At 68.4% G+C, this 57,671-nt stretch carries 46 protein-coding genes (1 of these 46 running past the window's edge); 16 read left to right on the plus strand and 30 right to left on the minus strand.

From position 1 onward, the window contains the following. Positions 1–574: 574 nt before the first annotated feature. Entirely contained in the window at positions 575–2,458 is a 1,884-nt protein-coding gene (locus FB453_RS23695; RefSeq protein ID WP_145793488.1) for a Xaa-Pro dipeptidyl-peptidase, read from the minus strand. Positions 2,459–2,784: 326 nt separating this feature from the next. On the opposite strand from FB453_RS23695, the gene FB453_RS23700 reads away from it, so the two are divergent. Further along, positions 2,785–6,126 (plus strand): S8 family peptidase, encoded by a 3,342-nt coding sequence (locus tag FB453_RS23700; protein ID WP_145793490.1) that lies wholly within the window; start codon positions 2,785–2,787, stop codon positions 6,124–6,126. Between the two features lie 85 nt (positions 6,127–6,211). Here the strand turns inward: FB453_RS23700 and FB453_RS23705 are convergent, their stop codons facing one another. The 9 genes from FB453_RS23705 to FB453_RS23745 all read right to left on the minus strand — a co-directional run bounded on the left by FB453_RS23705 (position 6,212) and on the right by FB453_RS23745 (position 17,095). Continuing rightward, positions 6,212–6,706, minus strand: coding sequence for a DUF2231 domain-containing protein (locus tag FB453_RS23705; protein WP_145793492.1), 495 nt, complete (start codon positions 6,704–6,706; stop codon positions 6,212–6,214). A 92-nt stretch (positions 6,707–6,798) separates the two neighbouring features. Further along, on the minus strand, positions 6,799–8,025 hold the full coding sequence (locus FB453_RS23710; RefSeq protein WP_145793494.1) for an SGNH/GDSL hydrolase family protein: 1,227 nt from the start codon (positions 8,023–8,025) through the stop codon (positions 6,799–6,801). Further along, on the minus strand, positions 8,025–10,433 hold the full coding sequence (locus FB453_RS23715) for a glycosyl hydrolase family 95 catalytic domain-containing protein (protein WP_145793496.1): 2,409 nt from the start codon (positions 10,431–10,433) through the stop codon (positions 8,025–8,027). Before FB453_RS23715 ends, FB453_RS23710 begins: the two co-directional genes overlap by 1 nt. A gap of 81 nt (positions 10,434–10,514) precedes the next feature. Next, positions 10,515–12,338, minus strand: a complete 1,824-nt coding sequence (locus FB453_RS23720; RefSeq protein WP_145793499.1) for an alpha-galactosidase D — start codon at positions 12,336–12,338, stop codon at positions 10,515–10,517. 68 nt (positions 12,339–12,406) lie between these two features. After that, positions 12,407–13,573 (minus strand): ROK family protein, encoded by a 1,167-nt coding sequence (locus FB453_RS23725; RefSeq protein WP_145793501.1) that lies wholly within the window; start codon positions 13,571–13,573, stop codon positions 12,407–12,409. 93 nt (positions 13,574–13,666) lie between these two features. Continuing rightward, positions 13,667–14,302: a LysE family translocator gene (locus FB453_RS23730; RefSeq protein ID WP_145793504.1), complete on the minus strand. Its 636-nt coding sequence runs from the start codon at positions 14,300–14,302 to the stop codon at positions 13,667–13,669. Between the two features lie 2 nt (positions 14,303–14,304). After that, complete coding sequence (locus FB453_RS23735; RefSeq protein WP_145793507.1) at positions 14,305–15,051, minus strand: metallophosphoesterase; 747 nt, start codon at positions 15,049–15,051, stop codon at positions 14,305–14,307. 89 nt (positions 15,052–15,140) lie between these two features. Beyond that, positions 15,141–16,184: an SEC-C metal-binding domain-containing protein gene (locus tag FB453_RS23740; protein WP_145793509.1), complete on the minus strand. Its 1,044-nt coding sequence runs from the start codon at positions 16,182–16,184 to the stop codon at positions 15,141–15,143. 80 nt (positions 16,185–16,264) lie between these two features. Further along, the gene (locus FB453_RS23745) at positions 16,265–17,095 is read right to left on the minus strand and encodes an NAD(P)H-binding protein (protein ID WP_145793512.1); all 831 of its coding nucleotides are present in this window, start codon (positions 17,093–17,095) and stop codon (positions 16,265–16,267) included. Positions 17,096–17,197: 102 nt separating this feature from the next. Between FB453_RS23745 and FB453_RS23750 the strand changes: the two genes are divergently transcribed. Continuing rightward, positions 17,198–18,124 carry an AraC family transcriptional regulator gene (locus FB453_RS23750; protein WP_145793514.1) on the plus strand — a complete coding sequence of 309 codons (927 nt, stop codon included), beginning with the start codon at positions 17,198–17,200 and terminating at the stop codon, positions 18,122–18,124. A 353-nt stretch (positions 18,125–18,477) separates the two neighbouring features. Here FB453_RS23750 and FB453_RS23755 read toward each other — a convergent pair whose 3' ends face one another. From FB453_RS23755 to FB453_RS23790, 8 genes are all read right to left on the minus strand, one after another. Continuing rightward, entirely contained in the window at positions 18,478–19,314 is an 837-nt protein-coding gene (locus FB453_RS23755) for an aldo/keto reductase (RefSeq protein WP_145793516.1), read from the minus strand. Between the two features lie 61 nt (positions 19,315–19,375). Beyond that, complete coding sequence (locus tag FB453_RS23760) at positions 19,376–20,911, minus strand: hypothetical protein (protein ID WP_145793518.1); 1,536 nt, start codon at positions 20,909–20,911, stop codon at positions 19,376–19,378. Positions 20,912–21,087: 176 nt separating this feature from the next. Beyond that, positions 21,088–21,486, minus strand: coding sequence for a DUF4190 domain-containing protein (locus tag FB453_RS23765; protein ID WP_145793522.1), 399 nt, complete (start codon positions 21,484–21,486; stop codon positions 21,088–21,090). 36 nt (positions 21,487–21,522) lie between these two features. Continuing rightward, positions 21,523–21,927, minus strand: a complete 405-nt coding sequence (locus FB453_RS23770; RefSeq protein WP_112725466.1) for a hypothetical protein — start codon at positions 21,925–21,927, stop codon at positions 21,523–21,525. Further along, positions 21,924–24,377, minus strand: a complete 2,454-nt coding sequence (locus tag FB453_RS23775; RefSeq protein WP_145793525.1) for an AAA family ATPase — start codon at positions 24,375–24,377, stop codon at positions 21,924–21,926. The genes FB453_RS23770 and FB453_RS23775 overlap by 4 nt, the downstream gene beginning before the upstream one ends. An 82-nt stretch (positions 24,378–24,459) precedes the next feature. Further along, on the minus strand, positions 24,460–25,419 hold the full coding sequence (locus FB453_RS23780) for an Rv1352/Rv1906c domain-containing protein (RefSeq protein ID WP_145793529.1): 960 nt from the start codon (positions 25,417–25,419) through the stop codon (positions 24,460–24,462). Positions 25,420–25,423: 4 nt separating this feature from the next. Then, complete coding sequence (locus tag FB453_RS23785) at positions 25,424–25,921, minus strand: hypothetical protein (RefSeq protein ID WP_145793531.1); 498 nt, start codon at positions 25,919–25,921, stop codon at positions 25,424–25,426. An 80-nt stretch (positions 25,922–26,001) separates the two neighbouring features. Next, positions 26,002–26,562: a DUF4352 domain-containing protein gene (locus FB453_RS23790; protein WP_145793534.1), complete on the minus strand. Its 561-nt coding sequence runs from the start codon at positions 26,560–26,562 to the stop codon at positions 26,002–26,004. A gap of 84 nt (positions 26,563–26,646) precedes the next feature. Between FB453_RS23790 and FB453_RS23795 the strand changes: the two genes are divergently transcribed. From FB453_RS23795 to FB453_RS23815, 5 genes are all read left to right on the plus strand, one after another. Then, positions 26,647–28,569: an N-6 DNA methylase gene (locus FB453_RS23795; protein WP_486480408.1), complete on the plus strand. Its 1,923-nt coding sequence runs from the start codon at positions 26,647–26,649 to the stop codon at positions 28,567–28,569. Positions 28,570–28,633: 64 nt separating this feature from the next. Continuing rightward, complete coding sequence (locus tag FB453_RS23800) at positions 28,634–29,014, plus strand: hypothetical protein (RefSeq protein WP_145793536.1); 381 nt, start codon at positions 28,634–28,636, stop codon at positions 29,012–29,014. 195 nt (positions 29,015–29,209) lie between these two features. Next, positions 29,210–30,271: a serine/threonine-protein kinase gene (locus FB453_RS23805; protein WP_145793538.1), complete on the plus strand. Its 1,062-nt coding sequence runs from the start codon at positions 29,210–29,212 to the stop codon at positions 30,269–30,271. A 13-nt stretch (positions 30,272–30,284) separates the two neighbouring features. Beyond that, positions 30,285–33,086, plus strand: a complete 2,802-nt coding sequence (locus tag FB453_RS23810) for a DEAD/DEAH box helicase (protein WP_145793541.1) — start codon at positions 30,285–30,287, stop codon at positions 33,084–33,086. Further along, entirely contained in the window at positions 33,083–37,999 is a 4,917-nt protein-coding gene (locus tag FB453_RS23815; RefSeq protein ID WP_145793544.1) for an Eco57I restriction-modification methylase domain-containing protein, read from the plus strand. The genes FB453_RS23810 and FB453_RS23815 overlap by 4 nt, the downstream gene beginning before the upstream one ends. A 331-nt stretch (positions 38,000–38,330) precedes the next feature. Here the strand turns inward: FB453_RS23815 and FB453_RS23820 are convergent, their stop codons facing one another. The 5 genes from FB453_RS23820 to FB453_RS23840 all read right to left on the minus strand — a co-directional run bounded on the left by FB453_RS23820 (position 38,331) and on the right by FB453_RS23840 (position 43,117). After that, positions 38,331–38,525 (minus strand): DUF397 domain-containing protein, encoded by a 195-nt coding sequence (locus tag FB453_RS23820; protein ID WP_145793547.1) that lies wholly within the window; start codon positions 38,523–38,525, stop codon positions 38,331–38,333. After that, positions 38,518–39,399: a Scr1 family TA system antitoxin-like transcriptional regulator gene (locus FB453_RS23825; protein ID WP_145793550.1), complete on the minus strand. Its 882-nt coding sequence runs from the start codon at positions 39,397–39,399 to the stop codon at positions 38,518–38,520. The genes FB453_RS23820 and FB453_RS23825 overlap by 8 nt, the downstream gene beginning before the upstream one ends. Before the next feature lie 380 nt (positions 39,400–39,779). Continuing rightward, positions 39,780–41,186, minus strand: a complete 1,407-nt coding sequence (locus tag FB453_RS23830) for a hypothetical protein (RefSeq protein ID WP_145793552.1) — start codon at positions 41,184–41,186, stop codon at positions 39,780–39,782. A gap of 179 nt (positions 41,187–41,365) precedes the next feature. Next, the gene (locus FB453_RS23835; protein ID WP_145793555.1) at positions 41,366–41,869 is read right to left on the minus strand and encodes a hypothetical protein; all 504 of its coding nucleotides are present in this window, start codon (positions 41,867–41,869) and stop codon (positions 41,366–41,368) included. A 231-nt stretch (positions 41,870–42,100) separates the two neighbouring features. Then, entirely contained in the window at positions 42,101–43,117 is a 1,017-nt protein-coding gene (locus tag FB453_RS23840; protein ID WP_145793557.1) for an EcsC family protein, read from the minus strand. A 290-nt stretch (positions 43,118–43,407) separates the two neighbouring features. Here FB453_RS23840 and FB453_RS23845 point away from each other — a divergent pair, with 290 nt between their 5' ends. The 5 genes from FB453_RS23845 to FB453_RS34340 all read left to right on the plus strand — a co-directional run bounded on the left by FB453_RS23845 (position 43,408) and on the right by FB453_RS34340 (position 46,160). Continuing rightward, on the plus strand, positions 43,408–43,950 hold the full coding sequence (locus tag FB453_RS23845) for a PASTA domain-containing protein (protein ID WP_145793560.1): 543 nt from the start codon (positions 43,408–43,410) through the stop codon (positions 43,948–43,950). A gap of 425 nt (positions 43,951–44,375) precedes the next feature. Next, a complete protein-coding gene (locus FB453_RS34630) occupies positions 44,376–44,528 on the plus strand; it encodes an NUDIX hydrolase (RefSeq protein ID WP_486480409.1) in 153 nt (50 codons plus the stop codon). Next, positions 44,529–44,720 carry a hypothetical protein gene (locus FB453_RS34635; protein WP_222431394.1) on the plus strand — a complete coding sequence of 64 codons (192 nt, stop codon included), beginning with the start codon at positions 44,529–44,531 and terminating at the stop codon, positions 44,718–44,720. Positions 44,721–44,908: 188 nt separating this feature from the next. After that, positions 44,909–45,403 carry an RNA polymerase sigma factor gene (locus FB453_RS23855; protein ID WP_486480419.1) on the plus strand — a complete coding sequence of 165 codons (495 nt, stop codon included), beginning with the start codon at positions 44,909–44,911 and terminating at the stop codon, positions 45,401–45,403. After that, a complete protein-coding gene (locus FB453_RS34340; protein WP_186718482.1) occupies positions 45,390–46,160 on the plus strand; it encodes a hypothetical protein in 771 nt (256 codons plus the stop codon). The genes FB453_RS23855 and FB453_RS34340 overlap by 14 nt, the downstream gene beginning before the upstream one ends. Before the next feature lie 60 nt (positions 46,161–46,220). On the opposite strand, the gene FB453_RS23865 is transcribed toward FB453_RS34340, so the two are convergent. From FB453_RS23865 to FB453_RS23880, 4 genes are all read right to left on the minus strand, one after another. Next, on the minus strand, positions 46,221–47,459 hold the full coding sequence (locus FB453_RS23865; RefSeq protein WP_145793568.1) for a S1 family serine peptidase: 1,239 nt from the start codon (positions 47,457–47,459) through the stop codon (positions 46,221–46,223). A gap of 465 nt (positions 47,460–47,924) precedes the next feature. Then, the gene (locus tag FB453_RS23870; RefSeq protein ID WP_145793571.1) at positions 47,925–49,082 is read right to left on the minus strand and encodes a restriction endonuclease; all 1,158 of its coding nucleotides are present in this window, start codon (positions 49,080–49,082) and stop codon (positions 47,925–47,927) included. Between the two features lie 18 nt (positions 49,083–49,100). Then, on the minus strand, positions 49,101–49,973 hold the full coding sequence (locus FB453_RS23875) for an HNH endonuclease (RefSeq protein ID WP_145793573.1): 873 nt from the start codon (positions 49,971–49,973) through the stop codon (positions 49,101–49,103). An 11-nt stretch (positions 49,974–49,984) separates the two neighbouring features. Continuing rightward, positions 49,985–50,884, minus strand: a complete 900-nt coding sequence (locus FB453_RS23880) for a DUF6308 family protein (protein WP_222431395.1) — start codon at positions 50,882–50,884, stop codon at positions 49,985–49,987. A 146-nt stretch (positions 50,885–51,030) separates the two neighbouring features. Between FB453_RS23880 and FB453_RS23885 the strand changes: the two genes are divergently transcribed. The 4 genes from FB453_RS23885 to FB453_RS23895 all read left to right on the plus strand — a co-directional run bounded on the left by FB453_RS23885 (position 51,031) and on the right by FB453_RS23895 (position 54,069). Beyond that, complete coding sequence (locus FB453_RS23885) at positions 51,031–51,768, plus strand: TauD/TfdA family dioxygenase (RefSeq protein WP_145793575.1); 738 nt, start codon at positions 51,031–51,033, stop codon at positions 51,766–51,768. Between the two features lie 61 nt (positions 51,769–51,829). Beyond that, positions 51,830–52,783, plus strand: coding sequence for a tetratricopeptide repeat protein (locus FB453_RS34345; protein WP_186718483.1), 954 nt, complete (start codon positions 51,830–51,832; stop codon positions 52,781–52,783). Positions 52,784–52,797: 14 nt separating this feature from the next. Then, positions 52,798–53,598, plus strand: a complete 801-nt coding sequence (locus FB453_RS23890) for a protein phosphatase 2C domain-containing protein (protein ID WP_186718485.1) — start codon at positions 52,798–52,800, stop codon at positions 53,596–53,598. 27 nt (positions 53,599–53,625) lie between these two features. Continuing rightward, positions 53,626–54,069 carry an NUDIX domain-containing protein gene (locus tag FB453_RS23895; RefSeq protein ID WP_145793581.1) on the plus strand — a complete coding sequence of 148 codons (444 nt, stop codon included), beginning with the start codon at positions 53,626–53,628 and terminating at the stop codon, positions 54,067–54,069. 1,035 nt (positions 54,070–55,104) lie between these two features. On the opposite strand, the gene FB453_RS23900 is transcribed toward FB453_RS23895, so the two are convergent. The 3 genes in view from FB453_RS23900 to FB453_RS23910 are tightly spaced (at most 59 nt apart) and all read right to left on the minus strand, a layout consistent with a single transcriptional unit that may run on beyond the window. Continuing rightward, complete coding sequence (locus tag FB453_RS23900) at positions 55,105–56,070, minus strand: hypothetical protein (RefSeq protein WP_145793584.1); 966 nt, start codon at positions 56,068–56,070, stop codon at positions 55,105–55,107. Between the two features lie 59 nt (positions 56,071–56,129). Continuing rightward, positions 56,130–57,122, minus strand: coding sequence for a PE-PGRS family protein (locus FB453_RS23905; RefSeq protein WP_145793586.1), 993 nt, complete (start codon positions 57,120–57,122; stop codon positions 56,130–56,132). Next, on the minus strand, positions 57,119–57,671 hold the end of the coding sequence (locus tag FB453_RS23910; RefSeq protein ID WP_186718487.1) for a restriction system modified-DNA reader domain-containing protein. It continues 836 nt past the right edge of the window; 553 of the gene's 1,389 nt are visible here — the last part of the coding sequence; its start codon lies beyond the right edge, outside the window — the gene reads right to left on this strand; the stop codon is at positions 57,119–57,121. Before FB453_RS23910 ends, FB453_RS23905 begins: the two co-directional genes overlap by 4 nt.

Raw genomic sequence — 57,671 nt, forward strand, 5'->3', positions numbered from 1 at the left:
GGGATGGGTGGTGCGGGGGAAGTTCGAGGGGTTCTGCCCGGTGACCCGCAACGAGGGGGTCGGCGTCGGGACAGGGTGTAACCGTTCGCGGTGGCCGGTCATTCCGCCTACCCGCGGGGGTCGGCCGTTGTGCTGCTCGGCCGTTCGGGGGGTGTAACCGGGGCGGCCTGGCGGGTGTTCCCGGCGGCTGCCCTGCCCGGCCGTTGTGGTGCTCGGCCATGCGGGGGATGTAACCGGGGCGGCCCGGCGGGTGTTCCCGGCGGGGCCAGCGCACCATGACCCGGGCTGTTGCGGTGCTCTGCCAGGTATAACGACCCGGCCCGGCCGCCGATTCCGCCGCCGGGGTGGCCCCGACCACCCGACACCCGACACCAAACCCGGCAAATCGCCCACCTTGCCGGGCGGTGACCCCGACACGACGGTCACGGCGGCGTGATCCACTCGGGTTCCTGAAAATCGCGGTGTCCTGGCGCCGCGGACACCCCGACATCATGAAAGCAGAGTGGATCACACAGACATGCGGATGGGGCAGCCCGAACGTGTCGGACTGCCCCACCGGGAGCGCAGGGACGAATCAGAACCCGAGGACGCTCCGCCCGCCGACAACCGGCAGTCGCAGTTCGCTGTCGTTCGGTGCGACCCGCAGTTCGGTGCCGCCCAACGGCAGCAGGGTGTACTCCTGGTCGCTGGAGAAGACGACAACGCCGATCCGGTGTCCCGCCGGGAAGATGTAGTCCTTCGGCTCCATGGTCCACCGGTAGTCGTACAGCTTGCCCTGCTTGACCGGCTCGGTGCGCGCGGCGCTCTTGCGGTTCTGCGGGTCCATCCACCCCCGCGTCACCACTGTCGGGGCGGCGGTCGACCCGGCCGGGCCGTAGTCGACGAGGTACGCGGTGAGGTTCGCGTCCGGCTTGTTGTCGATAGCCATCCGCAGTCGCATCTCCGGACGCCCGGAGATGCGCACGCTCTGCGTCAGCTCGGGGGAGCGGTAGGCGAGTCGGTTGGCGCTCGCGGTGTCCGGGTTGGACACCAGGGTGTCCGGGTGGATGGTCCGGCCCTCGTCGACGAAGCTCTGCTCGACCTTGGCCTTTGGTGGCTTGCCGGTGGTGACCGCGCCGGGTGCGGTGGTGTCGGTGGCCGCGAAGCGCAGGCCGACCTCCCGCGCCGCCGGGTCGGGCCAGTTGGTGTACGTGGTGTAGGCGCGGTCCTCGCGCTGGAGCACCGCCGTCGGCTCGTCCATGATGCCGTTTCGCACGTTCCACAGCCAGAAGTCGAACCAGCGGTTCTCGGTCTGCTTGTACGTCCACGTCTGGCCGCTGGGCAGGGTCACCGACGCGCTGCTGCCGGGACCACCGTGGCCGCCCTGGTGCAGCCAGATCTTGCGGGGGACGTCGCGCTTGGCGAGCTGGTCCCACCAGCCGGCGAAGTGCTCGGTCTTCACGTTCCAGTCGTTGAGGCCGTGCACGACGAAGACGCTGGCCTTCACGTCGCGGGCGTCGAGGTAGTCGCGGTCGCGCCAGAACTTCGAGTAGTCGCCGGTGACCCGGTCCTGCTTCGCGGTGATGTCCGCGAGCTCGTCGGCGCACTGCCCCTCGGCGCGGGCCTGCCCGGCGGTGTACTGGGCCAGGATGTCGAGGTCCTCACCCTGGAACGTCCCGGGCGCGACCACCAGGCCGTTGGCCCGGTAGTAGTCGTACCAGCTGCTGATCGCGGAGACCGGGACGATGGTCTTGAGCCCCTTGACGCCCGTGGTGGCCACCTGGTTGGGCAGCGTCCCGTTGTAGGAGACACCGGTCATGCCGACCGCGCCGGTGGTCCAGCCGGCGGTGACCGGGGCGCCGTTCGCGTCGTACCCCTTGGCCCGGCCGTTGAGCCAGTCGATGACCGCCTTGGTGCCGAGCGTCTCGGCCTGGTCCCCACTGGTCGGGCAGCCGTCCGAGTCGCCGGTGCCGACGCTCTGGCCGAGCACCACCGCGTACCCGCGGGGCACGTAGTAGTCGTCCAGCGAGCCGGGCAGGTTGGCCTTCGCCTGGGCCCGTTGCGCGCCGTCGTCGAGTGCGCGGCGCCCGTTGCGGTCGGTCAGGCCGTTCTGCGGCAGGTCGTCGACCAGCACACTCGGGTACGGCACGTCACCCCAGGTGCCCTTGCGGTACGGGCTGTGCTCGAAGATGACCGGCACCTTGAAGCCCTGCGTGGCGGTCTCCCGGGGGCGGGAGATGTCGATCGCCACCCGGTCGGGCCGGCCGTCGTGGTCGGTGTCCACAGGGGTCTGGACGAACACCCGCTCCTCGATCGCGTCGGCGAGCGAGAACACCGGTTGGGTCATGCCGTCGCTGACCACGATGCCGGTGGGCGTGGTGGGCGTGGGCAAAGCGGCAGCCGCGGGTGGGGCTGCGCCGAGGACCAGGGCGCCGGACACGCCGACGCTCAGGATTGCCAGATGACGGGGTCGACGCATTCGCGTCTCCCTTCGGTTGGGCTGGTTGCCGGGGTCGGCACTGGCCAATCTCGAAGATCCATTCGTCGCCATGCTAGGGCGGGGCCGGCGTCCCGTCGATCCCTTCGGTCAGGGGCGCGTCTGTCGTCCGCACCGTCGCTGCCGGTCCGGTGGGCGGCAATCGAAACGACATCGAACTGAGCCCGGCGGCGAAACAGCGCCGAAATCCTCAGCGCGCGGGCCGGAAGACCCCTCGTCACGGGGTGCCCGGATGATCGTTCCCCTGCATATGATCTTGCCGAAGTCGCCCGAAGAGGCGACTTCGTCCACATTAGACGAGGAGCGACATGCTCAGGAAAACGCGATGGCTGTTGGCCGTCGCCGTCACGGCCACGACGCTGACCGCCCTACCGGGCGGCACCGCCACGGCCGGACCCAGCGACACCGGTCAGACCGGCGCACCCGCAGCCACTGCTGACGGGAAGACGCGCACCGTCACCCTGCTGACCGGGGACGTGGTGACCGTACGGGACAGCGGATCGGGCTGCCCGCAGGCCACAATTCGGCCGGCGGACGAGAACGCGGTGATCCACCAGAGCTGCGGTCCCGACGGTCACCTGCACGTCATCCCCGCCCGCGTCGCGTCCCAGGTCGGCTCGGTGCTCGACCCCGACCTGTTCGACGTCACCACGCTGATCGCCGACGGCTACGACGACGACAACTCCGCCGAGCTGCCGCTCATCGTGCAGCCCGCCACCGCGTCCGCCCGGGTGGCCGCGCTCGGTGACGTGCTGTCGCTGCCCAGCATCGGTGCGGTTGCCGGCCGCGTACCCAAGAAGAGCCCGGCCACGGCGAAGCTCGCGACCAACTCGCTGCTCGCCGGTGCGAAGAAGGTCTGGCTCGACCGCAAGGTCCGGGCCACCGCCCTGACCGGCGGTGGGCGCCCGGCCGGCCTGGACCGCAACCTGGGCCAGATCGCCGCGCCGGACGCCTGGAAGGCCGGCTACACCGGCAAGGGCGTCCGGGTCGCGGTGCTCGACACCGGCGCGGACTTCACCCACCCGGACCTGGTCGGCCGGGTCGCAGACCGGGCCGACTTCACCGTCGAGGGTGGTGACGCCGTCGACCACAACGGCCACGGTACGCACGTAGCCTCGACCATCGCCGGCACCGGCGCGGCCGCCCACGGTCAGCGTCGCGGCGTGGCGCCGGACGCCCAGCTGGTGATCGGCAAGGTTCTCGACGACCACGGCTCCGGCGGCGACTCAGGGATCATCGCCGGCATGGAGTGGGCCGCCACCCGGGCCGACGTCATCAACATGAGCCTCAGTGGCAGCGACCCGGACGACGGCAACGATCCGCTGTCGCTGGCCGTCGACGGTCTGAGCAGGTCCACCGGCGCGCTGTTCGTCATCGCCGCGGGCAACAGCGGCGGCGCCATCTCCTCGCCGGGCTCGGCCGCCAGCGCGCTGACCGTCGGCGCGGTCGACCGGGACGACAAGCTCGCCGACTTCTCCAGCCGCGGGCCGCTGGTCACCAGCAACGTGGCCAAGCCGGAACTGGTCGCGCCCGGTGTCGACATCGTCGCCGCCCGGGCCGCCGGCACCAACCTTCAGGGCCCGATCGACAGGTACTACGAGGCGATCAGCGGCACCTCGATGGCGAGCCCGCACGTGGCGGGCGCCGCCGCGCTGCTCGCCCAGCGCCACCCGGACTGGAGCGGTGAGCGACTCAAGGCCGCCCTCGTCGGCGCCGCCGACCCACTGAACGGCATCGACCCGTACGCCGTCGGCGCCGGCCGGCTCAACGCGGCCCGCGCCCTCGGCGGCCCCACCAGCAACCAGCCGGTGGTCAACCTCGGCACCTTCGCCCACCCGCAGTCCGGGACCAGCGAGACGAAGCTGAGCTGGACCGGTGAGTCGACGGCCGTTCTCGACCTCGACGTGTCGATCGTCAACCACGACGGCCAACCGGTGCCGCGTGGCGCGGCGTCGCTGTCGACGAGCCGGCTGGCGCTCAGGCACGGCACCACCGCCTCGGCGACCCTGCGGGTCTACCGCGCGGCGCTGGCCACCCGACCGGGCTTCTACCTGGCCACCGTCACCGCCCGTTCCGGCCGCAAGCTGGTCGCGACGACTCCGGTGAGCTTCTACGTCGAGCAGCCCAGCTACGACCTGACGATCCAGACGAAGCCGCTGCCGGGCCTGAAGGACGGCGCGGAGAGCTGGATCAACCTGCTGGTCACCAACCTCACCGACCCGCTGATCTACTACGGCGGTGCGGGCGGCACGCCCGGAGACGCCTTCACGCTACGGGTGCCGGCCGGCCGGTACGCGGTCCTCGGCTCGTCCGTCGCCTACTACGTCGACAGTGACGTGCTGGAGACGACGCTCGCCGCCGAGGTCGACCTGGACGTGCGCGGCGCTCGGAGCGTGACGCTCGACCCGGCGCGGGCCAGGCCGGTGACGGCGACGGTCGACGGGGTGCCCACCACGCCCACCCGGACCGACCTCACCAACGTCCAGACCGCGCCGAACGGCCTGTCCTGGTGGCACCAGATCAGCGGGTACGGGGCGAAGACGACGGTCCGCACCACCGCGCTGCCCAAGCCCACCGTCGGCTCCCGGCGCACCTGGGCGGCGGTCAACCTGGACTCGCCGGCCGGCACGGTCAAGCCGTACCGCTACAACCTGGTGCACGAGTACGCGGGCGGCGCACCGGCCGACCCCGCCTTCCGGGTGAGCAAGGCCGAGCAGTCCACGCTCGCCCGGATCGAGGAGCGCTTCCACCAGATGGACTCGGAGGGGATGGTCACCCAACTGATCCGCAGCGGCTTCACCCCGGACGGGGTGCCGGTGACGCAGACCCACGAGGGGAACCTGCCGCCGTACCGCACCGACTACCTCTCGGCCGGCTATCGCTGGGCCGACGAGGGTGTCTACGGTGGCCTGTCGGCCCAGGAGGCCCCCCGCACCTACCAGCCGGGCAGTCTGCAGACCAAGGTCTGGGCGCGCCAGCCGCTGCACTCCGGCTGGTACGACGACCCGGCCGGCGTCGACCACAGCTGTGCCACCGCGCCGTCGCGGACCCGGGGCAACCTGCACATCGACCTGGTGTCGCTGACCGACCAGCACCAGCGGGCCGACTGCCTCCAGGGCTCCGCGATCGGCGTGAACCGCAAGCTGTCGTTGTACCGCAACGGGAAACTGGTCGAGGAACGGGACCGCCCGCTCGCCGACTTCACAGTGCCGCAGCAGGCGGCCGACTACCGGCTGACCCTCGACGTCGACACGAGCCTGATCCTGCCGATCTCCACCAAGGTCAACACGTCGTGGACGTTCCGGTCGGCCGGGCCGGACGGCACCGGAAGCGTGCCGCTGCCGCTGCTCGCTGTGGACTACGCGCTGCCGATGGACACCAACAACCACGTCACCGGCGGAACGGCGGAACTGGCCGTCCGGCAGATGCGGGGCATCAAGGCGCAGAAGGTGACGTCGTTCCAGGTCTGGACCTCGACGGATGACGGTGCCACCTGGACGTCGGCCCGGGTCACCGGCAGCGGCGACAGCTACCGGGTCGCGCTGCCGACGGCCGCCGCCGGGCAGTCCGTGTCGTTGCGGGTGAAGGCCGCCGCCAACGGCGGTAGCGGAATCGACCAGACCATCATCCGGGCGTACCACGCCGGCTGACGGTCGACGCTGTGGTGCGGTCCGGCTCCGGCCGGGCCGCACCACAGTTTTTTCGTCGCGGTGTCGATCCGGCCCCACCTGACCGTCACTGGCCCTCCCACACCGCCTTCGCCCCGGAGTCGCCGGTGCGGACCACGTAGTACACGGTGACGGCGGCGGCCACCAACGACAACACCTGCAACGCCAGGGTCACCGGCCGACCGGGCCGTCCGTCCGCGCTGGCGTCGGCGGTCCTCGGCGGGACGAGCCGGACCAGCGCCAGGGCCACCACCCCCAACCCGATGCTGGCGTAGAGCGTGATGTCGCCGAACTCCTGGTGCGCCTCCAGCTTCGGGAGGAACTCGGGGGTGACGCGGTTGGCGGCGCGCATCCGCTCGAGGAAGGCGTCACCGGAGAGCTTCGTCAGCAGGGCCGCGACGGGCGCGCCCACGGCGAGCAGCCCCAGCACCCACCGGGTGTGCGGCCGGATCAGCGGGACGAACGCGTAGCCGACAGTCAGCAGGGCCAGCAGCGGCACGAACGCGACAGCGGTGTGCAGCAGCAGAGGATGGGCCGGGATGCCCATGAACTCCTCGAACATCGGCGTCTCCTCCGGTGACATCAGCCTGGACGTTGATCGTCCACACCGGGACGCTATCGGTACCACGCCGGCGTGTCATCCCCGTCGATCGCTCACCGGTCGCAACGCAACGCGGCCAGGTCGACGGCGTCCGCCATCGCCTGCATGCCCTTGTCGTTCGGGTGGACGTGGTCCCCGCTGTCGAGGAACGGCAGCAGCGCCTGCCTGTCGTACGGGCTGCGGGTGATCCGGTCGAAGTCGACCACGGCGTCGAACACGCCGCTGTGCCGGATCCACTCGTTGACGCCCTGGCGTACGGCCTCACCTGCGGCGTCGTACTCCGGCCAGCCCTTGTACGCCATGACCGTGGCGCCGACGACGCACTTGCCGGCCGCGTGCGCCCGATCGGCCAGCTCCCGATAACCAGTGGTCAGGTCGTCCACCGTCACGCCGGTGTGGGCCTTGATGTCGTTGATGCCCTCGTACACGAAGACCGTGTCGACCCCGGGCTGGGAGAGCACGTCACGGTCGAACCGGCGCAGCGCGGCCTCCCCGGCGCCGTCGGCGAGCACCTTGTTGCCGGAGATGCCGGCGTTGGCCACGCCCCTGACCGGGCTGTCCGGCGCGGCTTGCAGCCGTCGGGAGAGGTAGTCGGGCCAGCGCCGGTTCGCATCCGTGCTGGAGGCCCACCCGTCGGTGATGGAGTCGCCGAGGGCCACCACCGAGCGGGTCGCGGTGGACGTCCGCACGCTGACCGCGTCCAGCCAGTACCAGGAGGTCATCGAGTCGGTCCAGTTGGTCGCCGCCTCCTCGGCGGCGTGATCACCGGAGGTCGCGTACGACGTCTGCATGGCCATGCCGTGCCCGCTCGTCGGGCCCTGCGCTCCGGTGACGTGGAGGCTCACCACGAGATTGCTCTGGGCGGCCAGCCGGCCGGGCAGCGGGTCGCTGAGGATCGTGTCCCCGGCCGCGACGGTCACGGACGGCTGACCGCCGAACGTCAGCCGCCGGTTGCTGCCTGCGACCAGTTCGGCGCCCTGCCGCTGCAACCCGGCGTACGCGCTGCTGAAGGTCACCGGGTGCTCGCCGAAGGCGTTGGTGAGACGGATCCGCAGCGCGTCCCCGCCGACGCTGGTGCGCACCACCAGCCGGTAGCTGCGCTCGGCGGGCCCGGCGCCCTGCCGGTCGGCACTGGCGGCCCAGGTGACAGCGAAGTGCCTGCCGTCACCGGCCGCCGGGTCGTGCCGCGTCCGCGCCTGCCCCGCCGACCCGACCAGAGGAACGCAGAGCAGCGCGGCGACGGCGGCGGCCGCCCCGCGCCGGGCGAGACCGGCCCGCATCAGAGGTTCCTCAGGGTGACCGACTCGCCGGGGCGCAGTGTGACCTGGCGGGAGCGACCGTTGGCCAGCACTGTGGTGCTGCGGCCACCGACGCTCGTCAACCGCGCCTGGGTGACCCGCCCGTCGCGCCAGCTAAGGTCGGCGGTGAAACCACCGCGTACGCCGACGCCGGCCACCGAACCGGCGGACGCCCAGGCGGTGGGCAGCGCCGGCAGCAACTCGACGTGACCGGGCCGGGAGTAGAGCAGCATCTCGACGATCGCGGCGGGGGTGCCGAGGTTCGCGTCGATCTGGAAGATGCCCCGGCCGGGGTTCGTCTCGTAGATGTCGAAGAGGTTCATGGCGCTGCCGTTGCTGCCGTTCGTCGACGGCCGCAGGTTGTTCACGATGAGCTGGTACGCCTTCTCCGCGTCCTTCAGCCGCGCCCAGCACAGGCTGCGCCACGCGTTGGCCCAGCCGAAGCTGTTCATGCCGCGCGCGGTGAGCAGAGCGGTGGCACCGGCGACGATAGCGGCGGGGGTGGAGCCGTCCGGGCGGATCCGGTCACCGGGGAAGAGCCCGATCAGGGGGGAGAGGTGCCGGTGCGTGGTCTCACCGAGGTTGTCCGGTGACATCCACTCCTGCAACCAGCCCGAGGTGGGGCTGACCTCGGGCAGGTAGAGGCGCTTGCGGAGCGCGTCGACGCTCCGGGCGTGGTCGGCGTCGCGACCGAGCACCCGGGCGGCGGTGTGGTAGTTCTCGAAGAGGTTCCACACCAGCTCCTGGGAGTAGGTGTTGCCCCGGGTGTCCTGCGGCCCGTGCTCGGCCGACCAGTCCCGGTCGGCGACCAGCACCTCGCGGGTGGCGCCGGACGCGTCGGTGACGGTAGCGGTGACCAGTCGGGTCTCCCAGAACTCCACGGCACCCTTGACGACCGGATAGATCTTCGCCAGGTAGCCGCGGTCCTGGGTGTACTCGTAGTGCTCGAACAGGTTCTGGCAGAGCCAGGCGTTACCGCTGGGGTGCCACCACCAGCCGCTCCCGCCGTACGGGTTGGTGGAGAAGGCGACAGCCCACCCGGCGACCCGGCCGCTGCTGTTGCGGAACCGGTTGGTCGAGGTGTTGAAGAGCCGCTGGGTGACCTCGGTCCAGACCGGCAACTGCGCCACGCAGTAGTCCGCGTACGCGTCGAAGGTGTCGGTGAGGCCGGCCCGGTCGGCCGGCCAGTAGGTCATCTGGATGTTGACGTCGCTGTGGTAGTCGCCCATCCAGTCCGGGTCGTTGCCGTCCAGCCACGGGCCCTGCAAACCGATCGGCAGACTGCCCCGTGACCCGGAGATCAGCAGGTACCGGCCGAACTGGAGGTACGCGGCCTCCAGCTCCGGGTCGGGGAGGTTGTCGCGCCAGCGCGCCTGCACCCGCTCCCAGGTGTCCAGTTCGCGCTGGCCCGCGGACGACGCGCCGAGGTCGATGGCGAACCGCTCGAACGCCGGCCGGACGTCGGCGACATGGGTGTGCAGCAGCTCGCGGACCGACGCACGCGCCGCTGCCAGGACCTTGTCCCGGGCCAGCCGTTGCGGCTGTACCGATTCGTCGCGGAACCCGCTGGCGGCGGTCGGCGCGTAGTTGGTGCCGCCGCTGACGATGACGGTGAGGTCCCGGCAGTCGGTGAAGGAGATCGACGTGCCGCTCACCGCCACCGTTCCGGTGCCGCTGTGCGCGGTGACGGCGGCACCGTAGTGCAGCCCGTTGGCGAACGAGGCGCCGAACGACGCGTACCGGCCGGTGGGGTCGGCGGTGGTGGACTCGCCGTGGGTGCCGGCCAGGGAGACGGTGCCGGTGTACATGCCGCCGCTCTGCGAGGTGAAGTGCAGGACGATGACGTCGTCCGGGCGGCTGGCGAAGACCTCCCGTCGGTAGCCGATCCCACCGATGTCGTACGCGGTGCTGACCAGGCCCTGCGCCAGGTCGAGGGTGCGGCGGTAGGCGTCGACCGCGCCGAGGTCGTGCCCGGGGATGTCGACGGTGAGCGTGGCCAGCATGGTGAGCGAGCCGAAGTCCTCGCGCCCGTAGGGGAACTGGCCGTCGCCGTCGAGCGTATCGTTGCGGCCACCGGTCCAGAGCGTCGCATCGGTGATCGTCAGGAATTCCCGGGACGGGTCGTTGCTGGCGAGCGCCCCGAGTCGGCCGTTGCCCACCGGCAGGCCCTGCTCGATCATCGAGGTGGCGGAGCCGGGTGCCCGCCACCAGAGCTGGTTCTTCGCGGCGACGTTTCCGGCGAGCATCGGCGACGTCGTGGGCCGCCGGGGTGCGGGTGTGGCGGCGAAGGCGGGTAGGCCACCCAGTGCGGTGGCCGCGCCGGCGGCGGCGGCCAGCGCGAGGAAGCCGCGACGGCTGGGGTGGTTGTCGCGCGTGCTGTGGATCTCCATGTCGGGTTCTCCAACCTGGGCGTTCGGCGGATGCGCGCGCCGGCGCGGCCCGGCTGTTCGCGCCGGGCCGCGCCGGGCACGTCAGAGGGTTTGCGGTACGGCGATCCGGTCGATGTCGGGGGAGTACCAGGTGCCGCTGTCGAAGGTGATGGTGTTGGCGCCCGCCTTCAGCGCCAGCTGGACGCTGACCGTCTCGACGGTGCCCCAGTCACCAGTGGAGGGGAACTTCAGGTAGCTGCCGTTGCCGCTGTTGGAGGAGACCTGCACCGAGCGCGCGTCACCGCTGACGTAGGAGACGGCGACGGTGTAGATGCCGTCCTTGCGCACTGTCACCTCGTTGAACCGGACCTTGCCGCCGACGTAGAGGTTGCCGACCTTCTGACCGCCGGAGCAGGCGTCACAGCCGCCGATGGAGGCGGTGCCGGTCAGGGTGTTGACCGCAGCCTCGGCCTCGTAGCTGGTCGAGGCCAGAGCGGTGCCCGGCCGTACGGTGAACAGCCGCGAGCCGTGCGCGGGCAGCGCCGCGGTGATGGCGTTCCTCTGGGTTCCGAGGTCGCGGCGGTTCCACACGTCCCGGACTGAGGCGTTGCCGGTGAACCCGAACGACGCCCAGTGCGCGGTGACCGACGCGGGCGCGTCGCCGAGGTTGAACAGCGCCACGGTGTAGCTGCCGTCCGGGTTCTTCGCACCCCAGACCTGCTGGTCACCGGCGGGGGTGACCGGCCGGGCCGGCGCGCCGCCGTTCTGGTCGATGGCGATGACCTCGCGGTTGGTCAGCAACGACAACCCGTAGTCGTCGAGTCGGGTGAGGTCGTCCCCGGTGTACAGCGGCGACTTCGAGATCGCCCACAGCGTCGCGTACGACTGACGCTCGGCCTTGGTGAGGCCGTCCATCTCGCCGTTGCCCACGTTGAGCGAGTCGAGGTCGTTCCACCCGCCGGGGCCGGCCTTGCGGCTCCAGGCCGGCGCGTCGTCGAACCGGTCGTCGACCGAGTTCTCCCAGCTGACCAGGGTGTTGCAGTAGCACTCGACGTCGGTGTCGATGCGCCAACCGTTGGAGTACCGCTTCCAGTCGGCGGCGTGGTTGATGTCGAGCGACCAGGACAGTTCGAGGTGGATCGGGCGGCCGGCGGTGGCGATGGCCCGCTGCCAGGCGGCGACGTCGGCCACGTTGTCGTAGTTGTCGCCGGACTTGAACGAGCCCGGGCCGACCCCGTCGAGCTTCAGGAAGTCGTAACCCCAGTCGGCGAAGAGCTGCGCCTGCGAGTCGATGTACTTCTGCGCGCAGGGGTTGTCGAAGTTCAGCTTGTACGCGCTGTCCCAGCCGTTGGTGGTGCGCAGGTCCGGGTAGACGATGTTCGCGGTGGTGCAGCCGGGGGCGTTCCAGATCGGCGCGGCGCCGCCTGCGTACGCCTCCTTCTCCAGCCCGACGGGCAGGTAGATGCCGGCCTTCAGCCCCTTGCCGTGGATGTGCTCGGCGACGGCCTGCATGCCGCGCGGGAACCGCACCGGGTCGGGGGTCTGCCGGGCGTACTGGTCGAAGCGCGGCACCCAGGCGTTGTCCCGCCACCAGCCGGCGTCGATGTTGACGTACTCGTAGCCGTACGGCTTCAGCTTGGTGGCGAGGGCGTCGGTCTGCTTCAGGACGTTGGCCTCGGTGAGGTAGCTGTAGTCGCCGTCGGGGTTCAGGCCCGGGTACTTCGAGGACTGCATGGTCCAACTGGTCCACCCCATGAAGGGGCGCTGTGCGATGTCCGCCGCGGCCTGCGTCGGCGCGGCCTGGGCCACTGTCGTCGGGGCGGCCTGGGCTGGGGCGGCGCCCGCGGCGAGGAGCACGCCCAGCGCCGCCGCGACGAGCGGCACCCGGGTACGGGGCTGTCTGCGCGGGGTTGTGGGTGACGGCATGGTCAACCTCCTGGTGCGGTGGGTCGAGTTGAGCGCTATGGACGGTGAGTGGCCGAGGTGACGCCGGGTCAGGGGACGACGAGCGACTGGATGCTCACGGCCGCCGCCGCGCGGGCCCACTCCTCGAAGGGCAACGGACGGATGAAGAGGGGGCACCGCGCGGCGGCGCCGAAGGCCTGCCGTTCGAAGCTGGCGCGGATGTGGCTGTCGAACAGGTCGTACGCGGCCAGCCCTTCACCGGACACGACGATGCGGGTGGGACCGACCAGGTTCGCGACTGCCGCGATGCCGCAACCGATCGCGCCGCCGGCCCTGGTGAAGACCGCCCGCACCTGCTCGTGGCCGCCGCGTGCCAGGGCCACCGCCTCGTCGATGGTGAGGTCGGGGCGGCCGGTGCGGTCGCGGGCCTGGGCCACGATGGCGTCGGTGCCGGCGATCGACTCGACGCAGCCGCGACCACCGCAGTGGCAGTCCGGGCCGGTGGCGTCGACCGTGAGGTGGCCGATCTCGCCGGCCACGCCGTACGACCCGGAGACCAGGCGGCCGTTGACGACGAGGCCACAGCCGATGCCGGTGCCCACGGTGACCAGGGCGAACGACTCGGCCCCCACCCCCTCGCCGAACCAGTGCTCGGCGGCGGTGAGCGCCTTGACGTCGTTCTCCACTGTGACGGTGAGACCGGTGCGCTGGGCGGCGAGTCGGCCCAGCGGCACGTCCCGCCAGTGCAGGAACGGTGAGTAGCGCACCAGGCCGATGCCGCGGTCGATGTCGCCGGAGAGGGCCAGCCCGAGCCGGCGGACCCGGGTCCGGTCGCCGGGGAACGCGTCGAACAGGTCGTCGGCGAGCCGGTCGACCTCGGTGAGGACCGCGTCGACGTCGGGGTCGTCCAACGGCCGGCGGGCGCTGGCATGGACCTGCGCGCGCAGGTCGCAGACCACGCCGATCACCTCGTCGGCGGTGATCTTCAGGCCGAGGAAGAACTCGCGTTCGGCGCGCACCGCGAGAGGGCTGGCGGGGCGTCCGGCGCCCGGCCCGGAACGTTCGGTGGCGGCCAGTTCGTGCAGGTAACCCAGGTCGATGAGCGGCCGGGCGGCCTTGGTGACGGCGGCGGAGGAGAGCCCGAGCCGGCGGGCGAGCGCGACCCGACTCACCGGCCCCTCGGTCAGCACCGTCGTAAAGATCGCCGTCGCCGCCGGTGGCCCGGCGAACGCGCCGGCGTCGATCCCAGGAAACATGGACGAAATCTAAGGCGAATATTTAACTTCTTCAAGTATTGATTTGCCTCAGTGCTCCGTCCTAGAGTCGGCGACGCGCCCGCCACGGCAGACTCAGGTCGCCGCCGCACGTACGCCGAGGCCGACCAGGATCACGCCGGTCAGCCGATCGAGCATTCGTCGCACCGATGCGGTGCGGAGCAACCGGGCGGCGGCGCCGGAGACGACGGTCCAGCCGGCGAGCCAACAGGTGGCCAGCGCGGCGTGCGCCGTGGCGAGCAGCAACATCGGCACCAGCACCGGTCGGCCCGGTTCGAGGAACTGCGGTGCCAACGTGAGGTAGACGGCGGCGGCCTTGGGGTTCAGCACGTTGCCGAGCAACCCTTGCAGGTACGGGTGGTCCACGCGCCAGGGCAGCCTTCGGGCGGAAACCATCGGTCGCCGTCCCGCCTCCGTGCGACGGCGCGACGCGGACCAGAGCATCCAGAGCCCGAGCCCGACCAGATAGCCGGCCCCGACCAGCTTGACCACCCAGAACGCCTGCGACGAGCGGAGCACCAGCGCGGCCAGGCCGACAGCGGCCAGCGTGGCGTGCACGTAGAGGCCGGTCACCGTACCCAGGATCACCCACCAGCCCTGCCGCCGCCCGCCGCTGGCGACCCGCGAGACGACCAGGGTCAGGCTCGCGCCCGGCGTGGCGGTGATCGGCGCGACGGCGAGCAGGAAGCCGAGCACCGCGACGCCGTGCATGCTCAGACCACCACCCGGTAGTGGGTGGTGAGCAGCCCGGCGTCGTCGTACACGTGGAACGCGACACCGGGCGGCTGGGTCTGGGTGGCCAGCGGGCCCTCACCCTCCCAGGGCATCCGCACTGTGGAGACCACACCCGGGGCGATCCGCAGTGGACGGCCCGCGAAGGTGCTCGCGGCGGCGGTGTGGAAATGCCCGGTCAGCACGGCGACGACCTGCGGGTGGGCGGCGACGAGTTCGGCCAGGGGGTCGGCCGGCAGGAGCCGCATTGGGTCGATGACCGGGTGGTGCAGCACCACCGGCGGGTGATGCAGGGCGATGAACGTCGGCGTCCCGGCCGGTACCGAACCCAGCTCGTCGGCGAGCCAGGCCATCGTCTCCTCGTCCAGGTGACCGTCGTCCGCGCCGGGCACCGAGGAGTCGGCGAGGAGGAAGACCGCCCCGGCCACGTCGTGGCGGGCGTTGATCGGGCCGGTGCCGCCGCCGTCGTCACCGAGCAGACCCTTGCGGTACGCGTCGCGCACATCGTGGTTGCCGGGGCAGACCATCACCGGCAGCGGGGAGTCGAAGAGCTTCACGGCGGTCTCGTACTCGGCCACCTCGCCGTGGTCGGCGATGTCCCCGGTGATCAGGATCGCGTCGACAGGTCGTGGCAGGCCGTGCAGGTAGTCCATGACCCGGGCGGTCCGCTCGGCCGACCGGGGATGGCTGTCGAGGTGGGTGTCACTGAGATGCGCGATGACCAGCACGAAGTCGCTCCTAACGGCTATTGGTGTCGAAGCCGTTAGGGACGCTACTCCGGGCCAGGTCGGCCACCACAGCGCGATAGCCGCCGCGGTCAGCTCCGCGAGCGCGGCAGGCAGTCCTTCTTGTACTTGAGGCCCGAACCACACCAGCACGCGTCGTTGCGCTCCGGCGGCCAGGCGATCCGTGCGCTGGGCCGCGCCGACACCTCGGCCGCGTAGCCGGCCCGGACCGCCGCGTCGGCCGGATCGCCGCCACGTCGACCGGCGAAGGCGGTCAACCCGGCCACCGTTGCGCCGAACACGCCCAACCCGGCCTGACCGGCACCCCGCAGCCGAACCAACTCCGTCTCCAGCCGGCCCCGGTGCGCGTCCCAGTCCGGCCCGTACACGTCCGTGAGGGCAGGGTGCTCGGCGAGCAGGCGATCGAACTCGGCCCGCGGCCAGAAGAGCAGATCCGACTCGGCGTCCCGACGCTCCCCGGCTCGACGCACGAGCTGGGTTTCCAACCGGTCCGCCAGGTCGTCCTGCCGGTCGTGCGGCAGGTTCAGGTTGCGGCGTACCCGATGCCGTTGTTGCAACAGGAAGAAGGTGACACCGGGCGCGTCCGGCGGACCGAGATCGACCACCGGGTCGATCGCGGTGCTGGCGGGCCCGGACGCGGCGGTCGCACGTTCGTTGAACAGTGTGTCGACCGCCTCGCTCAGCCACGTCTCGGCGGTCGCCGAACGCCCACCGGCGTCCAGCGCGGCACTGACGTAGGCGGGGGCGTCGGGCTGCACGAGCAGCAACGGGCGCAACGCGGTCAACTCCGCCATCGCCTCGTCGTCGTGACCGCCGGCCCGGAACAGCGAGCGGGCCCGCAGCGCGCGGGCGAACCCGGCCCGAGGGTCGTCTCCGGACGGGTACGCTGCCAGGGCCTGCTCCGCGTACCGCAGCGCGGCCTCGGGCCTCGCTCGGATCTCCGCGATCTCGGCGGCCAGAGTCAGCGCGTCCCCGGCGTCGTCCGGGTCCTCCAGCCGGCCCTGCTCGGCGGCCTCCGCGAGGTCGGCGGCGACACCGAGCGGATTGGCCGTCCCGAGCGCCGAGCGGCGCAGTTCGGCGAGGTCAGCCTTGGTGAGTATCTCTCTCGTCGGCACGATCTCACGGTACGTCGGGGTACTCGCGGTATGCGGGCAGATCACCTGTTACGCCGCTCTCATGCCGCCCGCCGGGCGAACTATGACCACGCGCCGGCCGCCGCGGCCCGGTCGGCGTAGGTGTCGAAGCCGAGCGGGTCCCGCCCGAGAACCCGACGTACCCCGTCGGTCGGTTCGGCGAGGTGGCCCGCCCGCATCCCGGCGAACAGGGCGTTCAGCGCCCTGGCCGCCTCCGCCGGATAGCCCTCGGCGAGCAGTTCGGCGTGGTACTCCTCCGGGGTGAGCTCCACGTAGCGCATCGAACGGCCGGTCACCCGGGCAATCGTCGCCACCGCCGCGTCGAAGGTGAGCGCACGAGGACCGGACAGGTCGTACACCTGTTCGTGGTGACCGGGCGCCGTCAACAGCGTCGCGGCCACGTCGGCGACGTCCTGGGCGTCGACGAACGGCTCCGGGGTGGCACCCATCGGCAGGGCCAGCCGACCGTCGAGCAACGGTTGGCGGAACAGGTCCTCGCTGAAGTTCTGACAGAAGTTGTTCGGCCGGATGATCGTCCACTCGATGCCGGACTTCCGCACCGCCTCCTCGGCCGCCACCATGCCGGGGGAGAAGTCACCGACCCGGTCGATCCCCCGGCCGGACAGCGCCACGATCCGGCCGACACCCGAGTCGACAGCCAGCGTCACGAAGTCGGTGGCCGGCGCGGGGTCCTCCGGGGCGAGCAGATAGACCGCGGAGGCGCCCGCCAGGGCCGGCCGCCACGTGTCCCGCCGCGACCAGTCGAACCGCACCTCACCGGAGCGAGAGGCAGCCCGCACGTGCCGACCCGCCTCCCGCAGCGTCTGGACCAGCCGGCGACCGGTCTTGCCGGTGCCGGCCATCACGAGAGTCGAGGGTGCGTCAGTCGTCATGACCACGAGTCAACCCGCCCGGTCGCGGGCGGGACATGTTCCGTCGTACACCAGGCATGTCCGATCGTCCGCGGTCCATCCTCCGCGATCTATGGTCGGTGCATGGACCCGTTCGACAATCTGCTGCGCGGCGTGCACGCCGACGGCGCGGCCTTCGGCCGGTCGGTGCTGACGCCGCCGTGGGCGCTGCGGTTCACCGACGGCGCCCCGCTGACGCTCTGTGTCCCGATGCGGGGCGAGGGCTGGATCTCCCACCCGGAGAGCGACAAGCCTCGCCTGGTCCGGGTCGGCGAGACGGCCACCGTGCGCGGGCCGGCACCGTTCGTCTTCTCCGCCGAGCCCCGGTCGAGCTTCGAGCCCGGGGAACTGCGCGACGTCCGGCGCGGCCAGACCGGCGTGGCCGACCCGGTGGGCGCGGACCACACCGAAGGTCTCGTGCTGCTGGTCGGGGTGTACCACGTCCGGGGTCGGGTGCCGCAGCGGCTGCTAGGTGCGCTGCCGCCGGTGCTCGTCGTGCCGGAGGACCAGGACTGCGCCGCGCTGCGCGACTACCTGGACGCCCAACTCGAAGCGGGTCGGCCCGGACGGCAGGTCGTGCTGGACCGCCTGCTGGACTGGTTGTTGGTGTGCACGGTGCGGGACTGGTTCGACCAGCCGGAGGCCGAGGCCCCCGGCTGGTATCGCGCGTTGAGCGACGACACGGTCGGGCCGGTGCTGCGCGCCATGCACGACGCGCCGGGCCGGCCGTGGACCCTGGCCAGCCTGGCCGCGCAGGCCGGCGTCTCCCGGTCCACACTGGCCAAACGGTTCACCACGTTGGTGGGCGAACCGCCGCTCACCTACCTGACCGACTGGCGCATGACACTGGCCGCCGACATGCTGGCCGAATCGACCGCGACGGTCGCCGCCGTGGCACGTCACCTCGGGTACGCCGACGCGTTCGGCTTCAGCGCGGCCTTCAAACGCGTGCACGGCATGAGCCCCAGCGGGCATCGACTTCTCACCCGGGTCGACGCCACGGCGGCCTGACCGGTGCTCTTCACGGCCGAGAGCCGGTCGACGAGTGTTCGCAAAACCAACGAACTACGCGGGTCGAGGTGACCATCCGCGACGGGTACAACGCCCGACCGGTCAAGCTGTCGCCCCGCTGTCGTCCCGCCGCCCCGCTGTCGTCCCGTCGCGTGGCTGTCGTCCCATCGCCTCGCTGCGCGGCCCGGACGTTAGCTGGCTGGAGGCGGATGTCTCGTTGAGCGTTATGACTCACAGGTATAAATATTCGTCTGAGTCATAACGCTCGTCGTGCTACCCGCTCGTCGTGAGATCACGCTTCGTAGCGGCCACGCCATGCCGTTGGTTTGCGCCTTCGACGGGTAAAGCGACGGTCAGAACTCCTCGTACACCGCCGGGTCCTGGTCCGAGAGCCGCCCGTCCGGGCGGCCCAGCGCGGTGATGGCCTCGACCTGCGCGTCGGTGAGCTTGATGCCGAAGACGTCCAGGTTCTCGGCCTGCCGCTGCGGGGAGGCGGCCTTGGGCAGCGGGATCACCTGACGGGCCACGTGCCAGGCGAGGATCGCCTGCGCCGGGCTGACGCCGTGCGCGGTCGCGATCTCCACGACGACGGGGTGCTGCTGCAGGTCGTTGCCATGGCCGAGCGGGCTCCACCCCTGCACCAGGATGCCGTTCTCCCGGTGGTAGTCGAGGGCTTCCTGCTGCGGAAAGTACGGGTGCACCTCGATCTGGTTGACCACCGGGGCGACCCCGGTCTCGGCCACCAGCCGCTCGATGTGCTCGGGCAGGAAGTTGGAGAGCCCGATGTGGCGCACGAGCCCACGCTCACGCGCCTCGATCAGCGCCCGCCACGCCTGCACGTACAGGTCGACCTTCGGGTTCGGCCAGTGGATCAGGTACAGGTCGACGCGGTCGAGGCCGGTGCGGAACACACTCTCCTCGATGGTGGTCAGCGCCTCGTCGTAGCGGTGGTGCCGCCCCGGCAGCTTCGAGGTGACGATCAGCTCGTCCCGCACGTCACCGGCCGACCGGGCCGCCCGGCCGACCGCGCCCTCGTTCTCGTAGTTCACCGCCGAGTCGATCAACCGATAGCCCGCCCGGATCGCCTGACCGATCGCGTCGGCACCCGCCGAGCCGTTCAGCCGGTACGTGCCGAGCCCGATCGCCGGCAGAGTGGTGCCGTCGGCTGCCGCAAGATGGGGAATCGTCATGATTGGGACCCTACCCGTACGACTGCGCACCGACGGACGCTCGTTGCTGAACGCCTTGCGGCTACCGGGTGATCGCCCGCGCCGTCGAGGACTCACCGCTCAGCAGCGGGTCGGTACGCCGCTCGGACTCGGGTAGATCCATCGCTGCGGCCAGGAGATTGGCGAGCCGGCGGGTGTCGTCCAACCCCTGCCCCTTGCCGGCCCAGTCGTCGAAGGTGAGCTTGATATTCTCGTCCGTGGTGATGATGTCTAGAACCGGGCCCCGCTTGTCGCGTTCGCGGAACCGCACGTAGCGAACGTCCGCGAGAGGAAACTCGCGCTCGATCTCGCCTTCTTTGCGAATTGAGCTCTGTGTCGAGATGAAGAGACGTGCGGGTGTGACGCCGAGGTACGCGTCCTCGCCGACGAGGCGGTCAAGATTGACGTCGGCGATGGCCAGCAAGGGTTCCTCGCCAGGTACGACCCACCGGAGGATTCGCAGCACGTCATCTGGCACAGCCTCAGCGAAGACGGTGAGAGGCGGGTCCAGCGGAGCGGGTTGCGTGTGAACGCGGTTGCGAAGGGTCGCCACCCGCTCGGCCAAGGCCTCGGCCATGGCAACGGTGTCCCGGATGTTCTGGCGCTTCGTGGTGAACGGCAGGCTCCACTCGGCCGGGAGTTCGGCGATCAGACGGCACTGACGTTCAAGGTCGGTGAGGAGATCCGCCACCTCGTCCATGGCGCGAGTGTGCTCGCGCTGAGTGTCGGCGACCAGCTCGGCCAGGAGCCGTTCGTTCTCGACGGCATTCGCCTCGTCGCGGCTGATGTGACCCGCTCGCAACACTTGAGCGCGATACCAGGACCACTCCGCCATGAGCATGCCGTGCGCGTCGGCGAGAATCTGCTCGATGTTCTTCTGGATATGGGCACGGCGGCTCTGTCCGTCAGTATCGAGCGCCTTGATGTGCCCGCGCACGAACGACCTGAAGAGCAGCCGTTGCTTGCGCAGGTCCGGTTCCCTGCTCGCGATGGCGGCGTAGATGTGGTCGTTGACGGCGCCGGCCGCCTGGGCCTCGCGCACGGCCCGCATTGTCGTCTCGTGCAGGCCAAGCAGCGTCGTCCACTGATCCTCGTGCAGCGCCTGGAGGACGTCACGGGTGAGTTGGATGTTCTCGTCGATACGACGTGAGATCGACGCCAGCTGTACCTGCAGCGCCAGAAGCGCGGCGGCCGGCCCGAGAGCGGTGAGTACGGATGCGGCCTGCGCGCCCGTCACAGGTGCCCAGCGTACGGAGGCGGCGATCTTTCCCTTGCTCGTGACGAGCGAACCCAGGTTCCAGCCGCCCGACGTCATCGGTTGCGCCGTCTTGAGCGCCTGCAACGTCTCGGGCGCCAGACGCACCAGCCCCTGCGCTGTGGCCGCGCCCTGTGCGCCCTGCGCCGCGAGATTGCCGATGCCCGAGGCCATCGCGAGCTTGTCGGTCAGGCCCTGGCTTGCGTGAGGGCTCATCATTTCGAAGGGGATCAGGTCGAAGCCGACGGGCGGCTGGTCCGCGAAGAGCACGGCCAGCCCCGGCTCGACCTCGACGAGGCTGACCATCGGTTCGTCGAGCGCCATCCCACATCCTTCATGATCGACAACGGGAGCATCACAGTACGTGTCAAGCAGGTCACCCCGGCTCAACCGGAGCGGCACCTCATCGCGCGTACTGTCCACACGAGAGTGACTGAACAGATCGAACGCGTGGCGCGGGTGCGTCGGGTCGCCACAGCGACGCGCCGCCGCCGATGTGCTCACGGGGTTGACGTCGGCGTCGGAGTTGCCGCCCCGATCACACCGCCGAAGAAGACCATGACCGTGAGCGCGATCATCGGGCCGACGAAGACGTAACCGAGGATCAGGCCTGTCACTGCCATTCCCCGTCCGGACTTCGTGCCATTGCGGGTCTCGTGGAGCCCGACGTGGCCGAGGATGACCGCGAGGACGCACGGTATCCCGAACAGGCACCAGCCACCGAGGACGCCGAGAATGCCGAGGACCATCGACGCGGTAGCGGTGCTGGACGAGGGCGGGGCCTGCACCACCACCTGGGGCAGCAGCGGGTGGTAGTAAGGCGGCGGGTAGGGGCTGGCGGGAACGGCCGAGATCGGCGGCTGCGGACGGGTCGGGTCGTATCCAGGCTGGTAGGACAAGGCGATATCCCTCTTGGTTGAGTCAGATGTCGTGGGTCAGCTCGTGCTGCTGGCGGGCGCCTGGAGTCGGGTGAGCAGGGCGCTCACCTCGGTGTGCAGGCGACGCAGCTCCGCTGCGGTAGGGGCCAGCTCGTAGCAGTGGTGGTGCGTGGCGGTGGAGAGCGTCGCCCAGGCGAACGCCACCCGACGGGCCGTTTCACTGCCCGGACCGAGCCGGCCGCGCAGCATCAACTGCTTGGCACGGCCCTGCCGGCACGCCGCCACGGTCGGCTTCACCCGCCGCCAGTAGGCGTCGACGCCGCCTTCTAGGGCGAGCCGGATCAGACAGGCGCAGGCCCGCGGCCACCAGCCCGCGGTCACGGCAGCAGCGCCGAGCAGCCCGGCCCCGCGCAGCAGCTGATCGGCCGCCGCCAGGCAGCGCTGTGGCGTCGGCGCGGTCACGACAGCGCCGCCACGAGGAGGCGGGCGTCCGCGACCAGGCCGGGCAGGTCCGCCAGGTACGCGCCGTGCACACCCTCCCGACATGCCTGGTACGCGTTCACCGCACGTCGTCCGTGCCGGCGGCCCAGCCAGCCGAGCACGTCACCACCCTTCTCGGCGTCGTCGAACACGGCCAGGGCGACGGTGGTGGCGACCCGTCGGGACGCGTCCTCGATGGCCTCCTCGATGTCGGCGTGCCGGACACCCCGCGCCACCCGGTTCCGCCAGACCGAGCGATGGCAGGCCGCCTCGACCGCAGAACGGCACAGCTCCGCGACCACCGGCCCGCGCACCTCGGCGGGGATCTCCTCGTTGCGCGCCAACGCGTACGCGTCGTCCAGGTAGCGGGTCACCGGGTCGGAGCCGGGCCGCAGCGTCACCACGGACTTCTCCGCCCGGGTCACCTCGATGATCCGCGCCTTGCCGAGATCGAGTCGGCGGACCGCGTCCGGCAGACGGGTGTCGTGGGTGAAGACGACCACCTGCCGCTGCTCAGCCAGCTCGGCGAGGACCCGCGCGAGGCCATCCACCTTCGACGGGTCCATGCTCTGCACCGGGTCGTCGACCACGATGAACCGGAACGGGCTCTCCGGGGCGCAGCTGCGGGGCAGGAACGTCGCCAGCCCGAGCGCCTGCATCTCACCCTGACTCATCACACCCAGCGCCGTGCCGTTGTCGGCGCCGTCCACGCTGACCGGGAAGACCACCCGCCGCCGGGTGTTCGCGCCCTCCAACGTCATCGACCCCAGCTCGACGTTGCTCTCCTGCCGCAGCTGCGCCCAAATGTGCTGCGAGTGCCCGGCGAACGGCGCGACCCGCTCGTTGCGGATCTGCGCACCGGCGTCCTTCAGCCAGGCGCGCGCTGCCTTCAACCGGGCCAGGGCCGCCTCCCGCGACGGCAGTCCGCCGACGGTGGCCACCCACTCGCGCACCTCGGCGGCCGCCGCCCGCCAGCCGGTGTCGCGCTGCCGCAGAAACCCCTCGGCGTACGCGCGGGCCGCGTCGACCGCCGCCACCACCGCCGGGTACCGCGCGGCCAGGTGGTCGGCCAGCTCGGCCGGCTCCCCGGGTACGCGCCGCAGCGCGGCAACGGCGTCGCGCAGCGCCCCGGCCGTCGGCTCGGACCCGGGTCCCTCGGGCACAACAAGGTCGTCGATCAGGTGGTGTGTCTGCCGCAGCAGGGCCGTCAGTCGGGTCGTCGCCGTCTGGGCGGCGACGCTGCGCTGCCGAAGCTCGCCGAGCGACTCTGCGGCGGCGGCACGCCAGCCACCGTCGAGGGTGCCGGTGGCGCAGACCGGGCACGACCCGTCGCCCTCGTCCTCGTGATGTTCGAGGGCGAGGCGGAGCAGCTCGGCGCTCCGCAGCGCGGCCCGGGACCGACCACCGTCGTACCGCCGGGCCTCGACAGCCGCGTCCCGCAACTGACCGGCGAGCCTTGTCACCTCGTCGACCGGCGGCGGGGCGAGGGCGGCGAGCTCCCGACAGAGCAGTACCTCCCGGTCGGTGGTCGTCTCGTCCGGCTCGTCGAGGATCGCCGTCACCGCGCCGACGTCGACCGCGCCCCGGCCACGCATCAGCGCGGCGGCCCGCCGGGCCCGGTCGTCGGCGATCCCGTCAAGCGTGGCGACCAGGGTGGCGCGCTGTGCGCGTACCTCCTTGATGGCCGCTTCGTGCGGCCGGGTGGCGCGCAGCAGACGCTGGTCGGCGTCGGTGAGCGCGTCCAGCCCGAGGATCGCGAAGAGCGCGTCGAAGAGCTGACTCTGCGTTCCGGCGGCGAGCTTGCCCAGCTCGGCCGCGGTAAGGAACGGCCGGTACAGCTCCAGAGGGCGGGCCAGACCCAGCTCGGAGAGGTCCGCGTGCCGGCCCTGGGCGCTGGTGACCGTCACCTCGGCGTCGGCCAGCTCGGCCCCGACCGGCCAGGCCCGGTGCACCCGGGTCGGCGTGGCCACCCCGTCGACGCGCAGCTCCACATCCACCCAGCACGGGTCCGGGTTGTGCAGGTTGCGCCACCCCGTACGCCAGACGCTGGTCTTGTCGGCCCACCGGGCGCTGTCCCCGGTGAGGGCGAGTTCGGCGGCCTCGGCGAAGCTGGACTTGCCGGAGCCGTTGCGGCCGACGACCAGTGTGAAACCCGGCCCGGGGCCGATCTGGATGGTCCGTTCCGGGCCGACGCCACGGAAACCGGCGACGGTCACCGACTTCAACCAGATCCGTTCCGCCGGACCGTCGTCGGCGGGGGAGCGGGGGTCGAGCCGCGTGGGAGTGCCGGCGAGCGCGGCGGTCAGGTCCTCCTCGCCGGTGAGGGCGGCGAGAACCAGCTCGGCGGTCTCGGTCGGGACGCCGTCAGCGGCGGCCAGTCGGTCGAAGATCAGCTCGATCAGGGGCGCGGTGGGCTGTGCGGGCTGGGTCATTGTCGTCTCCAGGCGTGTGGTGTCCGCGGGCCGACGGCTCGTCGGCCCGCCCGGGGTGAGCGGTGGATGTCGGTGCTGCGGTTCAGCGCGCCGGGCGCCACTCGCCGCAGTTCCGGGAGCTGAAGGCGTAGTCGGACGAGCGGATCGTCACCTGCACCCGGCGGGCGCCATTGGTGAAGTAGTTGTCGATCGTGTGCCCGGAGCTGTTCTGCCGCTCCCAATAGCAGCCGTCAACGTCGGTGGTGACGTACGTGCCGGGCTTGATCTCCTTACCGACGCGGAACGTGCCCTCGTCGAAGATTCGACCCTGGGCTGCCAGGTCCACGTCGACCTGCCCGCGCTTCACCGTCTCGCGCCACTTCTTCGCGTACGGGTAGCTGGGGCAGAGTAGGAGGGCCGCGTTGATCTCGGGGATCTGCTCGCTGCTGGCGGCGAAGTCCGCCTCCAGGTACGTGTCCTTGGGATCGACGGCGGCGCACATCTCGTACAGGGTCGTGATGTCCCCACCGTCGTACTTCGACGTCTTCAGTGCGGCCTTCTCGGTATCGGTCACGGGATAGATCTCCGCCTGGGCGTCGCAGGACGTCGGCTTCGCCGCCCACACCTCACTGAAGTCCGGCCGGCCGTCCTTGCCGGGCCGCACCGTGAGCAGCGCATCCCAGTCGTTGCCCGTGTCGCACTCGAAGCTGACCGGCGGCTGCTGCGGGGTGTTTTTGGGATCGTCGGGGTAGGCGTCGCTGGAGTCGGGGACGCCGTCGCCGTCGCGGTCGGGGGGTGGCGGTGTCGTGCTGGGTGAGGCGGACGCGCTCGTGGTGACGGTCGCCGGCTTGGCGGCGGGGCGCTGCTCGTCAGCGCAGCCGGTGAGCGTCATCGCCAGCAGGACGGTGGTGAGCAGGACGCCGGTGGCGCGGACGGCTTGACGCAGGTGGAAGGTCCGCGCCGAGCAGCGGGGGGTGCCGTACGGGTGGGGGAGGGCCATCGTCGTCTCCAGGGCGCGGAAGGACAGCGGTACGGCCGAGTGCCGGACCGGGATGAATGGCAAGGAGTCAGTTCGAAAGGGTGATGATCATTTGGAGGCCGTCATCCGGGTGGTAGATCCACGAAGCGCGCATGTCCTCCCACTCGCCGGACTGCCGTCCGTCCAGCGCACGTGTGCCTTCGATCTCCGCGATGACGGCGTCGGGCACGTCCAGCTCGGTCAAGTAGCACTGCAACTGCTCCAGCTTCAGGCCGGTGCGCTCCTTGCCGACGCTGCGCAGCGTGAGGGAGTTGCCGTCGTCGCCCAGCATCGCCCAGTCCTCCCTGCCGGCACCGCAGGCCTGTCGGGCCGCCTCCAACGGCGAATCGCGCTGCATCAGGAAGAGGATGCTCGTGGCCGCAGCCAGCAGAATCACCACTGCCGACGCCACGATCAGGTAGCGACGTCTGCCGATCGGCGTTGTGCTCGCGCTGGAGGCGTCAACCTCAGGGTTGGCCGAGATGCCAGGGGTCGACTCTGGATGCTCGGGACTCTCGTTCGGATCTGGAGCGATCGGGTCGGTCATCACCGGTTTCCTTCTGTGAACAGGGATGGTGTGAACAGCCGGGGCGGATCGTTCAGACCCGCCCCGGGGTGGGGGAGAGGTCAGCCGAGGGTGACGTCGACGCCGCCGGAGAACATCGAGTCGTGCAGCTCGAGCTTGGTGATCTTGACGTTCTTCGGGATGTCGAAGACCACGACGCCGTTGACCTGGTTGCCGGGGTTGATGTCGTTGAGGAACGTCTCGGCGTTCTTGTTCGCGTAGATCGCCGCGCCGGTGTCGGCGGAGTACTCGGTGCCGTCGGCCGCGTACGCCTTCTGGCTGCTGCCGTCGAACATCTGCGCTTCCTTGCCGATGTTCTTCACGTTCACAGTGACCAGGCAGAACTGGCCCTGCGCCTTCTGGCCGAGCATGTCGCTGCCGATCTTGGCGACGCCGCACTTGGACGACTTGACGGTGAACTCGAACTTCCCGTCCCGGGCCGGCTGCCCGATCTTGGCGGTCTTCGCCGGCTTCTCCTCGGCCTTGGCGCCGCCTTCGTCGCCGCTGGAGCTGCTCGCCTTGCTGTCGCTGCTGGAGTCGCTCGCCTTGTCGGCGGCGCCGGAGCCGCAGCCCAGGGCGATGAGGCCGGTGGCGAGCAGGGCGAGAGTGGTGGTCTTGCGCATCGCTGTCCTCCTGAAGTGAGTGTTGCGGGGTCAATAAGAGCATCGTCCGACAACACTGTCAACAGACAATCTCATGCTTGACAGGTGTGCGAAACTTTCGGCGTGGAGAACCCGACGATCACGGCAGCGGAGATCGCCCGGCTCGCCGGTGTCGGTCGCGCCGCGGTCAGCAACTGGCGTAAACGGCATCCCGACTTCCCCGCCCCCGTGGGCGGAACGACGGCGAGCCCCGAGTTCGACCTGATCCAGGTGGAGCAGTGGTTACGCACCCAGGGCAAGCTCCCCGAGCTCGCCACCGCCGACCGGCTCTGGCGACACCTCGCCGCCGCCAGCGACTCCCCGGCCGCCGGGCTCGCCGCCGTCGGCGCCCTCCTGCTGGCCCGTCAACGCGGCTCCCGCAGCGCCAGCATCGACGCCCAACTCACGCCGCTGCTGCCCGACATCGACGCCCTCGCCGACGAGTTGGGCCCGCAGGGCGCGTTCGACGAGCTGTGGCAGCGGTTCTCCGCACCAGGGCCCGGCCGCCCCTTCGCCACCCCCGACGACCTCGCCGATCTGATGATCGGGCTCGCCAACGTCGGCGGCGGCTCAGTGCTGGACCCTGCCGCCGGCTCCGGCGCCATCCTGCGAGCCGCCGTCCGCGCCGGCAGCACCTCGATGTACGGGCAGGAACTCGACGACGAGTTGGCCCGGCTCGCCGGCCTGTGGCTGGCCCTGCACGACGTACCCGGGGAGGTCAGCGGCGGTGACTCGCTGCGCGCCGACGCCTTCGCCGGCCGCGCCGTCGACGCCGTCGTCTGCCACCCACCCTTCGGTGCCACCAACTGGGGCGACGAGGAACTCGGCCACGACCCCCGCTGGATCGTCGGCACCACACCCCGTACCGAACCCGAGCTGGCCTGGGTGCAGCACGCCCTCGCCCATGTGCGGGTCGGCGGGCACGCCGTCCTGCTGATGCCACCCACTGTCGCCAGCCGCCGCGCCGGCAAGCGCATCCGCGGCGAGCTGCTACGCCGAGGTCACCTGCGCGCCGTCATCGCGCTCCCACCGGGCGTGGCGGCGCCGCACGGCGTACCCCTGCACCTGTGGGTGCTGCGACGCGCCGCGACCGACGGGCCGCCACCACCACGGGCGCTGCTGATCGACGCCGCAAACGGCCACCTGGCCGACACCGCACCGCGCGTGCTGGCCGCGTGGCGGGCCTTCGCCGCCGCCCCGGACGGCGACGTCGAGGAGGCCGGCTTCGCCCGCGCGGTCCCGGTCATCGAGCTGCTCGACGAGGAAGTCGACCTCACCCCCGCACGCCGGCAACCCGCCGTCGTGGGCGAGGCTTCCGGAGAGCATCTGGTACGCACCAGAGAACGACTGGCCGCCATCGTCGGCGAACTTCCGGCGCTACTGCCGCAGGTCACGCCCGCGCCCGACGGGCCGGACGGCCTCTTCCTCACCGTTGGAGAGTTGGCGAAGACCGGGGCGCTGCAACTGATCGGTCCGGTCCGCGCCGGTACCTCCGGACCCGCACCCGACGGGCCGCCGGTGCTCACCGTCCAGGACGTGCTCGCCGGGGTGGAGGCGTCCGGTCGGGGCGACGACCGGTTCGGGCAGGAGATCCCCCTGGCCGTGGGGGACGTGGTGGTGCCAATGATCGCGCGGCAGCTCACCGCACGGGTGGTCACCACCGAGGGGGCGCTGTTGGGGCGCAACCTCTACCTGCTGCGGCCCAACCCGGCGGCGCTGGATCCGTGGTTCCTGGCCGGGCAACTGCGGACGTCGGCGAACGAGAAACAGTCGTCGAGTCTCTCGGGGACGATGCGGTTCGACATTCGGCGGGCGCAGGTGCGGCGGCTGTCGCTCGATGAGCAGCGGGCGCACGGGGACGCGTTCCGGCGCCTCGACGCCTTCGAGTCGGCGATCCGGCAGGCCGCCTCACTGGGGGCGGAGCTGGCGCAACTCACCGCCGACGGGTTGGCACGTGGGGCCCTGCGGCCAGACGTCGGCATCCGATGAGGTGGGAGACCTTCTATCCGAGCGGTGGGCGTTGATGGGCGGCGGTCAGCTGAGGGTGGCGGGGATGTTCCGCGAATTTGGGCCGGTCCGCTCCGCCCAGCCGCAGGAGAGCATCTTCGACAGCGTCGCCGATGAGGAACTGCCCGACCTCACCCAGGTTGTCAGCTACTTGAACTCAGGGCACGTCCTCATCGATGTAATGGATGTCGCCAACGATGCCTTCGACTCGGCCCGGCAGGTGATGAACGGCTCGACCGTTTTGACCGACGGTGACTGGCTCTGGCGGAAGGACCTCGCCTACTACGTGCGGCGTCACCGCGTCACATTGCCGGCGGACTTCCTCGCGCTCATCCGCGAGCGCGACTACGTCGTCCCTTCGCGGGACGTGCCGGAGTTGACGGCTTGTTCGCGGCAGGCCCGCGATCTGATGTTCTGGAACAGCTGACACGCTTTCTGGTGTCGTCAGATATCCGACGGCGGCGTATCGAGCCGTCTGAAGTATGGATTCAACGTCTCACAGGAACCGCCATTCGGACGCTTCCTCGTCGAAAGTCCAACGTTGTACGGTCATGCGTCTGCCGGGCGTCGAGCCGACAGGGCAGACGAGCAATTTGGGTCTGTGTCATCGTGAGGGGGACGAATGACGCTGGGCAGAATCGGCGGCTACGAGTTGGTCCGGCCGCTCGGCTCAGGTGGTATGGGCGACGTGTTCTTCGCGGTGTCGCCGACCGCCGAGCGGGTCGCCGTCAAGGTGATCAAGCAGCACCTCATCGAGGCACCGACGGTGCGCGAGCGGTTCGCCGCCGAGGTCGACAGCCTCAAGTTGGTCTTCGGCTCCCGGGTGGCCCGCCTTGAGGGCGCCGACCCCTACGCGAACCCGGCCTGGCTCGCCGTGGAGTACGTTCCCGGCGCCACGCTGCGTCAGCACGTCGACGCACGAGGGCCGCTTCCCCTGCCGCTGGCCGCCATGGCCGGCGCGATGCTCGCCGAAGGCCTCGCCAAGGTGCACCAGGTCAAGCTGCTGCACCGCGACCTCAAGCCGCAGAACATCATCCTCGGCCCCGACGGTCCCAAGCTCATCGATTTCGGCCTGGCCGTGCTGATCGAGCGGGACGACTACCTGACCGAGCCCGGCGCCCTGGTCGGCACACCCGCCTACATGTCGCCCGAGCAGGTCAAGGGTGAGCGGGACCTGACGCCGGCGGTCGACGTCTACGCCCTCGCCGCGACGCTGGTCTTCGCGCTGACCGGGCGTGGGCTCTACCCACCGACGAACTCCTGGAACCTGCTGCTGCGCATCAGCGAGCCAAGCGACCTTCCCGACCTCTCCGGGGTGCCGGCGGAGCTGGTGCAGTTGCTCGGCACGATGCTTGCCTTCGACCCCACCGCCCGACCCGGTCTGACCGACGTTCGCGCCCGGCTGCTGGCGGTCGCCACCGCTGCCAGCGGCAAGAGCGTCCACGTCCTGCGCCAGGAAGTCGCCGAACTCACCTATGACGGCGGCACGGAACTGCTGGTCCCTCCGGACCTGGATGATCCGCAACAGGACCCGGAGGGCACGCCGGTCATCGAGGCGGACACCGTGCCGGTGCCGGAGACGACACCCACGAAGGCCGACGCCAAACGGCCCAACGCGCCAGCCGATGTGACGTGGCTGGTCGACAAGATGCGCCGCCAGTACGCCCGCCGCTCGACCCTGTAGGAAGGCACCACCGATGACCCCCACCCAGGCCGCGACCTTCGCCCCGGGCTCCCGCATCGTCGTCCGCGACGAGGAATGGCTGATCCGCAGCGTCAAGACCGGCACCGCGGACGGCACGATGGTGAAGGCGGTCGGCGTCTCCGAGTTCGTGCAGGACGTCGAGGCGACCTTCTTCACCGACCTTGAGGACATCACGCCGTTGGTGCCCGAGGAGACCGACCTCATCCAGGACACGTCGTCGCGGTTTCGGCAGAGCCGCCTGTTCCTGGAGGCCGTGCTGCGGCGTACTCCGCTGCCGCGCACCGAGCGCGGGTTGGCCCTCGCCGACCGGTTTCTCCTGGACCCGCTGACCTACCAGCAGCGGCCGGTCGAGCTGGCGCTGTCCGGGTTGCGGCCGCGGATCCTGCTCGCCGATGTCGTCGGTCTGGGCAAGACCCTTGAGATCGGGCTGATCCTCGCCGAGCTGATCCGTCGTGGCCGAGGGGAGCGCATCCTGGTGGTCTCGCCGCAGCAGGTGCTCGAACAGTTCCAGCGCGAACTTTGGACCCGGTTCGCGATCCCGCTGGTCCGGCTCGACTCGACCGGCATCCAGCGCATTCAGCAGGAGATCCCCGCCGGGCGTAACCCGTTCACCTACTTCAAACGAGCCATCATCTCGGTCGACACCCTCAAGGACGCCGGCCAGTTCGGCCACCACCTCGATGCCACGACCTGGGACGCGGTCGTCATCGACGAGTCGCACAACCTCATCAACAAGGGCACCCAGCGCAACGAGCTGGCCCGGCGCCTGGCCGCGAAGACCGACGCGCTGCTGTTGGCGAGCGCGACCCCGCACAACGGCGACAAGGAGTCGTTCGCGCAGCTGATCTCGCTGCTCGACCCGGCGGCGATCGCCAACGAGAAGGACTACCAGGCCAGCGACATCGCGCACCTCTACCTGCGCCGCACGAAGATCAGCCCGGAGGTACGCGACCAGATCGGCGATCGCTGGGCCGACCGTGGCCCGTCGCAGGCACTGCACTGCGAGGCCAGCCACCGCGAGGAGCAGATCTTCGACGAGCTGACCGACGTGTGGCTGGCCGGCAAGTGGACTGACGAGGCAATCACCGGGCAGCACCGGCTCTTCCCGTACACCTTGTTGAAATCGTTCTTGTCCTCGCACCGGGCGTTGCACGAGACGGTGACCAACCGGCGAAAGAAGGCCACCGGCACCGAGCGGGCGGCCCTGGACCGGCTCGCGGAGTTGACCTCCGCGATGACCGATACCGACTCCAGCAAGCTCAGGGGCGTGGTCGACGAGTTGAGGAAGATCGGCGTCGGCAAGAACAGCGCAACCCGGGCCGTGGTCTTCTCCGAGCGGGTGCCGACCATCAAGTGGCTTGCCGAGGTCGTCCCCGGAATGCTCGGCCTCAAGCCGAACGCCATCCGGGTGCTGCACGGCGGGGTGGCCGACAAGGATGAGCAGACGATCCTTCAGGAGTTCGAGCTGGCCGGCAGTGACGTCCGGTTGCTCTTCACCGGCGACGTCGCCTCCGAGGGCGTCAACCTGCATCAGCAGTGCCACCACCTGATCCACTACGACATCCCGTGGAGCCTGATTCGGATCGAGCAGCGCAATGGCCGCATCGACCGCTACGGGCAGAAGCACCAACCGCAGTTTCGCGCGCTGATCCTCACCTCCGACCGTGAGGACGCCAAGGACGACCGGACGGTCGCCGAGAAGCTGCTCAACCGGGAGGAGACCGCTCACCGCAGCCTCGGCAGCGTCGAGGCGGTGACGGGCCAGTACGACGCCAAGGCCGAGGAGGACCGGCTGGTCCGGGACCTGCTCGCCGGCAAGTCGGTGGACGAGTCCTACGAGGCTGCCCACGCCGAGGTCGACGTGATGGCTGACCTCTTCGGGGAGGTCGGCACCGCACCGGTCACGGCGGATATCCCGCGCGCTCAGGTGCCGAAGCTCTTCGACTCCACGCAGGACTTCGTTGACGCCGCCCTGTACGAGATCTACGAGGACCGGCCCGAGGACCACATCGACCTGCGCCGCGAGGACGAACTGATGACCTTCCTCGCCCCTGACGACCTGGTGCACCGGCTCACCGACCTGCCCCGCACCTACCTGCGGGCACACCGGGAGGGCGAGGACCTGCGACTCAAGGTCACCTTCGACCGCGCGCTCGCCCAGCGCAAGCTCGATCAGGCCCGGCAGAGCAAGACCCCGATGTGGCCAGACATCGCCTTCCTCAGCGACGTGCACCCGATGGTCGACTGGCTGGTCGACAAGGTCCTGATCCGGCTCGGTCGCCAGCAGGCCCCGGTGCTCACCGCCGACGTGACCGCGCCGACGTTCCTGATCCAGGGCGTCTACGCCAACCGCCTCGGCCAACCCACCGTGGTCCAGTGGATGGCCGTCTCCGACCTGCCCGCGTCGCCGACCATCCGACCGATGGACGACGTGCTGCGCGAGGCCAACGTCGGCCCCACGATGGTCAACCGCGCCGAGGCCATCGCGATCGACCCGCTGAAGGATCTGTTGCCGGAGGCGGTCCAGGTCGCCCGGCAGTATCTGGAAGGCAAGCGCGCCGAGTGGGCCGAGGCCAACGCCGAGCCCTTGCACCGGCACCGTGAGCAGCTGAGGACCTTCCAGCAGGCCAGCATTCTCGATGAGCTGCCCGGCGCGCACCGGGAGAAGCGACGCCAACGCGTCGACACCACCGTCCAGGAGCAGCACGACCTGCTCGACCGCCTGGAAACAGCCGGCGACCCGCTGCTGCGGGTGCTCGCCGTCCTCGTACCGTCGCAGGAGAGTGCCGCATGAGCTTCGAGTCGCTGACCAACCGCGGCGAGTACCTCTCCGCGCACTACCTCGCCGAGATCCTGCCCACGACCCTCAAGGGTGGTCTGCTCAAGCAGTGGGCCGAGACGGAAAAGTCTGGCGAGCCGACGCCGCGCACCGGTCTGCGCGGCATGCGCCGGCAGTACTTCGACGCCAAGACCGAGCTGACCGACGTCGACTTCTTCGACCCCGAGCGGCTGCGCAAGCAGCACCAGGACGTGCTGCGGGCGCTCGGCTTCGACCCGCAGCCGCAGACCATCACCGTCGAGCGCAACGGCCAGGAGTACGAGGTCAGCGTCGCCCACGCCGAGCTGACCACCGCGCACGGCATCGTCGCGCTGGACTGCGGTTGGGCGGTCGACACCGAGGCAGCCCAGGACCCGGACGATGCCGGCCGCCTGCTCGACCCGCTCACCCTGTCGAGCACCGAGACCATCGAGACGGGCGCCAAGCTCGCCTCGCTGCTCTTCGCCGCCGACAGCCCGAAGCCCCGCTACGTGCTGATCCTCAGCGGCGGCGTGATCACCCTCGCCGACCGCACCGTCTGGGGTGAGGGCCGATACCTGGCCGTCAGCCTCGACACCGCGTACGCCCGCAACGACGACAAGGAACTCGACGTCGTCGCCGCGCTCTTTGGTGCCGACTCGCTGCGCCCACCCGCCGAGGGCGGCACCGAACCCCTCGCCGACCTGGTCGCCGGCTCCCGCCAGCACGCCGTCGGGGTGTCAAGCGAACTCCGCGAGGGCCTGAAGGTCTCCGTCGAACTCATCGCCAACGAGGTCCTCGACCAGATCCGGCGGGCCGGCCACCAGCCGCAGCAGGTGATGGACCTCGACGAGCTGGCCAAGGAACTGGGCCGGGAGTCGCTGCGCTACCTCTACCGAATCCTGTTCCTGCTCTACGCCGAGGCCCGTCCTGAACTGGGCGTGCTGCCGGTCAACGACCCCCAGTACGTCGAGGGCTACAGCCTCGCCCGCCTCGGTGACCTCGTCTCCCGCCGCCTGGCCCCGTCCGCCGAGGACGGCACCCATCTGTACGAGTCGCTCGACCTGCTGTTCCGCATGGTCAACGAGGGGCACCGGCCGCGCGGCGGCGCGGAGGTCGAGGACAAGGCCAGCGAGGGGGAGGGGCTGCGCTTCGAGCCCATGCGCTCCGACCTGTTCCTGCCCGAGAAGACCAAGCTCATCGGCCGGTTGATCGCCGAGCCGGGCAGCGACCCCGACGACGAGCACGCACCGAAGATTGACACGCGGCTGCGCAACAAGGTCCTCTACGAGGTGCTGCGCCGGCTGATGCTCACCAAGGGCGGCAAGAAGCGCCGCGGCGGCTTCATCTCGTACGCCCAGCTCGGCATCAACCAGCTCGGCGCGGTCTACGAGGGCCTGATGTCGTACACCGGTTTCGTCGCCACCGAGCAGCTCTACGAGGTCGCCAAGAACGGCGACCCGAAGGACGGCTCGTGGATGATCCCGGCCTCCAAGGTCGACGAGTACGACGATGGTGTCTTCGTCTACAAGGAAGACGCCTACACCGGCGTCCGTAGCCGGGTCAGCTACGAGCCGGGACAGTTCGTCTACCGGCTCGCCGGTCGGGACCGGCAGACCAGCGCCTCCTACTACACCCCGCAGTCGCTCACCGAGGTTACCGTCCAGCTCGCCCTCAAGTACCGGCTCGACCAGGACGACACGATCACCCCGGCCCGCGAACTGCTGGACTGGACCATCTGCGAACCGGCGCTCGGCTCCGGCGCGTTCCTCAACGAGGCGATCAACCAGGTCGCCGCCGAATACCTGCGCCGCCGGCAGAAGGAACTGGACGTCACTCTCGACCCGGAGGACTACCACCTCGAACTCCAACGGGTGAAGGCGTACATCGCCCTGCACAACAGCTACGGCGTCGACCTCAACCGAACCGCCGTCGAACTGGCCGAGGTGTCGCTCTGGCTCAACGTCATGCACGCTGGCCTCCAGGCACCCTGGTTCGGCCTGCACCTGCAACGTGGCAACTCCCTCATCGGCGCTGGCCGCAAGACCTACGGCCCGAAGCAGCTCGCCGACAAGTCGTGGCTCACCACCGCGCCGAAGGAACAGCCCTTCCGGGACGGGCCCATCGACGAGGGCACCATCCACCATTTCCTGCTCCCGGCCGACGGCTGGGGCGCGGTCGCGGGCGAGAAGGAGGCCCGCGAGCTGGCGCCGGCCGAGACCGCTCGACTAAAGGCTTGGCGTACGGCGATGAAGCGCACGCCGTCCGCCAAGGGAAAGAACTCGCAGGTCCAGCGCTTGCAGGCCCTCAGTCGGAGGGTCGAGTTCCTGTGGGGGTTGGTGCAGCAACGGCTTGACATTTCCGAGCGGGAGATCCGCCGCGACATCAAGGTCTGGGGCGCCGAGGACCTGCCGCCGGTCACCGAAGCCGTGCCCCGGGAGGAGATTCTTGCCGACCTGACCGCGCCGGGCACGCCGTACTGGCGGCTCAAGACGCTGATGGACGTCTGGTGTGCGCTGTGGTTCTGGCCGCTGGACAAGGTCGGGCTGCTCGACGGCTCCGACCCGAGGTATCCGGCTGCGCCCGTCCAGGTCTCACACATCAAGGACGAGCCGGCGTACGAGGAACCGGCCGTGTACGAGACTGCGGACATCTTCGGGAACGTGCAGCCGCAGCAGATGAAGCTCCCGACCAAGCCGACCGGCGGCACCCGGCGGATGACGGTGGCGGAACAGCTCCGGCAGCAGGTGCCGCTGACCAACCTCGACGACTGGCTGACGTTCGCCGAAGCGCTCATCGGCCGCAGTGATGTGGACGAGAACACCGAGAGGTTCTACGGCCGGACGCTCACGAGCCTGAGCGAGATGAGCGAGTTCGAGCAAAAGCTCGACGGCGTGATCGGCGTCGACTCGCCTTGGACCCTCTCCGACCGCTTCCCTTGGCTCCTTGCCGCTGACCAGATCGCCGAACAACAGGGCTTCTTCCACTGGGAACTTACCTTCGCCCAAGCCTTCGCCAAGGGCGGTTTCGACATTCAAGTCGGCAATCCGCCCTGGGTCCGGCCCGATTGGAAGGAAGATTCAGTTCTGGCCGAACGCGAGCCATGGTTCTGTTTAGTTGAGAAACCTCCGGCGCGCACCTGGATGGAGCGAAAATCAGCACTACTGCGACGGCAAGAAGATCGTCGATATTACCTGATGGAAATCTGCAACAAAGCTGGCCTCGTGTCAGTCCTTGCCAGTCCGGTGCTCTATCGCCTCTTGGTAGGTACTCGACCCGATCTCTACCGCGCCTTCATGTGTCAAGTCTGGGCCAATATCGGCCGAGGCGGAACCGGCGGACTTGTGCACCCGGATACCCACTTCGTGGGAGTGAAAGAGGCTGAGTTGCGGGCCTCCAGTTACGGGCATCTGCGATTTCACGCCCACTTTCACAACCGTCGAGGGGTATTCCCTGAAATTCACGTCAACACTGAGTTTGCTATCCACATCTACGGCAAGAAAAGGGCGGCCCGTTTCTCCCATATGAGCTGGCTATTCGATCCCCGCACGCTCGTCGAGTCGCTTACTCATGACGGATCGGGCCCTCCTCCGGGGCAGAAGTACCAGCGGTCGTGGGACCTGCGCCCTCACAAGTCTCGGATAATCGGGGTGGATCAGGCAACCCTGAGGCTCTGGCAGAGCCTGCGAGGTGATTTCGCTCAGCCGGTAGGGCAGGCCGAGCTGCTGTATCCGATAACGACACACGAGGAGCGGGCAATGGCGGCCCTCGCCGCGTGTACCCACCGACTCGGCGCGACTGTTCCTCGGATTACTGGCGGATACAACGAAACGACTGCTCGTCAAGCCGGTCTCATTCGGCAGGCCCTCTGCAACCCGACTTCTCTTGATGAGGTGGTCTTGCAGGGCAGTCACTTTGCTGCCGCTACACCCTTTGCTAAGCAACCTGAAGTCGCGATTGGAGAAAGTCGAACTTGGCAAGCGTTCGACCTGACTTCTTTGCCTATGCGAGTGGTGCCGCGCACGATGTATGTAGTAAACGAGACGGAGGGTGAGTCGCGTGCCGGTCAGGAAATTTGGGCCGGGAAACCCTACACGAGATACTATCGACTCGTCTGGCGAATGATGATTCCATTCGACACCGAGCGGAGTCTCTTTGCGGCGATGATACCGCCCGGCCCAGCTCACATCCATTCCGTTCGTAGCTTGGCTCTGGGGAGCGTCGAACAAACCACTCTGGCAGCGGGGTTTTGGGCATCGTTGCCGCTCGACTATATCCTTCGCATAACCGGGCGAGCTAACCTTGACGTCGCGGCAGCGAAGCTAATGCCTATGCCTCAGGTTTCGCACCCGCTGTCGTCGCCGTTGCTTGTTCGAACGTTAAGAATGAATTGCCTTACGGGTGCTTTTAGTGAGCTGTGGGCAGATCTGTTCGATCGTCGTTGGTCTTCTGAGTGCTGGGCATATGCTTGGCCCGCCGCAGCTGCCTCCCTAGGAAGCGTCAGCCCCGAGTGGAGCGCTCGGATACCCCTACGTACTGACCTGGAGCGCCGTGCGGCATTGGTCGAAATAGATGCACTTGTCGCGGCATGGTTGGGCATCGAAGTAGATGAACTTATCGCAATTTTCCGATCTCGGTATCCGATTATGGCTGATTATGAGGACGGGATGTGGTTCGATGCTCGCGGTCGGCGAATCTCCAGGGTTCATCATGCTTATGGGTTCGGGCAAAAAAAGAGTCACTATGTTCAGTTGATGGCGTACTTGGAAGACCCGGAGCGAAATCCTCTACCCGAGGGGTATGTCGCGCCGTTTTATAAAGCCGATCGCGAGAACGAGTATCGGCAGGCGCATGCGGTATTCAGTAAGCGGCTTCAAGATGCGATCGACGCGGGCTGGCAGCCGTCGTAGCTTGCTGCCCCTCTTCCACCCGGAAGGGAAGCGAATGGCGCCGGAGTAGTCACCCGAAGCGCCAGGCTGGGCGGCACTTCGCGGTGGCTGAGGCCGTGTTGCATGGCCTTTCGGCGAGCCTGCACGATGCGCAACCTTTGCAGCGATCAACGGTAGAGAAGCGGCCGTGCAGATCGCAGCGGAGGGCGGCTGGATGATCGCGTACATCGGCAGGATGACGGCGATGTCAGTCGACCTCTACGTCTTGGTGAACCTGGCTGATGGGCGCTGGGCTTCTACTGCGACGGGAGCGCGTCCGGCGCGTTCGCCGGCTGCGCTCCCGTCGGGCGGATCAGTGTCCAGACTTGGTGACCCGGACGAAGCTGGTCCAGGCGGTGGGGGAGAAGGTGAGGGCAGGCCCGGTCGGGTCCTTGCTGTCGCGCACGGCGACAACGCCGGGCAGGTTGTCGGCAACCTCGACGCACGCGCCGTTGTTGTCACCGCTGCGGGTGCTCTTGCGCCACACGGCGCCGTTTAGCTCAGCCATTCTGGATCTCTCCAACGATCTTGTTGATCAGTTGCCTCGATTGTCCTCCATCGAGGGCCAGGGAATCGAGGCTGGACCAAACTCCTTCGTAGGACGCGATCTCGGCAGGTCGGTCGAGGTAGAGCGCGCCGGTCAACGACTCGCAGTACACGACCGACGGCTCAGGGACCACCCGGTTGCGGAGCGGAAAGTCCAGCATCATGAAGGTTCCGGCGAGTGCGCCGTAGTGCGGCCCGACGGATAGGGGCAGCACTCGGATGGAGACGTTCGGCAACTCAGTCAGCTCCAACAGATGCTTGAGCTGCTCGGTCATCGCTACCCGCCCGCCGATGTTACGAAGTAGCACCGCTTCGGAGAGGACTGAGTAGAGGGTTGGAGCTTTCGGCAACCTTCGAGTCAGGAGCGCCTTCCGCTGTCGCCGAACCGCGAGGACCTGCTCGAACTCCTCCTCACTCATGTCGCGGCGGTTTTGATAGACGCCCTGGGTGTAGGCGGGCACCTGAAGCAGGCCGGGCACCAGGGACTCGTCGTAGCCGCGCAGCTTCGATGCAACCGACTCCAGGCCGACGTACATCTCGAACCAATCCGGGATTGCCAGGCCGTACGAGTGCCACCAGCCCTTGGCCTTGGTTTCGTTGGCTAGGGCGGAGAGGGCGCCAGCCAGGACGGGCGTGGCCCCGTACAGCTCGCACATGGCCTTGACGTCGAGGGCGCGGACCGGGCCGAGGCCGGCTTCGATGCGCCACATCTTCTGCCGGCTGCACTGCATCGCCTCGGCCGCGCCGTCCAGCGTCATCCGCGCCTCGGTGCGCAGCTCGCGCAGCGCCCGCCCGAGCTGTCGTCGCGGCACTGTCGATCCCATGTCGTCGGCCATCGGCTCCCGTCCTCTCCACGTTGCATTTTGTTACATCCGAACGCCATCGGTGAAACGCGCGGCCGTTGCCGCCGAGAATCAATGTGATTGGGTGCTGTGACGCAAAGCGATTACGCGTCTGACCATACAAGACACCCTCGACAGTGGCCATGAACGCGCAATTTCCACGCGCGTCTAATCGGCGTACTGTCGAGGGTGGAATGGTGTTGGGCGAGGCACATGACCACACTCAGCACCTGGTGCCCGACCCCGTCGAGGCAGACGTTGCGGTCAGAGGCAGTAATGGGCGCGCAGCGGTGCGTCCCAGTTGAGCGGCCCAAGCTGCCACTCGTACCTTCTGATGCTTGCGGCAGGGTGTCCGGTGCGCCGGATGGCCCGCCTCATCCGCCGCTGTCCAGGACCCGGACGACCAGAACGGTGCCATCCCGCCCGAACGAGTACACGCTGCCGTCGGCCGGCAGCGCCGCTCGCCTGCCAAAGAAAATCGGGGCATCCCTGAGGTAGGCGCCGACCCGGCCGTCGGCCAGCTCGCGGTAGAGGCGGCTCTCCACGCCTCGGAAGACCTCCAGCACCCGGCCCCGGCCCAGGGGCGCGCGGTGCCGGGTGCCCTCCGCGGAGAGCCCGTTGGGCAGCTCGAACGTCGCGGCGCTGCTCGTCGCCCATGCCGGGTCCAGGTTGAACAGCGCCGGCTGGAGGGCGGCATCGTCCGTTCCGCGCTGGCGTGGCGTGGCATAGCCGCTGGCGGCTTCGCTGTTTCCGGCGAAGAGCAGGGCGGTGGCCGCCACGGCTCGGGTCAGGATCTGTGTGAACCAGGGGCGTTGTTGCTCGGGTATGTCGAAGACCTGGGGTGCGCCGGGCGGCAGCTCCTCGGCCAGGTCCGGCTCGGCGATGGTCTCGTCGGTCGGGGCTGGTACGACGGTCGGCGCCTGTCTCGCTTCCGTCTCGTCAGGGATGGCCGTGCGGGATCGCCAGAACTGGTCCTCGGGGCTAGTGCTCAACAGGCCGTCCAGTTCCTCGTCATCACCGGACCACAACTCGTCATCCCCGGGTGGATCGAGCACGTACGCGGTGATCCCGGCCTGGGTGAGGTGCGAGGCGACCATCAGCGACGGCGGGTGGTGCCCGCCCACCGCCAGCGCCTTTACCTGTACGGCGGCTCGGGCGAGCTGCCCGTGGATGAAGCTCGGCGGCCCGTGAGTGCCCTTGCACTCCAGGATCACGATCTTCATCCGCCTGTGGGTCTTCGTGGCGTGATGGCCAAGCAGGATGTAGTCCGGCCGCATCTTGGTCCGCGAGACGGACTCCACCGCGCCGCCGCCGTCCACGAAACCCGCCTTCAACGCCACCTCCGCGTCGACCGCGTGGAACGTCCAACCCCGATACTGCCGGCGAAGCAGGTTCTTTGCGACCACGAGCGCCAGGCCGATGCCCAACTGCTCGGACTGGGTCACCTTGTGGTGGTAGACGACCTCGTTGGCATCGGGCGTCAGAGCGAGACGCCCACCGTTCTTGGTCAGCGTGGCGCAGTAGCGGACGGCGGCCCAGTGCCGAGCCACCTGCGACAGCGGCGACGCGGTCAACAGGGTAGTGGCCACCCCCAGCTCGTGTAACACATGCGCGGGCGTGGTCCGCATGCCGCCCGTGCCGACGTCCACCGGGGTCAACGTCTTGTGGTGCCAGTACGCCTCGCGCTTCTTGGCGTGCGTCGTGGCGTACTGCCGTACGTCGTCAACGAGCTGAGCGGAGGAATTGAGTGCCAGCAGCGATGGGTAGCTCAGGGATTTCACGAGCGAATCAATCTCCACGGCCACCCCCGGTGCTGACGCACTGCATGAGCCAGGCACCCAGGGTGATCGAGGAATCTCAGAGTGTCAATGTCCTGCGATTGCGTCAGTTCGCTAGGTGGGCAGCCCGAAATACCGAGAGAAGTCGGCGTACGGGATGAATTGCTAGGCGTAGCTGCGGGTTACAACGAGACGATGACCGGCTGGACCTGGACGTTCTTGGTCAGCTGCTGCGGCGAGGGGACGGGCGTGCTGATGTTGACAGACGTGTTGTAGCCGTAGATGACGACCCCGTCGAGGTGGTTCGCGCCCGGCCAGTTCGACTCCAAGCGGACCGCCATCTGAGTGGGGAAGTTGGTCACCTCTTCGGCGCACGACCGAATGAGGACGACGCTCGGTTTGGCGGTCAGGTGGGTGGCCAGCATCTTGGCCAGCTTCTTGTAGGTCCAGCCCCAGTCCTTGGCGCCGGCTTCGGCGTCGCCGATCTCCTCGTCGTTGCCGTGCGCGCGGATGCACAGCGGCTCGCCCGCCTGCACCCCGGCCAGGTAGGTGGCCAACTGCCGATCCGCCTCGGCCTGAGTGAGCCCGGCGTCGATGGGCAGGAGCGCGCCCCACGCAGCCGCACCCGAATCGGGTCCTTCAGAATTGCCGCGTGTGTTCGGGTCCTGCGTCGCCACGATGAACATAGACATTCTCCTTCGCGCTAACCGCCTTGTGTGGACCGATGAGAGCAGATTAGTTGGTGGTCGAAGAACCAACCTGTCGTCTATCTGGCTTGACGGCTTTAAGCTGAGCGAAATCCCAATAGTGCAAATTGCGTACCGTCACATTGAACTTCTGCCAGTTAGCGGCCAAATGTCGCAGGGGATGCCTCCTTCTGGCCTGCCAACGCGGTGCGTTGTCCGAAGTGGACGGGATTACGTGGCGTCGGCCTCGGGGCCGTCGGCGTCCCGGTAGGTGGCCAATGCGGCCGGCAGCGGCAGCTCATACTTGTCGCACAGAAATCGGGTCTGGCAGTATCGCTGGGCGTCGGCGGCCACGCTGCCGAGGACTGCGGAATTCATCCCGGCACCGATGAGGACACCCACAAATGGCACGACCTTGGCGACGTTTTGCACGGGAACCTTGGCACCGGCCGGGCCCACGTGCTGCAGCAACTTCTCAAGGGCGGCCACGAGGCGATGGTCCGCGCGGAGCTTTTCAGACCATCTCACGCGTCCCTTGATCGCGCTGGCCGCTCGTGCGGTCTCGCGCAGCGGCCCCACCTTGGCCGCCTGTGCCATGAAGGACCGGTGTACCAGGCGTTCGATGAAGAGCTGCTCGGCGGGATCTTTAGCGTCGTAGCCGTAGGAGTACGCGATGCGCGACGCGATTGACGCGCTCAGGACCTGGATGACGAGGATGTCCGCGGTCATCGCGGCGGGGATCCCGGCGACGGGGACCATGGCGAGCAGGCCCATGGCGCCACCTTCGACGGCGCCGGCGGTCCGCCACCTGAGTGTGTTGCGGGTCAGGAGCCGGTCGCACACCCTGAGGTCCTGCTGCCGCAGCTCAGCGAAACTGCCGAGTTCGAGGCCACGCTTGCGCGCGACCTTCTCGACGCCCTTCGGGTCATTGAGCTCCAGGGCCCAGGCGTTGATCAGCTCAAGTAGCGCTGCCGCGGCTTCGGCCGCCGGTCGCAGGGCCATGCTGGCAACCGCGTCGCCCCCGCGACGGACCGGCTCCTTGATCCCCTCCGGCACAGCTCTGGTGGTCCGGCTCGCGACTTGTCGCGCGACGTCACCAGAGCGATCGAGCGCAGCACTCGCCCAGTTCGGCAGACTACGGCGGTTGTTGCGGCGCTGCCAGTGCTCGTTGAGCCTCTCCCACACCTGTCCTTCGTACGCGCTCATCGGGGTTGTGCCGTCGACGAGCGGGTCGGTGACAGTGCTCATCGAGGATCTCCATTCGACTGCGACGACTGGGACATGATGGCACTGTCGGTCGACACGTGGGTGTCCCCTTGCCGCCCGTAGTCAGAGGTTGCTGAGGCACGGCAAACGACCCGTTGGGGATGCGTCCCTGAGCGCTGGGCAAGCCACCGTCTGCATGAGGCGCAACCAGGCCGTTCGGCCCTCTGGAGGTCATCCGCAAGATCGGCAAATCTCTGCCGTACTCTGCCCCAACGCCGATCAGGGATCTTGCGTCGGCGCGAACCGTGTACAGAGATCAGGAGACATACCGAGTGACCAACCCCGTGACCCCCAACACGCCGCAGCCCGAGCACGCCGGCGGCTTCCAGCCCTCGCAGGCGGTTGCCTCCGTGAAGCCCAAGCTGGGCAAGGGAATGATCATCGGCCTCATCGTCGGTGCCCTCGTTCTGTTCTGCTGCGGAGTCGGTGTGGGATCGATCGGCAGCAACAGTGACGACAAGGCCACCGCCGAGCCGAAGGCTTCCGTGCCGGCCGTCTCGGAAGTCAGCGCCGCCCCAATCACCGTCGCCCCGACGACGACCGCGCCCACTACTGCCCCGGCCACCACGCAGGCGACGCCGCCGCCCGCGCCGACTACCGTGATCATGCCGAACCTGGTCGGGTCCAATGCGGCCATCGCCCAGGACAAACTCAAGCGGCTCGGCATCACCAACATCAAGCTTGGCAGCCAGGACGAGTCCGACACGCTGGTGATCCTGCCGGAGAACTGGACAGTGAAGAAGCAGTCCCAGAAGGCAGGTGCCAAGGTCGCGCTGGACGAGCTGGTGGTCCTCACCTGCACGAAGACGGGCTGATACAGCTGACGTCGACGATGGCGGCGGCCCCGGCTCGTCTACCGAGGCCGCCGCTGTCTTCCGTTCGGGGTCAGGAACCGACGTAAAGGCGGATCAGACTGAGGAAGTTACAAAGCTTCGCGACCCCTGCTGGGTCTACCGCGACTTGCTGACCGGGGAGTTATACCTCGATCGGGAGTCGGAGGTGGCCGCGTACGAGCAGGTCTGGGCCGGTCTCGACGCGGTGGCCGTGGTGGCGGTCATCGCCACGGCCAGCAACATCGCCAGCCAGAGCAGCGGCGTCGAGGGCCTCCGTCTCATGCTCGTGGCGTCCCGCGCGATCAGCGTCGTTTTCGGTACCGCCGTACCTGGTCGAGAGAAACCCGGGCTACGTCGAATACCAGCTACCGATCTCGGTCAAGCTCGTCATCGATCACCACGGCAATGTGCCGCTGTTGCGCAACGAGCGCGACGAATGGGAGCTGCCCGGCGGGAAGCCCGACGTGGGTGAGACACCTGAGGACGGCGTCCGCCGGGAAGTCGCCGAGGAGCTCGGGCTGACCATCACCGAGGTCGACATCATCGACTCCTGGGTCTAGGTGATCACGCCGATCCGGCACGTGTTCATCGTGAGCTTCGGCGCCACCTACGTCGGCGACGAGGCCCTCGTCTACTCCGCCGAGCACAAGGAGCTCAGGGTGTTCACGTACGACGAGGTGCCCCAGCTGCACATGCCCGACCCCTACAAGCGGACCATCCAGCGCTGGCGTGAGCGCCGGCTGACGACATAGCCAGGCTAATTTGTGTCGGCCTGACTCGTTCCTCCCGACCGAACAAGCCACCGCCACCACCTCGACGGCCGGCGGGGCGATGCTCTCGACGCCTGAGCGGCTTCATGCCCCAACCGGAGCGGCCCCTGGTTCGTCCAAGATACTGAGGACAACACCGAGGGGACCCTGTTGTGGCCGGTTGGGAGCAGGTGCTGACGGATCTCGTCAGCACCAGAGGCGCGGCGTTGAAGCGCTACGCCTACCTGCTGTGCGGCAATGACAGCGACGCCGAAGACCTGGTGCAGGACGCGTTGGTCCGGGCGTTCACCCGGCCGCGAAGCGACGAGATCGACAACCCCGAGCAGTACGTACGCAAGGCAGTACTCAACCTCTACCTCGACCGGGTCCGCCGGCGCGGCGTGTGGCGGCGGGTCATGCCGTTCGCGGTGGCGCCGGACCGGGTCGACGACGACTCATGTGCCGTCGATGCCCGACAAGATCTCAAGGCGGCGCTCCTGGCGCTCACCCCACAACAACGGGCGTGTGTCGTCCTCTATTACCACGTTGATCTGCCCATTCCGGAAATCGCCGCGCAACTCGGCTGCGCCGCCGGCACGGTGAAACGCTATCTGCACGACGCGAGACGCCGCCTGGCCGGGCTGCTGCACGACGACACGAGGGAGGACGACAGTGCCGTCCGATGACCGTCTTTGGCGGGACCGTCTGGCAACCCTGGCAGACCAGGCCGCTCCGCCGTCGTTCGCCACCGATCACCTGCGCGCACGCGTCCGGCGACGGCGCAACCTCCTGGCGGCCGGCGCCGGCGCGGCTTCGATCATGGTGGTCTCGCTGGTGGCGGTCGCCGCGGCCGGCGTCGTCGGGGGCGGTGATCCAATCACCGGTACGGGCGCAACGCCGGGGCCGTCGACTCCCACCGGGCCCACCGCCACCACCGAGAAGGAGCCTGCGGTGTACGTCTGCGGTGACCGCTACGACCACCCCGGTTCAACTCCGGGAGGCATCCTCACGGCAGAGGTGTCCTCGGTAGCCAAGGTGAGTGACGACTCGGGTCCCGCAATAACTGTGACATTCGCCGCCACGCGGGCGGTCCACGTGGCCTCCAGTCCGCCATCACTCCTTCAGGTGCTCTACCTGAAGGACGGCGTCATTGTCGGCGGAGGGCCGATGGTCAACAAGCCGGGCGCCACCAGCGGCCAGGGCGTCGACGCTATCCGAGATGGGTTCGATCTCGCTCCCGGCAAACCTCACGAACAGCAGCTCGGCCCGCGAGAGATGTTGTGCCCGTCCCTGACCTGGTCCGAGATCTGGGCCACACCTGATCGCTACGAGGTCGCGGTGGTGCTCGGCCCGGTCGAAGACCGCGGACAGGAGCTGATTCTCGGCGTTCCGCTCCCGCCCACTGTCGCCTCGCTGGTGGCGAAGGCAGCACTGCCGGGCTGAAACGACGCTCTCCCCGCAGGCCCTGTAGTCGGGGCTGCGGGGAGAGCGTCCGTGCAAGAGTCAGGGTGCGAGTGACATGCCAAGGATGTTGAAGATGGCCGGTGCCTCCGTCCACCTCGCCTTCGTGCCGCCACACTGGCTGACGATCCCACGAGCCTGACGAACGTTGGCACTGACGTTGAACACAAGTCCCCCGCTGTCGCCGGGCCGGCACGCCGTGATGCCGTCGCGCTGCAGGGCCTCGACGCCCCCGTGGGTGATGCCATTGGACCCCACCCAGGTGAGCCAACTGGTGGTCACCTGGATGCCGCACACGACACCAGAGGTGTAGCCCGTCTGGCAGACCCAGTCTCCGGTGTAGGAGAGAGCGGAGCTGGTCACGTCGTTGACCGTGTAGTTGCCCGACTTTCCGTCCCACGTCCGGCTCGCTGTCGTGCCCGTGGAGGAGGTGTCGATTGCCACCGCGTCGTAATAGTCGGAACGGGTGGTGGTAACTCCGATCTTGTTGCGTCCACCGCTCTCCCAGCCGGTGTAGATCGTCACGCTGTTGGCGAAGCAGTGCCCGGCCGTGATGAGGAATGATCGTCCGTCGGACTTTCGGCGCGCGGGCAGCCCAGATGTGCAGTCGTACCCGTTGCTCTGCGTTGTTCCCGATTTGCTCAGGGCCGCGCCGGAGATCCACTGCGGGGTATCGCGTCGTCGCGAAGCGTCGGTCATAGCGGAAGCCGGCTCGATGACGGTAGGAACGCCGACGAGGTCAGCGACGGGCCGCCGGGCGACGGCAGATGGCGTCAACGCCTCCGCAGCGCGTACGACATCCCGGGCACGAACCGTCAGGCCACTGCCGTCGGCGGGGACCGCCACGCTCTCGATCGACAGGTCCGTACGCTGCTGCTCGCTGATGAGTCGTTCACCCGCCGACTTCAACTCGCTGAGAGTGTGACGCCCCTGCTTCAGCTCGATCCGGTCGGCCTCGATCGTCGGATCGGTCTTCCTCACCGCAGCAAGGAAGCCCTTCGCCGCACCGAGATTCGTCAGATAGATCTTTACCGTTCCGGTCGTCCCGTCCAACTCGAGACCTGAGAAGACGTCGCTGTGAGAGGCGGCCCCGACCGCCCCGGCCGCATTCGCGATCTCCCGCAATGGCTGAAGCAGAAGGCCCTGCTCGGCGGGTGACATGGCCGCGATCTGCTGGTTCGTCAACTGAGGCGGATCGGCCGCCACCGCCGGGCCGCTCGACATTGCAGTAATTGCTACCAAGGTCGCCGTGATGACGGCAGTCCCCCGTGCTGTGGACATCCAGTTCCTCCTCGTTTTGAATGAGGAGGCAGAGCCTATTGGGCGATGACTGATCTCGATGCCCTGGAACGACTGACCCGTACAAAAGACGAACTGCACCAAATCATGCTGGCAGCGCGTGCCCGGTGCGGCGGCTTCAGTGCTACCCGTCAGCGGCGCGTACGACGAGGACGGTGCCGCCTCGGCCCAGTGAGAAGACCTCGCAGGTTGCTCTCCACGCCTCGAAACACCTCCAACGTCCGGCCGCCGGGTAGTGGCGCGTGGTAGCGGGTGCCCTCGGCGTGCAGGCCGTCGTGCAACCGCAGTGTCTTGGCGGTGCTCGACGTCCACGGCAGATCCGGCTCGAGCAGGGCTGGCTGCACCGGTGCTTCCGGCTCCCCGCGTTGCCGAGGTGTGGCGTACCCGCGGGCCGCAGCGTTGTCGTCTCCCTGTGGTCGGAGCGGAGCTCTGAACCTGATAGCGCCGTCACAGCATCCGCCTCACCTGGCTCAGGGCGTCCCGCACCACCTTGTACGTGTCTTCCCGCCGCCGGTCGGCGGGTGGGAGGACGTCACCAGCGTCGAGCGTGCGGCTTGCTCCGATGAGAAGGGGCGCAGCAGCACCAGCGGCCTGCCGGGCTGCGGGCCGTCTGGACTGGGTGCGCTTCTGCATCAGCGCCGTCAGCCGCTCGATCTCGCGGCGTAGTTTCTTCTGCTCCTGTCGGTACCGGTCGGCGCGCGCCTGCGCGAAGAAGCCCAGCCTCTTACCAGCGGCCGGTCGCGCGGCTCGCTCCAGATCGTGTGCGGCACTGTTCTGCCCCACGACCTGCCCGTCGGTGGAGTAGCTGAACAGCGCCATCCTTGTCGCCATTGCCCATTCCAGCGCGGCGACCGTGTAGCCGTAGTGGCTGTAGAACACAGGTTGTGCGCCCGCAGCCTGCGCTACCCCAAACAGGTCACGAAGCGGAGGCTGCCCCACCGGCTGGGTCCAGTGCTTCACTTGTGCGACGACACCTACGGCCTGCACGTCGACGCCGGCATCAGCGCCGGCTTGGGTCGGGCGGGCATCGTGGTAGCCAAGATGTCGAAGGTGCCACACCGCGAGCTGCTCGGCCTCTCTCCAATCTGTCGCCGTAGGGCCGAACGACGGTTGGTCCGGCTGGCCGGTGGGGTCACGGCCGGACTGGCCTGCCGGTGGCACAAAGCCACCGCGCCGACCGGCTTCCGGCCCGGAATGAGGCCTCTGAGTGAGGGGCAGGGCACGCTGCAGACGTTCGGCGGCGCGGGCGGGCACATGGTGGATGTGAAGCTCGCCTTGGGACCCGTGCAGTACCAGGGATCGGTAGACCCCTAATGGCTCCTGATCGACGGCGAGCGTCAGTGACTCGGTGGACGCCTTGAGCTGGACCGGTCCCGCACCTCGGAAGGCGTGTCCGAGGTTGGCACGGAAGCCGACTGAAACCACCTGCACCTGGCCTTCGGTCACCACCACGACCAAAGGATCGGCACCCTGTCGACCTCGTGCCAGGGCTTTCACCGATGTGGCCTGGCCGATCGCGTCTAGGACGTAGTGGCTGTCGGAATCCTGGCAGCCTGATTCGGCAAACAGTGGCGCCGTGCGCGGATCACGTGACAGCAGCGACATGACGGGCAGCAGTCCGTTCTACCGTTCGGTCCGGCTGTCGCGCCCGTGCCGGCCGATCAGGTGTAGGTGTGCGGCGAGGCGGCGCTTTGAGGGTTGGTCTTGAGCCCGAGAGGGAAGGCTGAGGCGCTTGCCGTGGAGCTTTGCATAGGACGAGCCGGCGAGGCCTTCGGAGATGACGAGTTTGCTCTCCTGGTTGACGCCGATGAGATGTAGATCGAAGAGCGTGTGCAGGTCTGCGCGAAGAAGTAGTCCGTTGGTGATCAGGTTGCTGTGCGATCCCATGTACCCGTCGATGTGCGCCGCCTCTAGGACTTCCACGGCCCGCTCACCCGTCACGGCGCACCGCCCGCCGTAGGCGCCGAGCAGACGTTGCCGAAAAGCGTGCTGCCCTTGCCGTTGGACGATTGCCCGCAGAGTACGGAGCCGGGTGTCTTCCCCAGGGCTTGGCTCGGAGTCCAGATCGGGAAGCGCCATGCGCTGGGTCGTCAGCCAGCCGTCAAGCGCCTCTGCGGTGTGCTGGTTCGCTCGGACGGCTGCCCTCTGCGCGATCTGGCCGAACGCCGACCGTGGGATCGGGTCGCGCATCAGGCGCTGCGTAGCATCAAGGTTCCAGACCAGCGATGCGTGCCAGAAGTCGCCGTCGAAGTCGATGTCGATGGCCTGAGCAAGTCCGCAGATGTACTGGTAGGGGGTCGATGCGTACACCCAGATGGCGTCACCAGGACGCATCTGACGGAAGCCGGTCCCCAAGACCCACCGATCAACCTCGCTGCGACTCTGCTGGATGTCGTTGAGCAGCTGCTGCGGTGAGACCTCGGTGTCTCCGTTCCTGGTGTCGAGGTAGTAGTTGCTCTTCTCGTTCGTCGGGTAGATCCAGTGAACGACCTGCATGGTTCTCCGTCCTACAGGTCGCGATCCTTACCTTCGCGCCACGCGATCACGTCGAGGATGCGCAACGCGCTGACCTCCGCCGGAAGATGGGCCGCGTCGCGTAGGCGCAGTAGCCGTCGGTGCAACGCGAGATCATCGGCGCGCAGTGCCACGCGCAACGGCTCCCACTGGGCTGGCACCGTGTCCGTCACGGCAGCGACCACCGAGTCCCAGATGGGACGCAGGCGCGGCCGCTTCCGCGCCAGTAGCTTCGACGCGATGGTCGTACCGACGCCCGGGATGGAGCGGAGCGCATCCATGATCCGCCAGCCAGCCCAGGTGTGGCCGGGGAGTTTGTCCTCGTTGGTCAGGTCACGGTCGGGGCCGAGGTCGACGAGCAGACCCGAGAACTCGTCCGCGCGGTCACGCAGCAATGCCCGTACCGCTGTCTTCGGTGCCTCGACGGAGAGGAACTTGATCGCAATCAGGTCATCGGCCGTGAAGTGCATGGGGTCGCTACCGGTTGCCCAAGTGTCGAAGTGTGCGCCGTCGGCGCAGCCGATGCTGAGGTGCGGGTCACCGTAGTAACGCTTCAACAGGGCAATGGCGGCAGCATCGTCGGATGTCTGGAGCGCTTCAGGTAGCCGGAACGTCACGATCGGACCCTGCCAGCAGTGGCCGAGCGTGTCTATGGACCGAACGGCGCACCGTCCTGCGTCCAAGGCGACGTGCCGGGGCATGGCATAGCCACTGGCGGAGGCGATGGTCCCGGCGGAAAGCAGGTCGGTGGCCGCCACGGTGCGGGTCAGGAGATGTTCCGGTCTGGCGGTTGATTGACCTGAGCCGCTTACGCGGCCGATGTTCACCGAGCCGACATCGTCATTGTGCGATTCCCAGAAGCGAGAATGGCGCGCAGAATCTGAAGTGGACATACGGCTGAGCCGACCTCTAGCAACTGTCGATACGTTGGTCAGAGTGGGGTACGGGAATTACACGGGCATCCGCGCCGGTCGTAGCTTCCGGTGGCTGTCGAATGGGACGAGCCTGAGGACCGGCTGCAGGTAGGTGGGCGGGGCGGATGCTGTTGGTGCAGGTGGGCAGCAAGGTCGAGGTGCGCCCGGAATTGTTGCCCGGCACTCTCGCCCGCGATGGCGTCGTCCTGATCCAGCAGGGGTCTGTTGCGGAGGTCGGGGCGCTTCTCCACGGCTGGACAGTCCCCGTTGACCATCCTCATCAGCTAGTAGAGGGATTCACTTTCATCACGCCGCGTGCTCGTCCCGACGTTGCCGACAACGAAGCCGGCTTCACCGATCTGCCCCTGTCACCGCACACCGATCGCAGCTTGCACGTGCAGCAACCCAGTGTGCTCGCCACGCTCATGCTCGCCCCGGCGAGAGCCGGAGGAAGCGCAACCCTGGTGGACGGCGCTCAGGTGTTGACGATGCTCCGACATTGGGCCGAGGATACCGCGATCGCTAGTCTGCGGCTGAGGACGACGACCGGCCACCCCGGCCCACCCGTCATCGGCTTCACCCCCGGATACGCCCGCATCCGCTACCGCGACGACCGGATCGCCCACCCGCACAGCACCGACGGGCATACGGATCTCGTAGCCGATCTTCGTCGACTGATCACTGCAGCGGCCCGATCCCGGCACTTAGGCGCAGGTGACGGTTACCTCTTACACAATCACCGCTTCCTGCATGGGCGCACGGCGTTCACCGGGGATCGGAGCCTGGCGCGTTTCCTGGCGAGAGTGGACAGCGACCATCCGTACGCCTGGTTGAACCGGGGGTTTTCGATTGCGAGTTCCTAGACCTCGTGCTGCAGCGGCCCCACCACATAGCCGTGCGCGACTCGTCGCCGCACTGTCGAAGGTGCCGCCATCGTCCGACGCCGCCTTTCCGCAGGCAATCCGAGCCGTTGTCGAGGCGTACCCCGACCCTGAGCCGCTGCTGCGCGCCGTTCTCGACGATCGCACCATTCGCAGGCGGCCCCGGTTTGCGGCACTCTACGCGCTCCTACTGCGGTTACGGCGCGAGGAGCGCCACGCCGAGTACGGATCTGTCGTCCGAGATCATGAGGACGAGTTTGGAGCGGAGCCCTACTTCCACACCTTTCGCGCGATCGTCGCCCGGGCCAAGGGTGACCTCGCCTCGCTTCGCAGCTCGGTTGAATACTCCCGTCAGGCGGTCGCGTCCATGCCTGACGTGGCGGCGGTGGTCCACCAGTTGGCGGCGTTCTGGGTCGAATACCTCGAACGTCTGGAGGACCCCGGCCCCGCGCGTGACCTCGACGAGGTGGAGCGGCACGTCGATCGAGCGATCACCCTGACCCAGGGCCGTATCGCCCACTACTACGAGACAAAGGGGCGGGTGCTGGCACTGCGAGGGGAGTTCGAGGCGGCGAGGACTGCCGTCGCGCAGGCCATCGAGCTCGAGCCACGAACCTCCCGGGACCACCTGCGCCGGCTTACCCAGTACCAGTCGAGTCGTATTCGGATCGATCTGATGCAGGAGCGCGCGCGATGGGCCCAGGCCCACGCCCGCTTCCGCACCGAGTTGACCGAGTTCAAGGGGCAGCAACTGCAACTCCTGGGTCTGCTGGCAGCCGTGGTGGCGTTCATCGCCACCGCCAGCAACATCGCCAGCCAGAGCAGCGGTGTGGAGGGTCTTCGCCTCATGCTCGTGGCGTCCGGCGCGATCAGCGTCGTTTTCGGTACGTTTTCCCTCGTCAACAACAGCCGCGTTCGCCGGGTGATCGCAGCGGTCGTCATCGGGTGCGCCATGATCGGGGCGGGAATGTTCGTGCCGGCCTCGTGGATGTCATGAGAGTTGGACCAGCCATGAAGGTAGGAGAAGCGATTACCTCCGCCGGTGGTACGCGGGCGAACGAGGACCGCGTCGGCCACCGCGGCACCCTCGCCTGGGTCATCGACGGCGCCACCGACGTGTACGACGACACCGTGCTGCCCGCTGACAGTGACGTGCAGTGGCTTGTCGACCGCATCGGTGAACGGTTGACCGGAGCCGGCCTCGACGAGTACCGAGGCTCGGCTGTCGCACTGCTGACGTCGATCGCCGATGACGTGGCCCGCGAGCAGGCGGCCCTGTCGTTCCCCGCGAGCAGGGTGCCACCCGCCTGCTCCATAGCGGTCTGCGTCGACCAGGGCACCGGCTACGACCTCGCCCGCATCGGCGACGCCACCGTCGTTGTCGACGGCGCTCACCCGACGGTCCTGTCCACCGGCTACTTCGACCGTCGTGAAGCTGCGGCGGTGGCGACGAACGAACGCGAGGCGGCCCAGGTCATCGCGGCGATGCACCAGCGCCGGCTACAAACGATGACCTCCGGTGATGCCGAGTCGGTCTTCTCCGGGCACCCAAATCGCCAGCTTCGCCCACACACCGCTGCCGGCGAGTGGATGCACACCGACTACATACTGCTGTGCACCGATGGCTTCGCTCGTCTGGTCACAGACTATGGGCTCTACCGCTCATGGACCCAGGTGATCCCCGACGCGCGCGATCGGGGGCTGCACTACTTGGAGAAGCTGATCCGGGACGCGGAAGACGACCCCGACAGTGGCGGCGGCCGGTTCAAGCGGGCCGACGACATCGCTGCCCTCCTGTTGACCGCGACCTGACGCCGCATACATGGAAGGGTTTCCCGCATGACGGAACTACCGCCGTACCTGGTTGAAAGAAACCCAGGGTATTTCGAGTACCAGCTACCGATCTCGGTCAAGCTGGTCATCGATCACCACGGCCGAGTGCCACTGCTACGCAACGAGCGTGACGAGTGGGAGTTGCCTGGCGGGAAGCTCGAAGTGGGCGAAACGCCCGAGGACGGCGTCTGCCGGGAAGTCGCCGAAGAGCTCGGGCTGACGATCACGGAGGTCGACATCATCGACTCCTGGATCTACGAGATCACGCCGATCCGGCACGTGTTCATCGTGAGCTTCGGTGCTATCTACCTCGGAAACCAGGCGCTTGTCTACTCTGCGGAGCACAAGGAACTCGGCGTGTTCAGGTATGACGAGGTGCCACAGCTGCACATGCCCGAGCCCTACAAGCGGACCATCCAGCGCTGGCGTGAGCGCCGGCTGACGACATAGCGAGTTCGGTTTGCGGGCAGCTCGACTACGGGCTTAGGAGCAACGGCATATCCCCAGAAGTGACGGCACCACCCCACAGGCGAAGCATTTCTCCGGCTGAGGAACACGTACAACCGGGGCGGGAACGGGCGCCGGCCGGCTGCGGACCGGTCGTTTGGGCCGCGGTTGCTGAAGGGCCGCTTCCACCTGCTTCACAGTCGCCATCGGCCAGCCGCGCCCCTGCACCTGTCTGGTCAGCTTCTTCATGGCGAGCTGCGGATACTTTGCCCGCATGGCGTGAGCCACCTCGGTGAGGGACTGCTTTCCTCGTGTGGCCGCCGGGGATGTCGCCGTAGGTGGACTGACTATGGTGATGGTGCCGCGGGACTTCTGGTGTTTCTGCTTCGGTGCAACTTCCTGTGCTTCCGAGGGACGACCGGGAGACCGCTGTCGCCGGGGCGGAGCAGGATTGGCGCGCAGAGCTTCGCGGATCTGGTCAACAGAAACTTGTGGCCAGCCGTCCTGCCGCAGATGCCGGGCGATCGTCGAGTCCTTGATGTTGGGCGTTCGGTTCCGAAGGGCGCGGGCTGCGTCTGCCAGGTCGCGCTGCGTGGGTTTGGCTCGGCGACCGGCGTTCCCCGAGGTGATCCTGGAGGCGGATCCACGCGAGGGGCGGATGGAGCCCTCGCGACTTGCGGGTTGAAGTCGGTCGAGCCAGACATCAGGCGTACGGTCGGGCTGGTCGTCGTTTTCCCAGTCATGCCGGGAATCGGACGAATCTCGACCCTCCGCATTGGTGTACCAGTCGCTGATGGTTCGTCTGATTACCACGCCGCCTCCGATACCGTCGGACCGGGATCTGGCCACAGAAGAGCCGAACGCATGGTCGCCTGCGCCATGCAAGGAACTCGATGCTATTGACGGTAGAGTTGCCCCCGGAATTGGCCGTTCGTCCTAGTCAGGTGACAAATGGTTGACTGCGATGGAAGTTTGACGGAGCCCGGAGGTGACTTTGTGCTATCAGATTCGCTTTGAGAACGACTCCCGGCAGAAGCCTTACGTCGATTGCCGCTTGATTCGTTCGACGATCGACGCCGCGCGGTAGCCCGGCAACTCGACCCGCAGCACCTGCGCAAACTCCTGCCGTAGCGCTGCCAGGTCGACCTGCCGCCCGGCGAGTTCCGCGCACAGGTCGGCCAGCGGCCACGACGCGTAATGTCCGTATCGAGCGGCGTAGACGGCCACCGAATGCAGGGCGAAGGCGTCGGAGTAATCCAGCAGCACGTACCCCAGCAACTGGTCCAGATCCTCCCGGCTCAGCACCGCGGCCCGGCTGCCGTCCGCCCGCGGCCTGGCGCCCTGCCGAGCCTTGAAGTCCACCAGCGTTCCGCCGACGATCAGATCCGCGTCGGCGTGGATGTCGGCGCTGCCGTCGAAGGTGGAGCCCGTCGATACCGGCCCAGCGGGCAGTGCTGGTAGCAGACACTCGACAGCGACATCTCGCATCGCAGCCAGGTCGGTGACCTCGTCGGCTTCGGCCAGCGCGAGTAGGTCCGCCGCGCTGCTGTGCGGGCCCAGTCGCATCAGGCGGGAGCCGTCGACGCGGCGCGCCCGGCACAGTTCTGCCAGCAGAGCCAGCGCATACGACACTCTTGCCCACCACTCGTCCGACCGGTCACCGAACCCGGCCGGGCGGACCGGACCGAGGTGAATGCCGCTGTTGTCGACCGCGCCGAGATCGTGCAGCAGTTCCAGTCCAGCCCGTCCGCACGGTGCTCGCCCCGTCTGCAGCCCGTCCACCGCGAGACTGACCGAAGGGGCCGGGTCGATCAGGAACCGCAACCACCAGTCGATGGCAGCGCCCTGCGTCCCGTGCGCGATCCCCGTGGGCGGGAGCACCCTGGCTGGTCCGGCTGCCTCCCGGTAGTCGGCCTGCACGTCTTGATGGTGCGGAAACGTCGACCGCAGCCAGCGAGCCACCGGGCTCTTGGTGTCCTTCACCTCACTGGTCAGCGCGGACAAGGTCCCACCTCGGCTCGTTTGGAAAGGGATGCGGGCGACGTTGTGCGGTCGCTTGTCCCTCATGTGATTGCCGGGCCGATTGTCGGCAGCAGATTCGTGAGGTTGACCAGTTCGACATGCTTAGCGGGCCCGGCGGTGAAGTCGCGGATTGTCATCTCGACCGAACCGAACTCCTCGTTGAACCGCTGGCGAAGGTTGGGCGAGGACCGTCCGAGCGCCCAGGCGGCTGATCCCTTGCTGGTGCGCAGGTAGCTGATGGGCAGAGGGCCGGACACGAAGAGTTGGGCCTTGCGCGGCGGCCCAGCAAGGGTGAGATGCACCAGGTCTGCGAAGACGCCGCGCTTGCGCATGGTGTCTCGGCCTTTCCACACCGCCATTTTGAACTCGGCAACGCGGCGATCTGTCTCCAGGTCGAACAGCCGCCCTGGATCATTGCCGGCAGCCAGCGACGGTCTCCGGAGCACCCGCTCGCCGTCCTCAAGGATCAACGGAAGGACTTGGGTGATCACGGCTGCGTGGATGACGTCGCTGAGCCGGCCGGCGTGCTTTCGAACCTGCAGGGCGGCGTGCAGTACGTCGAATCCCAGCTCGGAGGTGGCGGCCACCTCGGCCGCGGCGTCCCGGTCGACGCCGTGCAGGTCGGCCTCCAGCGTGGCGATCCGCGAAGTGAGGTCGCCGGCACTGATGAACGTCAGCAGGGTCAAGAAGGCCGCCGCCGGCGAATGTTCGTCCGCGCCAAGTGCGGGTGTTGTCGGCAGTTGGCTTGGGCCTCGGGGTTGAGGAGGAGTGACCCCTTTCCGATCGCGCTCGGTAGGCAGCGGGCTGGTCAAGAACCCCAGTGCGCGTAGGTGGCGTACCGCGATGTGGGAGGTGAACGCGTTGCGGGGGACCGCGATCGCCACCTCGAAGGCCTGCTTGACGGCCCACCGGACCCCGTCGACGTCGACCCAATGATCCCGGACATCTTCCTGAGACTGCCCGCGCAGTCGCGACCGGACCGTGTCGGCGTCGATGCGGTACCGCCGTCCGTTGAGCTGAAAATCGTGGGTCATGACCCGCTGTGCCTGCGGATCGTCCTCAGGAAGTTCTGGATCATGTCCACGTCCCCGTCTCTGATGGCGTCCTTACTGAAGTGCATCACGCGGTTACGAATTGCACCGATCTCTTTGAGGCGATTCACGAGGCGTTTACGTTCCAGTCTCCAGCCGAGTTCCTTCCAGCATTCCGTGTTCCCGAGTACCGTCTGATAGTGCGAGATTGACATCTTGTCAAGTCCGTCGAAGGCAAGACCAGTGTGGACACAAACATCACGGATCCTGGCTTCGTCGAACGAATCTAGGATCAGCTCGTGCAGCTCTCGGTCGATCTCGCCGATGAGAATGAAGGGAGTCGCGGTCTGGTGGTAGGTGCGGACGACGTCTGCGGCGGTGATGATGCCGGCGATCTTCCGCTCGTGGTTCCGGACGAAGATGAACTCGTAGTTCAGCAGCGTATGGAGTACGTCGATCAGGCGGCGGTCATATTCGAAAACCTGAACGTCGGGATCGATCGCGTCGCTGAACGTCGCATCGGGGTTCTGCGCCCTAGCCTTGGTGATGGTC

The organism is Micromonospora sp. CNZ322 (assembly GCF_007827755.1).

What these genes read in the sequence shown, in the direction of transcription:
- FB453_RS23895 (WP_145793581.1), top strand. Translation starts at nt 53,626, where the DNA reads ATGACGGAACTACCGCCGTACCTGGTTGAAAGAAACCCAGGGTATTTC.
- FB453_RS23745 (WP_145793512.1), bottom strand. Translation starts at nt 17,095, where the DNA reads ATGACGACTGACGCACCCTCGACTCTCGTGATGGCCGGCACCGGCAAG.
- FB453_RS23700 (WP_145793490.1), top strand. Translation starts at nt 2,785, where the DNA reads ATGCTCAGGAAAACGCGATGGCTGTTGGCCGTCGCCGTCACGGCCACG.
- FB453_RS23760 (WP_145793518.1), bottom strand. Translation starts at nt 20,911, where the DNA reads ATGGCGCTCGACGAACCGATGGTCAGCCTCGTCGAGGTCGAGCCGGGG.
- FB453_RS23705 (WP_145793492.1), bottom strand. Translation starts at nt 6,706, where the DNA reads ATGTTCGAGGAGTTCATGGGCATCCCGGCCCATCCTCTGCTGCTGCAC.
- FB453_RS23730 (WP_145793504.1), bottom strand. Translation starts at nt 14,302, where the DNA reads ATGCACGGCGTCGCGGTGCTCGGCTTCCTGCTCGCCGTCGCGCCGATC.
- FB453_RS23865 (WP_145793568.1), bottom strand. Translation starts at nt 47,459, where the DNA reads ATGTCCACAGCACGGGGGACTGCCGTCATCACGGCGACCTTGGTAGCA.
- FB453_RS23880 (WP_222431395.1), bottom strand. Translation starts at nt 50,884, where the DNA reads ATGTCCACTTCAGATTCTGCGCGCCATTCTCGCTTCTGGGAATCGCAC.
- FB453_RS23890 (WP_186718485.1), top strand. Translation starts at nt 52,798, where the DNA reads ATGAAGGTAGGAGAAGCGATTACCTCCGCCGGTGGTACGCGGGCGAAC.
- FB453_RS23820 (WP_145793547.1), bottom strand. Translation starts at nt 38,525, where the DNA reads ATGGCTGAGCTAAACGGCGCCGTGTGGCGCAAGAGCACCCGCAGCGGT.
- FB453_RS23905 (WP_145793586.1), bottom strand. Translation starts at nt 57,122, where the DNA reads ATGACCCACGATTTTCAGCTCAACGGACGGCGGTACCGCATCGACGCC.
- FB453_RS23870 (WP_145793571.1), bottom strand. Translation starts at nt 49,082, where the DNA reads ATGTCGCTGCTGTCACGTGATCCGCGCACGGCGCCACTGTTTGCCGAA.
- FB453_RS23710 (WP_145793494.1), bottom strand. Translation starts at nt 8,025, where the DNA reads ATGCGGGCCGGTCTCGCCCGGCGCGGGGCGGCCGCCGCCGTCGCCGCG.
- FB453_RS23755 (WP_145793516.1), bottom strand. Translation starts at nt 19,314, where the DNA reads ATGACGATTCCCCATCTTGCGGCAGCCGACGGCACCACTCTGCCGGCG.
- FB453_RS23815 (WP_145793544.1), top strand. Translation starts at nt 33,083, where the DNA reads ATGAGCTTCGAGTCGCTGACCAACCGCGGCGAGTACCTCTCCGCGCAC.
- FB453_RS23790 (WP_145793534.1), bottom strand. Translation starts at nt 26,562, where the DNA reads ATGCGCAAGACCACCACTCTCGCCCTGCTCGCCACCGGCCTCATCGCC.
- FB453_RS23695 (WP_145793488.1), bottom strand. Translation starts at nt 2,458, where the DNA reads ATGCGTCGACCCCGTCATCTGGCAATCCTGAGCGTCGGCGTGTCCGGC.
- FB453_RS23840 (WP_145793557.1), bottom strand. Translation starts at nt 43,117, where the DNA reads ATGAGCACTGTCACCGACCCGCTCGTCGACGGCACAACCCCGATGAGC.
- FB453_RS23885 (WP_145793575.1), top strand. Translation starts at nt 51,031, where the DNA reads ATGCTGTTGGTGCAGGTGGGCAGCAAGGTCGAGGTGCGCCCGGAATTG.
- FB453_RS23715 (WP_145793496.1), bottom strand. Translation starts at nt 10,433, where the DNA reads ATGGAGATCCACAGCACGCGCGACAACCACCCCAGCCGTCGCGGCTTC.
- FB453_RS23720 (WP_145793499.1), bottom strand. Translation starts at nt 12,338, where the DNA reads ATGCCGTCACCCACAACCCCGCGCAGACAGCCCCGTACCCGGGTGCCG.
- FB453_RS23805 (WP_145793538.1), top strand. Translation starts at nt 29,210, where the DNA reads ATGACGCTGGGCAGAATCGGCGGCTACGAGTTGGTCCGGCCGCTCGGC.
- FB453_RS23810 (WP_145793541.1), top strand. Translation starts at nt 30,285, where the DNA reads ATGACCCCCACCCAGGCCGCGACCTTCGCCCCGGGCTCCCGCATCGTC.
- FB453_RS23875 (WP_145793573.1), bottom strand. Translation starts at nt 49,973, where the DNA reads ATGCAGGTCGTTCACTGGATCTACCCGACGAACGAGAAGAGCAACTAC.
- FB453_RS23725 (WP_145793501.1), bottom strand. Translation starts at nt 13,573, where the DNA reads ATGTTTCCTGGGATCGACGCCGGCGCGTTCGCCGGGCCACCGGCGGCG.
- FB453_RS23825 (WP_145793550.1), bottom strand. Translation starts at nt 39,399, where the DNA reads ATGGCCGACGACATGGGATCGACAGTGCCGCGACGACAGCTCGGGCGG.
- FB453_RS23835 (WP_145793555.1), bottom strand. Translation starts at nt 41,869, where the DNA reads ATGTTCATCGTGGCGACGCAGGACCCGAACACACGCGGCAATTCTGAA.
- FB453_RS23785 (WP_145793531.1), bottom strand. Translation starts at nt 25,921, where the DNA reads ATGACCGACCCGATCGCTCCAGATCCGAACGAGAGTCCCGAGCATCCA.
- FB453_RS23750 (WP_145793514.1), top strand. Translation starts at nt 17,198, where the DNA reads ATGGACCCGTTCGACAATCTGCTGCGCGGCGTGCACGCCGACGGCGCG.
- FB453_RS23775 (WP_145793525.1), bottom strand. Translation starts at nt 24,377, where the DNA reads ATGACCCAGCCCGCACAGCCCACCGCGCCCCTGATCGAGCTGATCTTC.
- FB453_RS23800 (WP_145793536.1), top strand. Translation starts at nt 28,634, where the DNA reads ATGTTCCGCGAATTTGGGCCGGTCCGCTCCGCCCAGCCGCAGGAGAGC.